The organism is Bartonella sp. AP9QHHD, assembly GCF_042195625.1.
Classification (GTDB): Bacteria; Pseudomonadota; Alphaproteobacteria; order Rhizobiales; family Rhizobiaceae; genus Bartonella.
This window is the reverse complement of sequence record NZ_JBHIOP010000107.1, coordinates 1-46288: the sequence shown is the minus strand read 5'-3', so window position 1 is coordinate 46288 and position 46288 is coordinate 1. Positions and strand designations below refer to the sequence as shown.

The 46288-nt window shown below is 38.4% G+C and carries 30 protein-coding genes and 4 pseudogenes; 8 read left to right on the top strand and 26 right to left on the bottom strand.

What is annotated here, in order from left to right; genetic code table 11:
- The first annotated feature begins 470 nt into the window (after positions 1–470).
- The 3 genes from pyrF (at position 471) to ACFIK4_RS09365 (ending at position 4272) form a co-directional block, all read left to right on the top strand.
- The gene (pyrF, locus tag ACFIK4_RS09375) at positions 471–1316 is read left to right on the top strand and encodes an orotidine-5'-phosphate decarboxylase (protein ID WP_375675815.1); all 846 of its coding nucleotides are present in this window, start codon (positions 471–473) and stop codon (positions 1314–1316) included.
- Between the two features lie 349 nt (positions 1317–1665).
- Positions 1666–3150, top strand: coding sequence for a histidine--tRNA ligase (gene hisS / locus ACFIK4_RS09370; RefSeq protein WP_375638515.1), 1485 nt, complete (start codon positions 1666–1668; stop codon positions 3148–3150).
- Between the two features lie 588 nt (positions 3151–3738).
- On the top strand, positions 3739–4272 hold the full coding sequence (locus tag ACFIK4_RS09365; protein ID WP_375613583.1) for a replication protein: 534 nt from the start codon (positions 3739–3741) through the stop codon (positions 4270–4272).
- An 877-nt stretch (positions 4273–5149) separates the two neighbouring features.
- On the opposite strand, the gene ACFIK4_RS09360 is transcribed toward ACFIK4_RS09365, so the two are convergent.
- Positions 5150–5674 carry a peroxiredoxin gene (locus ACFIK4_RS09360; protein ID WP_375613588.1) on the bottom strand — a complete coding sequence of 175 codons (525 nt, stop codon included), beginning with the start codon at positions 5672–5674 and terminating at the stop codon, positions 5150–5152.
- Between the two features lie 217 nt (positions 5675–5891).
- On the opposite strand from ACFIK4_RS09360, the gene ACFIK4_RS09355 reads away from it, so the two are divergent.
- The 3 genes and pseudogenes from ACFIK4_RS09355 to ACFIK4_RS09345 all read left to right on the top strand — a co-directional run.
- Positions 5892–7520, top strand: coding sequence for an alpha-D-glucose phosphate-specific phosphoglucomutase (locus tag ACFIK4_RS09355; protein ID WP_375613582.1), 1629 nt, complete (start codon positions 5892–5894; stop codon positions 7518–7520).
- A 1084-nt stretch (positions 7521–8604) separates the two neighbouring features.
- A pseudogene (locus ACFIK4_RS09350) lies at positions 8605–8940 on the top strand (zinc ribbon domain-containing protein YjdM).
- Positions 8941–9815: 875 nt separating this feature from the next.
- Positions 9816–9896, top strand: a pseudogene (locus ACFIK4_RS09345) (DUF4102 domain-containing protein); the annotation flags it as partial.
- A 434-nt stretch (positions 9897–10330) separates the two neighbouring features.
- On the opposite strand, the gene ACFIK4_RS09340 reads toward ACFIK4_RS09345, so the two are convergent.
- The 25 genes and pseudogenes from ACFIK4_RS09340 to ACFIK4_RS09220 form a co-directional block, all read right to left on the bottom strand.
- A complete protein-coding gene (locus ACFIK4_RS09340; protein ID WP_375668492.1) occupies positions 10331–10909 on the bottom strand; it encodes a NifU family protein in 579 nt (192 codons plus the stop codon).
- Positions 10910–10968: 59 nt separating this feature from the next.
- Positions 10969–11460 carry a universal stress protein gene (locus tag ACFIK4_RS09335; protein ID WP_375612177.1) on the bottom strand — a complete coding sequence of 164 codons (492 nt, stop codon included), beginning with the start codon at positions 11458–11460 and terminating at the stop codon, positions 10969–10971.
- A 62-nt stretch (positions 11461–11522) separates the two neighbouring features.
- Positions 11523–12593 (bottom strand): tryptophan--tRNA ligase, encoded by a 1071-nt coding sequence (gene trpS, locus ACFIK4_RS09330; RefSeq protein WP_375613581.1) that lies wholly within the window; start codon positions 12591–12593, stop codon positions 11523–11525.
- 60 nt (positions 12594–12653) lie between these two features.
- Positions 12654–14225: a murein biosynthesis integral membrane protein MurJ gene (gene murJ, locus ACFIK4_RS09325; RefSeq protein ID WP_375675814.1), complete on the bottom strand. Its 1572-nt coding sequence runs from the start codon at positions 14223–14225 to the stop codon at positions 12654–12656.
- 790 nt (positions 14226–15015) lie between these two features.
- Entirely contained in the window at positions 15016–18246 is a 3231-nt protein-coding gene (locus ACFIK4_RS09320; RefSeq protein ID WP_375675813.1) for a BID domain-containing T4SS effector, read from the bottom strand.
- A 316-nt stretch (positions 18247–18562) separates the two neighbouring features.
- Positions 18563–20527: a BID domain-containing T4SS effector gene (locus ACFIK4_RS09315; protein WP_375675812.1), complete on the bottom strand. Its 1965-nt coding sequence runs from the start codon at positions 20525–20527 to the stop codon at positions 18563–18565.
- A 304-nt stretch (positions 20528–20831) separates the two neighbouring features.
- Positions 20832–22115 (bottom strand): BID domain-containing T4SS effector, encoded by a 1284-nt coding sequence (locus ACFIK4_RS09310; RefSeq protein WP_375668487.1) that lies wholly within the window; start codon positions 22113–22115, stop codon positions 20832–20834.
- Positions 22116–22467: 352 nt separating this feature from the next.
- The gene (locus tag ACFIK4_RS09305) at positions 22468–23541 is read right to left on the bottom strand and encodes a BID domain-containing T4SS effector (protein WP_375675811.1); all 1074 of its coding nucleotides are present in this window, start codon (positions 23539–23541) and stop codon (positions 22468–22470) included.
- A 341-nt stretch (positions 23542–23882) separates the two neighbouring features.
- Positions 23883–25157 carry a BID domain-containing T4SS effector gene (locus ACFIK4_RS09300; protein WP_375675810.1) on the bottom strand — a complete coding sequence of 425 codons (1275 nt, stop codon included), beginning with the start codon at positions 25155–25157 and terminating at the stop codon, positions 23883–23885.
- A gap of 309 nt (positions 25158–25466) precedes the next feature.
- On the bottom strand, positions 25467–27065 hold the full coding sequence (locus ACFIK4_RS09295; RefSeq protein WP_375668484.1) for a BID domain-containing T4SS effector: 1599 nt from the start codon (positions 27063–27065) through the stop codon (positions 25467–25469).
- Positions 27066–28268: 1203 nt separating this feature from the next.
- Positions 28269–28451 (bottom strand): annotated as a pseudogene (locus ACFIK4_RS09290) (type IV secretory system conjugative DNA transfer family protein); the annotation flags it as partial.
- A 248-nt stretch (positions 28452–28699) separates the two neighbouring features.
- The gene (locus ACFIK4_RS09285) at positions 28700–30328 is read right to left on the bottom strand and encodes a BID domain-containing T4SS effector (protein ID WP_375612186.1); all 1629 of its coding nucleotides are present in this window, start codon (positions 30326–30328) and stop codon (positions 28700–28702) included.
- 516 nt (positions 30329–30844) lie between these two features.
- Positions 30845–32761 carry a Ti-type conjugative transfer system protein TraG gene (traG, locus tag ACFIK4_RS09280; RefSeq protein WP_375675809.1) on the bottom strand — a complete coding sequence of 639 codons (1917 nt, stop codon included), beginning with the start codon at positions 32759–32761 and terminating at the stop codon, positions 30845–30847.
- A 154-nt stretch (positions 32762–32915) separates the two neighbouring features.
- The gene (locus ACFIK4_RS09275; RefSeq protein WP_375675808.1) at positions 32916–34550 is read right to left on the bottom strand and encodes a BID domain-containing T4SS effector; all 1635 of its coding nucleotides are present in this window, start codon (positions 34548–34550) and stop codon (positions 32916–32918) included.
- A gap of 10 nt (positions 34551–34560) precedes the next feature.
- Positions 34561–34776, bottom strand: a complete 216-nt coding sequence (locus ACFIK4_RS09270) for an antitoxin VbhA family protein (RefSeq protein ID WP_375610603.1) — start codon at positions 34774–34776, stop codon at positions 34561–34563.
- Between the two features lie 65 nt (positions 34777–34841).
- Positions 34842–35912, bottom strand: coding sequence for a P-type DNA transfer ATPase VirB11 (virB11, locus tag ACFIK4_RS09265; protein WP_375613571.1), 1071 nt, complete (start codon positions 35910–35912; stop codon positions 34842–34844).
- Entirely contained in the window at positions 35909–37069 is a 1161-nt protein-coding gene (gene virB10, locus ACFIK4_RS09260) for a type IV secretion system protein VirB10 (RefSeq protein WP_375632458.1), read from the bottom strand. Before virB10 ends, virB11 begins: the two co-directional genes overlap by 4 nt.
- Complete coding sequence (gene virB9 / locus ACFIK4_RS09255; protein WP_375612192.1) at positions 37062–37928, bottom strand: P-type conjugative transfer protein VirB9; 867 nt, start codon at positions 37926–37928, stop codon at positions 37062–37064. Before virB9 ends, virB10 begins: the two co-directional genes overlap by 8 nt.
- Positions 37925–38629 (bottom strand): virB8 family protein, encoded by a 705-nt coding sequence (locus ACFIK4_RS09250; protein ID WP_375610599.1) that lies wholly within the window; start codon positions 38627–38629, stop codon positions 37925–37927. The genes virB9 and ACFIK4_RS09250 overlap by 4 nt, the downstream gene beginning before the upstream one ends.
- A complete protein-coding gene (locus ACFIK4_RS09245; protein WP_375610598.1) occupies positions 38583–38885 on the bottom strand; it encodes a type IV secretion system protein VirB7 in 303 nt (100 codons plus the stop codon). The genes ACFIK4_RS09250 and ACFIK4_RS09245 overlap by 47 nt, the downstream gene beginning before the upstream one ends.
- Positions 38886–39095: 210 nt before the next feature.
- On the bottom strand, positions 39096–40082 hold the full coding sequence (locus ACFIK4_RS09240) for a type IV secretion system protein (RefSeq protein WP_375610597.1): 987 nt from the start codon (positions 40080–40082) through the stop codon (positions 39096–39098).
- Positions 40069–40554, bottom strand: coding sequence for a type IV secretion system protein VirB5 (locus ACFIK4_RS09235; protein WP_375612193.1), 486 nt, complete (start codon positions 40552–40554; stop codon positions 40069–40071). Before ACFIK4_RS09235 ends, ACFIK4_RS09240 begins: the two co-directional genes overlap by 14 nt.
- Positions 40551–42905 (bottom strand): VirB4 family type IV secretion/conjugal transfer ATPase, encoded by a 2355-nt coding sequence (locus tag ACFIK4_RS09230; protein ID WP_375612194.1) that lies wholly within the window; start codon positions 42903–42905, stop codon positions 40551–40553. Before ACFIK4_RS09230 ends, ACFIK4_RS09235 begins: the two co-directional genes overlap by 4 nt.
- 22 nt (positions 42906–42927) lie before the next feature.
- The gene (locus tag ACFIK4_RS09225) at positions 42928–43236 is read right to left on the bottom strand and encodes a type IV secretion system protein VirB3 (RefSeq protein ID WP_273723684.1); all 309 of its coding nucleotides are present in this window, start codon (positions 43234–43236) and stop codon (positions 42928–42930) included.
- Positions 43237–43560, bottom strand: coding sequence for a TrbC/VirB2 family protein (locus ACFIK4_RS09220; RefSeq protein WP_375613587.1), 324 nt, complete (start codon positions 43558–43560; stop codon positions 43237–43239).
- A gap of 398 nt (positions 43561–43958) precedes the next feature.
- Here ACFIK4_RS09220 and ACFIK4_RS09215 point away from each other — a divergent pair, with 398 nt between their 5' ends.
- Positions 43959–44684, top strand: a complete 726-nt coding sequence (locus ACFIK4_RS09215) for a hypothetical protein (protein ID WP_375638527.1) — start codon at positions 43959–43961, stop codon at positions 44682–44684.
- A gap of 1147 nt (positions 44685–45831) precedes the next feature.
- A pseudogene (locus tag ACFIK4_RS09210) lies at positions 45832–45960 on the top strand (hypothetical protein); the annotation flags it as partial.
- Positions 45961–46288: the final 328 nt, after the last annotated feature.

Here is a 46288-nt window from a genome sequence, read left to right as displayed (position 1 = left end):
TTGAATATGCTGGAGATACAATGCCTTTTTGCTAATTATGTTCCAAAAGTGAATAGATATGCGCCAAAAAGGAATAGGAAAGATCTAAAGCTAAGATCGAGATCATCATGGTGGGGCATTTTCTTTTGAAACTTTGTTTAAAGCGCGTTCATAGAGAGTTTTTGTTGATCATAAAAAAGGGGGGTGAAAACGACAAGGCATGTCTATAGGGCTTTATGAGGTCATTATAATATAGATGCTGTTTTGTTTATATTCTTTCATAGAATTTGAATTTTTATCTCATGACAATGTTTTGGTTGATAAACATATGATAAGCGTTACGAATGGGAATATATTTATGTTTCATAAATAAAAGCACATTTTGTATAGAGAGCTCTTTCTTTGTGTTTGCGCTATTGTATTCTTTTGACAAATGCTTTTCTTTTTGATTGTATCAAAAAGTTTAAAGAGAGACCTTGTTAGGATATAAAATGTTTCGTTCAACTTTTTTTAAAAATCGTGAAATCTATGGACCTCTTTGTATTGGATTTGATCCGAGCCATAAAGTTTTGCAATCGTGGAAACTAAGCTTTGATTATAAAGGTCTAAAAGATTTTTGTGATATTCTCTTAACAGCAGTTGTTGGTAAAGTAGGTATTATAAAGCCGCAAGTCGCATTTTTTGAATTATATGGTGTGGAAGGTCTTCAAGCTCTCAAAGAACTGATTGAAAATGCACACGAACAAGGCATATTGGTTCTGGCGGATGCAAAAAGGGGGGATATTGGCTCTACTGCTGAAGCCTATGGTAAGGCTTGGCTTGGTCCAAGTAGTGCGTTCAAGGTGGATGCCATGACAGTTAATCCTTTTTTGGGTTTTGATGCTCTTATTCCTCTGATAAAGGTTGCAGAAGAAACAGGAGCAGGGGTTTTTGTGGTTGTTCAGTCTTCTAATCCAGAGGGGAAACAAATACGAAATGCGCTTATTGGTGATCAGACACTCTCTCTTCATCTTGCACAGTGTATTTGTGATTATAATAGTCATTCTTCGGTTATTCATCATAATATTGGCCCCATAGGTGCGGTTATAGGAGCGACATTAGGATCTGAATCAAAAGACACAATCGAGCAGTTAAAAAATAGTCTGTTTCTCGTTCCGGGTATTGGCGCTCAAGGTGGAACAATGACACAACTAGCAAATCAATTTCCACAAAGACTTTGGCAGAATGTTATTCCCTCTGTATCACGCTCTATTACAGATGCTGGACGAAATATTGTTGATTTAAAAAATGTTATCAATCATTTTGCAGAACAAGCGCAAAGCACACTGATGTCTTGAGGATTTTTGCATCTGTAATAAATCTGAAGAATTCTGAAAGGGAGGGGTTTTGAGGGGGATGCTTCCGATTTATCAAGAATCAACTGTCGCTTTGAGGTTTCTTTCAACAAGCACAGATGTCTTTTCATTGAATGTTAAGCGGGCATTTCATGTTGAGCGGGAGGCTATGTTCCTATTGAAAGTACAAATATTTTCAGTAGATTGCCTTAAGGGTAAAGGTTTGCATCTTTTAAAAGCAAAAGCTTATGCATATTGTTACCAGTTTTCAGTTGATAAAGTTATTGCAGCGTTTGTTTCTATAAGATAGACACACGTTATCGGTGAATATATATTGTTGTTAGAGAAAAATATGTTATCAAAACAAGAAAAAACCAAAGCCCGTTTACCCCGTGGGTTTGTTGATCGTACAAGTGCACAGTTGTATGCAACTGAAACAATGATTGCGCAAATTCGTGAAGTTTATGAACTTTATGGTTTTGAAGCACTGGAAACACCAATTTTTGAATATACAGATGTGCTGGGTAAGTTTTTACCGGATTCAGATCGTCCAAATGCGGGCGTTTTTTCGCTACAAGATGATGATGAGCAATGGATGTCTTTGCGCTATGATCTTACCGCGCCTCTTGCTCGTTATTTTGCCGAGAATTTTGAAGTTTTGCCAAAGCCTTATCGCAGTTATCGTCTTGGCTTTGTTTTTCGCAATGAAAAACCAGGTCCAGGGCGGTTTCGGCAATTTATGCAGTTTGATGCGGATATTGTTGGAACACCAACGGTAGCGGCTGATGCCGAAATTTGCATGATGGCAGCCGATAGTTTGGAAAAATTAGGGTTTCAGCATCATGAATATGCCATTCGTCTGAATAACCGAAAAATTCTCGATTGTGTTTTAGAGAAAATTGGTTTGGGGGGAAATGAGCAGGCTGAAAAGCGCTTAACTGTCTTAAGAGCAATTGATAAACTGGATAAATTTGGTTCTGAAGGGGTGCGTTTGCTTTTGGGAAAAGGGCGTTTGGATGAAAGTGGTGACTTTACAAAAGGGGCGGAGCTTAAGGAAAAAGAGATTGAGTGTATTCTTACCTTAACTGCTGTTGGAGCTGAAACAGCAGAAGAAACGCTTGAGGCTCTTAAAGAAGTGGTTGGTGATCATGTTCAAGGGCGTGAGGGAATTCGTGAGCTTGAGGAAATGCAAGCAATTTTTGCCGCAAATGGCTTTCAGAATCGTATCAAGATTGATCCATCGGTGGTGCGTGGACTGGATTATTATACAGGTCCTGTCTTTGAGGCTACGTTGCTGTTTGATGTTTTCAATGATGATGGGCAGAAAGTTGTTTTTGGCTCCGTTGGTGGTGGTGGGCGCTATGATGGATTGGTGGCACGCTTTCGTGGTGAAAATATTCCGGCAACAGGTTTTTCAATCGGGGTCTCACGCTTGATCGCTGCTTTGCAAAATCTTGAAAAGTTGCCTATGAAGGAGACAACAGGGCCGGTTGTGGTGCTGATGATGGATAAAGAGCCAGAGGCGGTTGCTGGTTATCAAAAAATGGTGATGCAGTTGCGTGGTGCGGGAATTCGTGCTGAGCTCTATTTGGGGGCATCGGGGATAAAAGCGCAGATGAAATATGCAGATCGACGCCAAGCGCCTTGTGTGGTTATCCAAGGCTCACAAGAACGTGAGAGCGGAAAAATACAGATTAAAGATTTGATTGAAGGGGCGCGTTTGTCTCATGAAATTAAGGATAATCAAACATGGCGTGAAAGTCGACCAGCACAAGTGACGGTTGATGAAGATCAATTGGTCAAAACAGTACAGGATATTTTAGCCGCCCAAAAATGATAATGGTAAAAGTCTTTATCGAAGTGATTGTTCGAAATATTTTGGAAATTTGAAATTCAATTTTTAAAATTTGTGCTTTGCTCGTTTATACGTGTTGGTGCACGCGTTCAAAAGCGGGGTTTTGAAGTGCGTGCGGCATAAAAGAGAGATTTTTAAGAGATAAATAAGCACTATTTGCTATAAAACGTGCCCTTCTGAGGATGCGATGATAATGCGTTAAAATGAGCAAAAAAATTGTAACGAACAAAAACTCTGAGAAAATTAAAAGGTTTCACGCAACGCTTTCCCAAAAGTTTATAAAAATATTGACAAGTTCATATTGGCTTCATCTTTGAATTCTCATCTATGAGTATCAAATCCTTTGATGTTCTCTTCTTAGACATTACAAAATTTAGCCTTATTGCAAAAGGAGGAAGAACTAGAGCGTTTTATCCTAAAAGACTTTTTAAGCTTCAAAAAACAATGGAATGACTTAAATCGAACAATTTTTTACAGGAGCATGTTTGGATGAATTGTAAGCTGCCATAATGGTAACTTACTGATAATATGCATTTTTCATAAAGTCAATTCTTTAACGGAGAAATGAAAATGGTCCAATATGATTTTACTCTGCTCTATGAACGAAATCCCTTTATTCTTGAAAGACCTGAGAATATTGGAAAATCATTTAAACTTCCTCCTTCAAATTTCGGATTTGAAGATCTTCCGCAAATTACCTTTTCAGGCGCCTCGTCGTGTCGGCGTATGATTTTTGGGTTATCATTTAGTGGTATGAAAGCATTTTTTGTGATGTTGTGGCAGGTAGGGAAAATGTTAGATGAGGGGGATGATGTGGATTTATGGTTTGATCAGATAACATTGGATCATGATATTCTTGAAGAATTTTTGACTTGCGATCTTTCAATTCAAGAACCAGAATATCTTAATTTTGAAAGTTTTAAAGAAGGTATCAAAGAATTAGAAAAGAATAAAATTGTAGCGAAGGGGACAAAAAAAGATTGTTATTTCATCAATCCAGATATTTTTGGTCTTCCTGAATGTGATGAAGATTTTGAGTTCGATGAAGAGGAAGAGATAGAAGCACACTTTACGGTAGAATACCCGAATAAACAACTCCTTTAATCGTTTTTCTCTTAGAGAAAAATAAAGGCTTAGAATAAATGGCTATGAGAACAGCAATGAGTCTGTTTAGGGTATGTGAATTGGAATGTTTGCGGGATCTGTTTTGATTTAATATTCTCCATGAATGGTTCTTTATGCAGAGCGGTTTTTATGCCATATTTTCTTCTTTTTATGAGACATAAGTTAATTTGAACTGTGCACCTCTTCAAACAAATGTTTGATCTGTATTTTCTTTCTTGGTACTTTTGTGAACTTTGCAGTAATGATGTTCATAGCTCTTGTATTTTGGCGCGTTTACGAGAGGTATTTTTACTCTTTTTAATCGTTTATTCATATGCCAATCCCGCTTGCTAATGAGCAAGAAAATAGTTTTAAGGGATTCAATATAAGAAGGGATAAAATAAAACAATCTTATGATATTCGGCTCCTCTCATTCAATATGCAAAATTATAAATTATCTTTATAAATCAAAGTATTGTTTAATACAAAGTTTTTCTCAGTATGAGAAATTTAGCATTGATCTTGCATATTTCATCAATACGTTAGTCCTTGATGTTTCTGAGAGAGTTTTGCATGAATTTGCGCATTTGGCAATTGCATCCCCATTTTTTGATAGCGTGCAACAGCTTTTAACTCTTTGATTTTTTAGCGCTACAACGGGATTTTTCATCGGCAATTTTCCAAGCTTTTTCAAAGCAGTTAAAACATAAAATATTTATTGAAAAAATTATTGCTGTAATCTTTTTTCACAGAAGGCGTACAATCAACTTATCGGGTCTGTTTTCACGAATAGATGTTGTAAAAAGTCAACGACACAAATCTTCCTCCTCAGAAAATTTGTGTCGTAAAATTTTGTTTAAATAGACGATTGGGGGAATTAGCTTTTCAATGCTTTTAAAACATGTTGTGGTGAAGAAACTTCATAAGGATCTGTTGCACAATTATCTGAAAAACCTGCTTCTTCGAACCATTGTTCAACCACACCATCATTAATAACAGCTGCATAGCGCCATGATCGCATGCCGAACCCAACATTGTCTTTTGCAACCAGCATACCCATTTTGCGTGTGAATTCACCAGAGCCATCGGGAATTAACTTCACGTTTTTGATATTTTGTGCTTTTCCCCAAGCATTCATGACAAAAGCATCATTGACGGAAAGACAATAAATTTCATCAATACCCGCTTGTTTAAATTCATCATAGAGCTTTTCAAAATCAGGCAGCTGAAAGGTTGAGCAAGTAGGGGTAAAAGCTCCAGGAAGAGAAAAAAGAATAACACGCTTTCCTTTAAAGTAAGCATCGCTGTTAACTTCTTGCCACCGATAAGGATTGTCTCCAGCCACTGATTCATCGCGTACGCGTGTGTGGAATGTTACATTGGGAACTGTTTTTTTCATCATCATGATGCTCCTGTATTCTTTTACGAAAATTTTGTTTTAAAACAGCCTTTGTATTTAAAAACATATGGTAAAAAGCGTTTTAAATAAAAGGGCTTCTTTAAAAATTCTTACTTCTAACGAGTGTGCAAATATTTCACACTTCCGTCAAGTAGAATTAATGGTCGACTTTGGATACTCTTCACCTTAAAATTATAGGAAATCATATAAAGGTATTGATATGACCATAAAGACAGTTTTAACCACGGCTTTTGAGGGGCAAAAACCGGGAACGTCTGGTTTGCGCAAAAAAGTGTCTGTTTTTCAACAACCCCATTATGTAGAAAACTTTATACAGTCTCTTTTTGATAACATTGGGCCTCTTGAAGGAAAAATGTTGATTCTTGGGGGGGATGGGCGCACTTTTAATCGTACTATCCTTCAGATTGTGTTGAAGATGGCAGCGGCGCATGGTGTCTCTTGTGTTAAAATGGGAAGGGGCGGTATTCTTTCTACACCTGCTGTTTCGCATCTTATTCGTAAAACTCATGCCCATGGTGGACTCATTCTTTCTGCAAGCCATAATCCTGGTGGTCCAGAAGGAGATTGTGGTATTAAATATAATATTTCCAATGGGGGACCCGCTCCTAATTCTTTATGTGATGCTATTTTTGCAACATCGCAACGTCTTTCTTTTTATAAAATTCTTGAAGCACCAGATATTGATTTAGATAGGCAAGGTACGATCTTTATGGGAGCCATGCGGATTGATATTATTGATCCTGTCGCTGATTATGTTGCTTTGATGCAGGAGCTTTTTGATTTTGACTGTATTGCCAAGGCTGTTGCTCGAGGTCTTACTTTACGGTTTGATGCCATGCATGCGGTAACAGGGCCTTATGCCCATGAAATTTTTGAAAAATGCTTAGGATTTTCTGAAGGGACGGTGGTTAATGGTATTCCTTTGCCAGATTTTGGAGGCGGTCATCCAGATCCCAATTTGGTTTATGCTAAGGATCTTTATGATTTATTGATGTCAGAGCAAGGACCAGATCTTGGCGCCGCCTCTGATGGTGATGGAGACCGTAACCTCATTATTGGTCGTCAACAATTTGTCTCGCCTTCGGATTCTTTGGCTATTATGGCTGAACATGCACACCTTATTAAAGGATATCGAAAAGGTGTTGTGGGGATAGCGCGCTCTATGCCGACGGGGCGTGCTGCTGATCTAGTTGCGGAAAAACACGGATTAAATTTTTTTGAAACGCCAACGGGATGGAAGTTTTTTGGAACCCTTTTGGATGCGGGAAAAGTAACCTTTTGTGGTGAAGAAAGCTTTGGAACGGGCTCTCATCACATCCGCGAAAAAGATGGTTTATGGGCTGTCCTATTTTGGTTAAATCTTGTAGCGGTAACAGAAAAAACTGTCGCACAGATTGTTCAACAGCATTGGTCCACCTATGGGCGTTTTTACACGTTACGGCATGATTATGAAGAAGTCGAAGCAGATAAAGCTTTGGCATTACTAGAGCATTTGCGTGCGCACTTACCACATGCAGGAACTGAAATTTCTGGATTTTTCGTCAAAAAAGCAGATGATTTTACATATCATGATCCCGTTGATCAGAGCGTTAGCACGCGGCAAGGTATACGTATTTTTTTCGAGAATGGAGCAAGGTTGGTGGTTCGTTTGTCGGGAACAGGGACGCTAGGTGCTACTTTACGACTTTATTTTGAACAGTATGAAAGTGATCCGCGCAAACACAATTTTAATCCGCAAGAAGTTCTCCAACCTTTGCAACAGGTAGCACTAAAACTGTTAAACATACAACAAGCATTGGGGCGAGATCGTCCTGATATTATCACCTAAGATCATTGGAATGTTTTTTTGTAAAGGTATGATGATTGATCACATGGATGTGATTTTAGGGGTGTGATTTTATGTGCATAAGGGAGAGCTTAACTCTATTTTTAGGCGAGACTTGTTTTTTCCACCTTTCCATATCAATCGGATTCCTAAAACTGCGGGATTCTTAAAACTAAATGCTGTAGGAAATTATAATCGAGCATAATCGGATCATTTATGTCCAATGGGTTTGCTCAATGGCTTGATAGCAATTTTTGTTTAATAGGGGAATGTTTCTCATACAAAACAAAATACGATCATTGTTGCACATTTCATATGTTTGTTTTAAAGAATCTTCTCTCTCAAGACACTAAAAACGCATCTTATGCGTGTTGCTTTGAAAGGGATAACCGGCCATCCATCCATTGAGCAGCACCATTTTTACGCTTATGAGAGAGTAAGACGGCACCATTATTCACTTTGCCCGCTTTCAATGTTGGCTCTTATATTTGAGAGTATTTAGTATTTTGGATAATCGTTTTACACGGATTTTCCTACTTGTAACATGCAAACAAAAGGCTTTGGTTGTTTCAATGTAAAAGGGGTTGAGAGAATCTCAGCTTATTTATCGGCTCTCATTCAATATACAAAACCATTAACTATGATCATAAATCAGTCTGTTCTCTAACATTATGAATGTTATCTTTACTTAAATAAAAGGTTAAGTTGGGGACATCATTTTCTTGTTTCTCAATGCTGCAATAGTTTTTAGCTCTCTGAGAACGTTTTATTCAGAGATGTTCCTTTTCTAATTGTTTTGTTATCCATTCGTTAATTGCATTGGTGATGTATAAGAAAATGATTTTGATTAATTTATTAGAGAGAATGCAGTGAGTAAATTTTATGATATGCGGGGGGCTTATTTGAGTTGTATAATGATCAATCATTTTTATAAACTTGTGTATAGTATGTGATGATAGCATTCATGAATACAGTTGGCAGATGAGGATTGAAACAAAGGGAAACATTTTTCTAAAATAATGGACAATAAGCACTTCTTGCTTTATGACCAGTCATAATGAATGTTTTTTCTAAAAAAGGGAAATTTATGACCCAATATCCCAAATGTCCTCGTTGTGATTGTCTTTATACTTATGAAGATGGTGAAAATTTTGTGTGTCCTGAATGCGCGCATGAATGGCCACAAAAAAACGATGATACGGTTCTTGCCAATACTGTTTATGATGCCAATGGTTAGATTTTAACAAACGGAGATACCGTTATGGTGATAAAAGATCTGAAAGTAAAAGGCGCTTCATCTGTTTTAAAAGGGGGGACGAAGGTAAAGAATATTCGCTTGGTGGATGGGGATCATAATATCGATTGCAAAATTCCTGGGATCGGTCAGATGAGTTTAAAGTCGGAGTTTGTGAAAAAAGTTTAGGCATTTATCTTCTTGCAATTGTTTTTGCATTTCGTTGGTTTTCTATTTTTACATTCTTCTCTAATTGGGCATATTTTTCTCCAATGGGCTTCTTTTCTTGTTTCATAGATTACACCAATCAGATAGGAGCAATATGTTTTCCTTTATTGCAAAGCCATGTATCGCAGAGAAATAGCGACTCTTTCTTTTCTTTTAATATGGGGTTATGAGGGGACTGGATGTTGACTCATAAGCAACAATAAAAGTGTGCGCTTTATGAGAAAAACAACGCCGTAAAGTAGACAAACTTATTTCTGCTGAATTGAAAAAATATTCTCATTTTTTTATCAGATAATTTCTCAAACAACCATAATAGATCTGGCTTCAATGTATTTATTTTTTATGGGTAGTTACACCTTTTGCGTCATATTTATGGAAATGAGATTGAAAATGATAGAGGAAATTCTTGATTTTAAGAATGGAAAAAGGACGCTATGACCTTGATAAGGTCGTACTGTCATTCATTTTTCAGCTCTTAGTGCTGCAACAGTCTCTTATAAAAGTGTACATAAGAGCTATTAAAAATAGTTTTTGTTATTATCCAGTTTGTGCTGTGTAAGCGGACGATTTTGATTGATGCAATAAAAACAGAATTGAAATAAGAAAAATGTCAGAATTCTCATTCAAGTTGCAAAATGTGATCTTTGTCGAGTGGCTGAAACAACATATTGATTTATAATAATAAATTAGCGTTATTCATATTGAATTAGAACCCCGAATAACGTGGGATTCTCTCATTTCAAATCTGTTCCATGTTGAATCAATTAAAATCACTTGCTTGCACACCACAAGCGGGGCTGGCGTGTGGGTAAAAATGAGGAAAGAAAGGAGTAAAAATGACTCTTATGAATCGTCTTAATGAAAGAGCTGTCGCATCATTAGGGGCTGGCAGATATGATGATGGTGCCGGCTTGCTACAAGAAGTATTTTGCGTGATTTGTCGTTGGAAGCACTGAGAAAGATGAAGCAAATGGGCACTCTATCTTGCAATGTTTTCTTTTTTGTAACGAGGTCGTGTTTTCCTCGTTAAAATTGCATGACAAGATTATAAAACAAAATAAATTTAAAGTGCACATCCATGCATTGTACTTCTGTGTACGTATAAATTGGTTTATTGAAACAACTTATGCTCTTAAAAGGGCAGAAAGCTTTTTAAGGCATATGTGGAGGTGAAAGGTGAGTGAAGGTATCATTATTGGACAGATTTTTTTAACAGTACTCTATTTTTATGGCTGCATGGCTTACTTCGAGAATTTCAGGAATAAAATGACGTAAGATCTTTACATTCCATGTTTGAGCACTGTTGAAGAGGGGCAATCGGTGTGGTTATTTTACCTATTGAGGTCAATATTTATTGTGGCATGGCTTCAACGCCTAAAACTTCAGGGATAAAATGGCGTAAAAGATTTTCAATACCATGTTTGAGGGTTGCCGTTGAAGAGGGACATCCAGCGCAGGAGCCGCGCATATTGAGATAAACAATACCATTTTCAAATCCACGAAAAGTAATATCTCCACCATCATTGGCAACCGCTGGGCGGATACGCGTTTCAAGCAGCTCTTTAATGGTTAAGACAATATCAACATCTTTTTCGTCATAAAATTCTTCGTTAAGGGCATGGGTTTGTGCTTGTGTTGTAGCGTTGGTAGTGATCACTGGCTCATTGGATAGAAAATGTTCCATGATTGTGCCTAAAATGACGGGCTTGAGATGTTGCCATTCCCCTTCTTTTTTGCTTACGGTGATAAAATCATAGCCTAAAAAGACACCATTGATATTGGGAATATTAAACAGTTTAGCCGCCAAAGGTGAGTTTTTAGCTGCTTCTTCAGGGTCACGAAATTCTAATACGCCCTCAGAAAGAACCACGCGTCCTGGCAAGAATTTAAGAGTTGCAGGATTTGGGGTGGTTTCAGTTTGTATAAACATAGATTCTCCTTTTATAACGAAGGCTTGGGAAGATCTTACATTGTAGAATATTATATTTTTTAGGCAATAGATCTAATATCTTCATCGGCAAGATTGCTAGGAATAACAATGACAGGGATTGAAAAAGCTGTTCCTTTATTCCCGATTAATTGAACAAGGGGTCCTGGTCCTTCTGTATGTCCACTGGCTGCTAAAACAATCAGTGCAATCCTTTTATCTTCGTCGATCAGTTTAGAAATCTCATCAATTTTTTTTCCTTCACGCACTACTATTTCTGTTTCAAGCGCATGGGTGGTGCGGACTTCACTGGCAATGTCTCCTAATATTTTATGAGCACTTTGCTTTGATTCTGTACGCATAACGTTGTTTACACCCAGAAAATGTTGAAATTCTACACTATCAACGACACAAAGTAATACCAATGTTCTACTGGTATTTTGGGCATGCTGTGCGGCAAACGCAACGGCACGCCGACACTCTGGTGTTTCATCGATAATAACTAAGTTTTTTTTCTTTGGTTCTTTTTTCGGATTTTGGGGTTTGGAAATCATGCACTTTCTCTATTTTGTACAAACGATTTTTTTTCTCTCTACAGTTTTCAGTTTTATTATTTTTATGTATCGTGCAAAAATCCAATAATTTCACGAATTTTTTTCATATTTTCTTCTGCGAGCATACTAGCACGTTTAGCGCCATCATGCAAAACAGAGTCGATATAATCATTTTCTTGATGAAGGCGACGTAATTCTTCTGTTATAGGGGCAAGCTTATGGACAACAAGGTCGGCTAGAGCTGTTTTAAAATGCGAAAATTGTTGACCAGAAAATTCTAAAAGAATCTTTTCTTTGCTAACTTTGGCAAAGGCGGCATAAATACCAAGCAGGTTATCTACTTCTGGTCGTTCTTTTAAAGCGGCAAGGGTATCGGGAAGTGGAGCCGAATCCGTTTTGGCTTTGCGTATTTTTTTTGCGATAAGATCAGCGTCATCGGTCAAATTAATGCGTGAAAAATCTGAAGGATCTGATTTTGACATTTTTTTCGTCCCATCGCGCAAAGACATAACGCGTGTGGCTGTTGTTCCAATTAGTGCTTCTGGAAGAGGAAAAAAGCCTTGTCTTTTTTCTTCATCTGTTTGCATAGAGATGCCAAAATTTAATTCGGCAATACGCTGTGCATAGTCGTTGTTAAATTTTTGTGCAATATCGCGTGTGAGTTCAACATGCTGTTTTTGATCTTCGCCTACTGGAACATGCGTTGCACGATAGACTAAAATATCAGCAGCCATCAAAGTGGGATAGGCAAAAAGCCCGATGGATGCTTTTTCGCGATCTTTTCCCGCTTTATCTTTAAATTGTGTCATGCGTTGAAGCCAGCCGATACGGGCAACACAATTAAAAATCCAGGCGAGTTCAGCATGTTGAAAAACACGTGATTGGTTAAAAATAATGTGTTTTTGAGGATCAATACCGGCGGCTAAAAAAGCTGCTGTCACTGTTCTGGTGGATTCGCGTAAAGTAAAGGGATCTGGGTTGACTGTGAGCGCATGCATATCCACAACACAATAGAGGCAGTGATGAGAGTTTTGCAGTTCAACCCAACGCTGAATGGCTCCAAGATAATTGCCAAGATGTAAATGACCACTCGGTTGTACGCCGGAAAAGACAAGTGGTGTGAAGGTATCCATAGGAGTGCTCTTTCTTCAATTAAGGTTATTCATTTTATTGTTTTTGACAAAGTATAGATATTATGAGCGTTTTTTCAAATTTTTAAGCGTGTGAAAAAAGGAACGGGTGTTGAATAAAAAATAGGCACTAAAATAGATCAAAAATATGCCAATCATGATCCCAGCTAAGGTGATCGCGCGCAAGAAAAATGATGCTTGTGAGGATAAAGGAAAAGACAAAAAACCAAACACATTCAATCCGTAATAGAGGGCTAGTGCACTCAAAAGAGTTGCCATCATGAGACATAATATTCGCTTTATCAGTTGGAAGTCGTATTTCCAATAACCGCGTTTGATAAGGACACTCCACAGCAAAAGGGTGTTGGCCCATCCAGAGGTAATTTCAGCAATAACAATGCCTCGTGCAGATAGAATAGGAAATAATGTTAAGGCGAGACCGATATTGATAAAAACGCAAATACCTGTAAAAATCATCGGTGTTTTGGTATCTTCATGGGCAAAAAAATTAGGAATAAAGACCTTAATAAGAACAAAAGCTGGAAGTCCTAGTCCATAAAGCTCTAGTAATTGTGCAACATGGTGTGTTGATTGACTGGTAAATTGTCCTCGCTCAAAGAGTAAACTGACTATGGGAGTGGAGAGCAGCAAAAAAGCGATGGATGCTGGAAGTGTTAAAAATAGCGTTAATTCAATAGAGCGGTTTTGTAAATGGTGGGTTTCTTCATGCTTTTTACTTCGCAAAGCGCGTGTTAATTCTGGTAAAAGAACGGTTGCAACGGCAATGGCGATTACGCCTAAAGGCAATTGATAAAGACGATCAGCATACATCAAAGAAGAGACAGCACCCGATTGACTAGAAGCAATATTGGTATTAATAAGCAAATTAATTTGCGTGATGCCACCCGTAATGGCTGCGGGGAATGCTAAAGTTAATAGCTTACGAACATTAGGACTTAAATGGGGCTGGCGGAAGGAAATTTTCATGCCACTTTGACGCAAAGCAAGGGCAATTAAGGTGAGTTGAATAAGACCTGCTGCCAATACACCCCAAGAGAGATTTAAGCCGATATGCCAAGCGTCAAGTTTATAGATCCAAGCATAGGCAAGCACACCAATCAGAATAATGTTTAAAAAGAGTGGGGCAATGGCGGCAATAAAATAGCGTCGCAGTGCATTAAGCATGCCCCCCATCATGGCAGCAAGCGACATGCAGGTTAAATAGGGAAACATGATCGCCGTAAAATGAATTGTAGCGTTAAGCTTTGTTGCATCTTCGGTAAAACCTGGAGCAATAATGGTTCGTACCAAAAAAGGCATACTGAGTTCCATCGCAATCGTTAACAGTAAGAGCAGTGAAAAGAGAACGCCAAACACCTCTTCTGCAAACTTGCATGCCGTTTCGTGACCATCTTCAGTGATTTTTTTGGCAAAAAGAGGAATGAAAGCAGCATTAAAGGCTCCTTCAGCAAAAAAACGGCGGAATGTGTTGGGAAAACGGAAAGCAGCATTAAACGCATCAGAAACAGGACCAGTTCCTAGTGCTGCTGCCATAAGCATTTCGCGTACGAAGCCAAAAATACGGCTCATGAGGGTTCCGGAAGCAACTGTTGCAATTTTTTTAATCAATGTCATAAAGATATATCAACTTTGTTGTAAAAGAGAAGCGATGACAGGAGAAATAAAGCGTTTTAAATCGTAAAAATCTGATCTCTATCCTAATCAAGGATACTTTTTGAAAGCGTTTTACGACGGTGTTTATCTTTCTGTCAACAATGGTGCTTGAAGACTTTTTTTATGCTCCTTGTTTACTGTTGCATTAAAATTTTTATTGTTGCCATAAAATAATTAAAATTTCTTTTTCAAACTGAAATATGGGAGTGATATCATAACAGTTTGAAGAGACATGTAGGGATATATAATGATAATTTCTCTTTATGGTGTGATGTCGTGAATAGTGCAACCCAATGCCGTTCTGTTTTATGTGAGGGGTGTGACCCTATTAAAAGAATGCAAATAAAATAAAAGCGTGGAGCAATACGTAATTTCCATTATTTATTCATTATTAAAAAAAAAACAGCGCTTTAGATGTTTTAAAAAGTCGTAAGGCTAAGCTAAAAGGTGATGGTAAAGCTGGTGATTACTTTTCACTTTTACGGCTTTATGTTCTCCCCAAATGTGGCTGCCTTCCCATTTTAGAGATTACATAAACAAGAGGATAGGAAGACATGATCTTTCAACAGCATTTTTCTTGTTCAGGTTTCTTTTCACAGTTGATGAGGATAAAATCTGAGAAAATAAGATAAAGTTGCTCTCTCATGGTTTCCATTCTCGTTGAGGTGCGATTGATTTGCCGATGAAGGCAAGGGGATAAAGGCTATCATTTTTACCAGAGGGGGCGAAAAAGTTAAAGTTTATGAACCTTTTAGACATTCATTGCCGTTGCTTTTGCGTGCGCCGTTTTGTGAGGTTGAATATTTTCTTGTCTTTTGGGACTCTGATTGACGTTTTCTGTCATTTTTTGCACTTTAATTGCTTCTTTATCAGGCGTGTTGGAACATTTTTTTTCATTGTTTTTCTTTATAGATTGATACTGGTTTGGTGCGAAGCGCTCATCGAATTTATGGTTATAAAAATACATGGGTTGTATATGCTGTTCTATCTCTTTTATCTGCTTGATTATTTCCATAATCTCTTTTGCTTTAATGGTTGATGTGCCAAGACTCTTCGCAAGTCTTTCAGGATTATTTTCTTTTATAGCTTCATGCTCGTTTGAAGATAAGCGCTCATTGATTTTTTTGATATAAGCCCTTATCTCCCCCCTTAATTCAGGAGAGTTTGATAACGTTTCTTGCTGTTGTGCTTTTGACAAGGAAAGGAGATTTTTCATCCAAGCCTTAGGGATTTCTACCGACTGTTCACACCGCCTTTGTTTTACATGATGGGTATGGAGAATGTCTCTTTCTGTTTGTTTAGAAATATTGATATAACGATCAATGGCTCTACAGAGGGGCAAAGTATTTGCTTCAGCATGGGCGCGCGCGTTGTTTTTTATGCCAAATACATTGCTACCAGAAAGCTTAGAAATAGATTGGGGAGAGGTGGCAATTTGATAGGTGAGTTGTTCTCCTTCAGTATGATTTTCATGGATCATCTCAATTCTTTCCCGCAAAATATGACGATTGCCATAAATGATTTGGCACAAAGTTTCTATTTCTTTTCTTCTTGCTTGAATGGAAACGTTGTTTTTTATCCTTGTGGCAATTTCATTGTTGGTAAGGGGGGCTATTGTTTGTGCGGGGATAAGCACTTCTTGCTGGTTTTGAATTTTTGGTGCTGTAAAGGAGAGGGCGTCACCGATTTTTAATGTCTGTATTTGCTCTGGGGTGAGATCTTTTTTATTTCCCAAGATGAAAATGCCGTTGGCATCAAGCATAAAGCCATTGGGTCCACTGCCTCTGTAAAAGCCTTTATAGGTATGACCTTCTTTTGCTGTTATAATAAGATGATGATGAATACTCTCAAGCCCGATATGTTTCATACTGTCCATGAATTCTTTTAAAATAAGTATTTTTTCTGGATTTGAGATATCTTCAAGCAGATGTTTCATTTCTTCTTTATCGTTATGTTTTAGCGATGCAATGCTGGCAAGATTCATACGTTTTTCTGTTACAAGAGAAAAGTCGAGTGTGTGGCCAGCAACTTGCCCAAGTTTTTCAAAAAACATTCGTTGCGTGCGTCCATTGCCTTCTCTGAAAGGATGTGTATAGTTGAGCTGTATCAACATTTCAGTGACATGTTCAACAAATGTTTCGCGGGTTAAGCCTTTTAAACTATTCGTTTCAGCAAGTATTTTATCTAAATTTTCTAGTCTCTCTTGTATCTGTTTTGCTGAGGCAAAAGAAATACCAGCTTTTTTCATCATTGGCATATAAGCAACGGTACCATCTTCAAATGTAAATGGTTTTTCGCGTGTTTGTCCGGCCCATTCAAAAGTATTTTTAAATAGGGTGTGATGAATATATTGGAGATATGTGGAAGTTAGTTTTTGCGGTGGCGCTTCTTGGCGTAGATGAATGATTGCTTTTGTTGTATCATGGGCACATTGCACTTTTAATTTTTTATAGTCTTTTATACCATATTTATTTTTTAAGGTGATACTATTAGGGCAAAAGAAATTACGGTACATTGTCTTATTTTCTTCGGTTTCAGGCGGTGATGATAATTTCTCCTGTAAGGTGAGAGGGACGGTGTCCGTTTTTCTTGTACCAGTATCCCAGTATACCATTGCTTTTTTTGGGGGCTGTTTTGTTCTTTCTTGATGATCAGAGCGTGTTTCCTTTGTCATTTTGACAGATATTGGATTATTTGTCGCTGTATTACTGCTCTGTAAAATGTTTTTTTGAAAATCTTTTTGCATTTGCCTCATAGCGGAAGCCGATTGAGCAATTGGTTGTGCCATTTGTTCTTTTTCTTGTTCTTGCAAACTTTGGGGCATAACTTCAACGCTGTCATGTAAAGCATGAGGGGCAATCCACGGTGAAAAATGGGCTTGTTCTTTTTTCTTTGTTTGAATGGATGCGTTGTCTTTGCTCTTTTCAGTTATTTCATCGTTTTTAAGAGTGGCTCTTTTTTCTTCTTTTTCTTCTGGAAGCAATGTTTTTTGCTGGTTTTTTTCTGGGTTTTGAACTTTTTGTGCTGTAAAGGAGAGGGCGTCACCGATTTTTAATGTCTGTATTTGCTCTGGGGTGAGATCTTTTTTATTTCCCAAGATGAAAATGCCGTTGGCATCAAGCATGAAGCCATTGGGTCCACTGCCTCTATAGGTACCATGATAGGTTTCTCCTTCTTTTGCAACGACAGCGAGATGATAATTTTTTTCATCTAATCCAAGCTCTCTCATAGAGTTGGTGAATTCTCGTAATAGGAGCAATTTTTCTGGATTTGAGATATCCTCAAGAAGATGCTTCATAGGCTCTGGGTTGCCATGTTCCATGGCAGCGGCGCGGACAAAGTCTTTACGTTTTTTGCTCACAAGAGAAAAGTCTAGCTCATGTCCTGCTGCTTGAGAGAGTTTTTCAACAAACAGTCTCTTTGTGCGCCTATTGCCCTCTCTGAAAGGATGCAAGTGGTGCAAATCTATCATTATACCAGCTGCTTGTTCAACGAATTCTTCGCGCGTTAAGCCTTGTAAATTATTCTTTTCAGCAAGCGTTTTATCTAACTTTTCTAGTCCCTCCTGTATTTTTCTGCCAATCGCAAAAGTTTTTGTAAACTCTTTTCTTTTCAAAATGGGCATAGAAGCAACAGTGCCATCTTCAAATGTAAAAGGCTTTTCGCGTGTTTGTCCGGCCCATTCAAATGCATGGGAAAAGAGGCGTTGATGAAGGTATTTTAGATAAGAGGCATTAAACTGCTCTGGTAGAGGTTCTTGGTGCAGTTTTATCATTTCTTTTTTTACATCATTAGAACAGCATTCTTTTAATATTTCGTTATCTTTGATGCGGTATTTATTTTTAAGCACTTTGCTATTGGGGTAGAAAAAATTTTGCGCTTCTTCATTGATTTGCTTTGAAATGGCTGCATTAATTGCAGAGTGTTGTTCTTGCAATTCTTCCTGTGTAGAGGAGGCACAATGTTCTGTGTTTTCTTTCATGCATATTTCCTTTCAAATGGTAACATTATTTTTGAAATCTTCTTTGTTTACATTTTTTGCCTTATATTATTTTCATAGCGTTTTCTTCAAAGAAGAATGCCTATTTGAATGATTGAAAAAATTGATCTTATTCGCATGGAACAAAGTTAAAGTTTATAATTTTGAAGTATTATCGTGAAATTTTATCAATGAATTCTGTAAAATAATGGGGTGTCTTATTCAAAAATTTCTGTATTTCATACACCGTCTTTGGTGCAATCTTGGCAAGATAATTGCACCAAAGTTTTGGATAAAAAGCCAACAATTAGGAGATTTATCACGACAAAGCCATTGCTTTTGATGTTTCGGCTCTGCGCGGTCGAACCTGCGGCTGGTCTTCTTGTCTAGAAGTTTCTGTAATCTCTTTATGCCGCTTTGCTGTTGAGCGTTCAGGCAGCTTCAGGGGCTGCGATAAGCTTTGCTGCTTTTGTAATTTTTTATCGAAATCGGTAGGTGGTTGATAACGTTTTTGTTGTTCTGCCTGATGGTTTTGCACAATGGTTTCTCTTAACTGTTTTACAGTTTCAGCATACTCCTTAATGACGGTACAAAGAGTAGGAAGATTTTCTTCAGCGGCTTTGCGTGCTCCATTTTTTACGCCAAGGACTTGCTTACCAGCAAGTGGAGCAACAGATGCAGAATCCTTTTCAATTTGAAATACAAGCTCTTCTCCCATCTCTGGAATTTTGTGCATATCTTCTATTCTATATTGCAAAATAAATGGATCATTATAAACAATTTGGCACCAATATTGGATCTCTCTTTGACCATATTGAACCGATGGATCTTGTTGAACTCTGCGGGCAATTTCCTCATTTGAGAGAGGCTTTATTTTCTTTTCTGAATTGAGCGGATTTTGTAAATGTTGATTTGTTAGCTCTTCCTCTTGTGTTTGTCGCTGATGTTGTTGTTCCGTGTGAGAACCTTGTAAAATATTTTCACTTTTTGTATATTTTGAAGTATACACATAACCGTTAATGGCAGCACATAGGGTGGGAAGAGTTTCTTCAGCTTTTCTGCGCGCATGGTTTTTTATGCCAAGAACTTTTCTACCAGCAAGCTTAGAAATAGACTTAGGCCGTTCTGTAACATCCCATAAGAGCTGTTCTCCCATATCGGGGTTTTCTTTGATTGCTTCTATTCTTTCATTTAAAATAAGTCGGTCGCCATAAACCTTTTCACTCAAAAATCGTATTTCTTCTTGATATGCTACGAGCAATAGCTCTCTTTCCATTGTATTAATAGATGGTTTTTGTTCGTGAGACGGTTTTGGTTGTTCAATTGCTGTGTGTGGAGAGGAAGTTTTTGGGACGACAGTATCGCTTTGTTTTCTGTTTTGTATACGGTGCGGTTTTCTTGAAGGCGGGACGGCATATGTTCCACTGTCTTGTGATGATGAACTGCTTTGCTGCCTGACTTTCATATGTGATGATATTTTGGGTCTAACACTTGGTTCGTGTGTTTCAGGATTTTGAATTTTTGTGCCGTTTTGTACTCTTTCTCTCATGCGTGGGGGAAGGGGCGGAGCCACTTTTGTCTGTAGAGAAGGGAATTCTTGAGCAGTTGGTTTATTTTGTTCTCTATCTTTTGCACGCGGTGGTCTTTGTGGGGCCATTTTTATGCGCGTGGAGGGGCTTTCTTGGGTTTCATGCTTTTGGATTGTTGTGCCGGTTTGTGTTTTTTCTCTCATACGTGGGGGCGGGGGCGGAGCCACTTTTGTCTGTAGGGAGGGGGACTCTTGAACTGTTGGTTTATGTTGTTGCCTCTCTTTTGCACGCGGGGGTCTTTGTGGAGCTGCTTTTGTGTGCGTGGAGGAGCTTTCTTGGTTTTTTGAGTTGGAGATTGTTGTGCTGGTTTGTGTTTTTTCTCTCATGCGTGGAGGAGGGGGCGGAGCCACTTTTGTCTGTAGGGAGGGGGACTCTTGAACTGTTTGTTTATGTTGTTGTCTCTCTTTTACACGCGGAGGTTTTGGTGGAGCTGCTTTTTTTTGTGGGGGAGGCGTCTCTTGGTTTTTGGCGTTAGGAAGCATTGTGCTGGTTTGAGTGTTTGCTCTCATGCGGGGGGGTGGCGGTGGCGCAACCTTTGGGTGGGGGGATAAATTTTCTGGGCGTTTTTCTACAGTTGCTTTTGGCAAACTTTGAGAAACTTGGGAAGGAGGGGTTCTGGTGGGGGATTGTTCAGCCGGTTGTTGAAATTTTTCCATCATTTCGGTGATAAAAGGGGAGGGATTTCTTTTTTTCATGCATGTTCCTTTCAAACTCTTCCAATATTGTTTTTAAATACTATTTAAAAATGTACGTTGGTTTTTATCCTGTTTTATGCTTTTTCATTTGTTTCTATGAGAGAGGATATGAAACTGAATGGTTTCGCATGATTTGACTCTCTTGGCTCAGATCATATTCATTCTCTAAAGATTGTTTTCTCCAGTGTTTGGGTTAAGGGACGGAAAAATAAATTTTGTTTCAATTTTCTCTCTTTCTTGGCGCAAACACCTCTTTCCTGTGTTGCGCCAAGACGTTGGATTCAACGTGAAAACTTATGTCTGTTTAGCTGGCAAAAGCCATCGCTTTTGGGGCGGCAGTTTTGCGAGGACGAATATCTGTTTCTCTTTGTTGCGTAGAGGGTGTTGCTCCTTCATGCGTTACTATTGAAGGCTCCGGGCGTTGAGTAGACTGTGAGACGCTTTGTTGTTGATGCAAATTTTGCGCTCTGTCAGAAGATGCTTCATTGTGTTCTTGTTTTGTCTGCTGAGTTTTTGAAAGGCTCTCTCTTACTTGTGTTACAGCTGTTGCATAATTGTCAGTGGCGTCAATGAGGTGAGAAAGACCCGCTTCAGCATGTCTGCGTGCTTTATTTTTGAAGCCACAAAAGTTACGACCAGCGTACTTGTGAAAAGATTGAGGATTTCCGGCAAGTTGTTGTGCGAGTGCTTCTATTGTTTCAGGGTTTTGGAAAAGCTCGTCTGTTTGTGATTGCAAAATGTTTGCGTTACCAAAAACAACTTTACACCAATATTGGATTTGGGCATGGTGTCTTCTGACTTTTGAATGTTGTTGAATTTGGGTAGAAATTTCTGTCTCTGAAAGCGTTTCTTTTTCACGATGATCCGGTTTTTTTAGAAGTTCAGCGACGGCTTCCTTCCCCATAAAGCGTTCATAGTTTTTGAGTTCTTTCTCTGGAGATTGTACGAGGCTCTCTCTTGCCTGTTTTACAGCTTCTGTATAACAATCAATGGTGATACTGAGAGCGGAATAACTCTCTTCCGCTTGTCTACGTGCTCGATTTTTAAAGCCCAACGCGCTGGTGCCGGAAAGTTTAGCAAGACTTTCAGGATGGGCTGCCATGCGCCATGAGAGCTCCTCTCCTGCAGCGGGATTTCTTTGAATTTCCTGCATTTTTTCTTGCAAAATGTTTGGGTTACCATAGGCACTTGCGGATAAATGTTGGATTTCTTCTTGATAGGTTCGAACCAATGAATGGTGTGGAAGCAATAGAATGATCTCTTCCTCTGAGAGAACTCTTGTTGCCCTTTGTAATGCTGCTTGTGAAGGAATTGTTGCGTGTGTCGTTTCAGCTTCTTGCGGTCTTTTGGTAGAGCCGCCTCTTGTTAACGAAGCTGTTCGATTTGTTGATGCATGTACAGTTTCTTCGCTTAAAAGAGATTGTCTTTCCTCATCTTCTTCCGGTATGGATGACAGTCTTTTGCTTTTTGAAGGCGTTTCTTTAGGAAGGGGAGCTGCGCCTGAGACCTCTGCCGCCGCTTGTTCATAGAGCTTTATAAGTTCTTGTATTGAAGAGGATGGAAAAGGATGAGGGTGTTTTTTTTTCATGCATGTTTCCTTTCAAAAATTGTTTTAGAAAACCTCTTTGGTGCATTCTTGCCTTTTATGCTTGGATCGCTTTGAGACAAAAGAAATATCGAGCTGAATGAGCTTCCAAAGATCTGCGCTATTTGCAATCAGCTTAATGGACATTTGTGTCTTTTATACAGTTTTTTTGTGAAATATTATCAATAAGTTATCAATATTTATCGTGAATTACAGGCGTCATTTTTAGGACTATTTTTTGTAACATTCTAAAACAATTCTTGGCGCAATCGCGATGAAACGATTTGCGCCAAGAAACTCATTGAAAAAAATTACATGAAAAACAAAAACTATCTGTTTTTACGTCTATGCCTCTTTACATGGCATAAGAAAATCCTTTTTCTCCATGTCTTTGTCGTTGAGGGCTTTGCTCTGGACTATTGTGTTCTTGTCCTCTTGTGTGATGATGATGACGATGATGGTGTCTCTCAACTTGCTGAGAATTTTCTTGACGGCGTCTTTGTTCCGCTAGAGGGGTGTGCAATAGCTGTTCCGTTGCATTTTCTACAGCTTTCGTATAACCATCAATGGCATCAACGAGCAGTTTAAAACCGTCTTCAGCTGCTTTGCGTGCTTGATTTTTTAAGCCAAGTGTGGAGCGTCCAGCAAGCCTATGCATAGATTCAGGATTTTCAGCAAGTTGATTTGAAAGCTCTTTTCCTTTAGTGGGATCTTTAAGTATGTCTTGCAAGTGCTGTTGGAAAAGCGTGTCACTGTTATAAACAGTTGTACCCCAATGCACGACCTCTTGTGCATATGCTTGAACTTGTGGATTTTTTAAAAGCATGACACTTATTTGTTCCGTTGTGAGGGAAGATGAAGATCTTCCTCTTTGTTGTGGAGAAGCAACCGTTGTATAGTCAGTTTCAGGATCTTCTGTCCTTTGATGTTTACCTCTTGAAGAAGGGGTAACGCTGCTAACTGATGCGTATAGAACATCAGTTTCCTGTCTTGGAGAAGCAACCGTTGTATAGTCGGTTTCAGGATCTTCTGTCCTTTGATGTTTACCTCTTGAAGAAGGGGTAACGCTGCTAACTGATGCGTATAGAACATCAGTTTCGTGTCTTGGAGAAGCAACCGTTGTATAGTCGGTTTCAGGATCTTCTGTCCTTTGATGTTTACCTCTTGAAGAAGGGGTAACGCTGCTAACTGATGCGTATAGAACATCAGTTTCATGTCTTGGAGAAGCAACCGTTGTATAGTCGGTTTCAGGATCTTCACTCCTTTGAGCATGATGTCTGTCTCTTGAAAGAGGGGAAGAGGTGCTAACTGATGCGTATAGAACTTCCTCTTCTGGGGTTGGACCGCGCTGGTTTCCTCTGGTTGGTTTATTAACTTTTGCATAGAGGGCTTCTGGATTTGCAGAAGGGCTTGGATGATGTTTTTTCATACATGTTTCCTTTCAATATTTTTAGAAAACCTCTTTGGTGCATTCCCCACTTTTAGTTTTGATAACTTTTATATAAGGAAGATATCCAACCGAATGACCTCCAAAGATTTTGCGCTATTCATATTGATATGTAATGAACATTTATGTCTTTTATACAGTTTTTTTATGAAATATTATCAATAAGTTATAATAAATTACAGAATCCATTTTTAGGACTATTTTTTGTAATATTTTAAAACAATTCTTGGTGCAATCACGATAAAATGATTTGCACCAAGAAACTCACTGAAAAAAAATTACATGAAAAACAAAAACCTATCTGTTTTTATGTTTATGTCCACTTACATGGCAAAAGCCATTCCTTTTTCTCCATGTCTTTGTCGTTGTGGGCTGTACTCTGGACTATTTTGTTCTTGTCCTCTTGCGTGATGATGATGGTGGTGGTGGTGTCTGTGTTCTGCTTCTCTTTCTGGATTTTCTTGTTTTTGACCTCTTTCTCTTTCCTGTTCACGTGTAAACTGTTTATGGAGCTTTTGTGCCGTATGTATATGCCTCTCAAGAGCTGAGCAAAGGTGGGTAAACTCATCTTCAGCTTCTCTGCGGCTTGGAGATTTTACACCAAGTATTTTGTGACCTGCAAGCTTACCAGCGCTTTGAGGATTTTCTGCAAGGTCCCATAAGATTTGTTCTGCATTTTGAGGATCGTCAAGGATCTTCGCAAGTGGTCCATTCAAAGCATGTTCTTTTCCATAAACAACTTTGCATCGCTCTTGGATTTCTCTTACACCATATTGAAAGCTTGTGTTTTGTAAAAGCCTTGTTGTAACCACATCTTTTGGGGTTCTGGGAGGGGAGATTCTATTTCCGCCAACGCCTAGATAGATGGGATTTTCTAGTTGTTCAGACTCTTGCCCGCCTTCAGCCCCCATGCCAACCGTTGTATAGACAGATTCGAGTGATCTTTGGGGAGAGCGTCCACCATTTGCACCAAAATCAAGCTCTGCATAGAGATGTTCTGGTTCTTGGGGATGTCGTCCACCCTGTGCACCTCCACCAACTGTGTCGTAGGGTGTTTGCCAATTTTGTGCTGCCAAATCCGTTATTGAATAGGGGTTTACGAGTTTGTCGGTGCGTCGCCCATCACTTGGTCTTTCACCAAGTCTGTCATAGGGATTTCCTAGTGGCTTTTGGGGAGCATAGGCCGTTTCTGATGGTTGTTGAAGTGTATATTGAGGTGAGGTGCGCTGTTCTTTGGGTGGCTTATTAACCCTTGCGTAGAGGTCTTCTACATTAGAAGCTCCTAGGTTTTGTTGGTCAAGTGGCTTTTTGGGAGCATAGGCCGTTTCTGATGGTTGTTGAAGTGTATATTGAGGTGAGGTGCGCTGTTCTTTGGGTGGCTTATTAACCCTTGCGTAGAGGTCTTCTACATTAGAAGCTCCTAGGTTTTGTTGGTCAAGTGGCTTTTTGGGAGCATAAACCGTTTCTGGTGGTTGTTGAAGTGTATATTGAGGTGAGGTGCGCTGTTCTTTGGGTGGTTTATTAACCTTTGCGTAGAGGGGGGCTTGGCTCTGGGGTTGTGGGTTCTGGGGGGCTGGTTGTGGGTGACTTTTTTTCATGGCTGTTTCCTTTCAATATTTTTAGAAAACCTCTTTGGCGCATTTCCCACTTTTTGATATTTTTTAAGACAAAAGAAGAATATCAAACTGAATGGTCTCCAAAGACTTCGCGCTATTCATATTGATATGTAATGGACATTTATGTCTTTTATACAGTTTTTTTATGAAATATTATCAATAAGTTATAGTAAATTATAGGATTCATTTTTAGGACTATCTTTTGTAACATTTTAAAACAATTGGTGGGCGCAATGGAGATAAAATGATTGGCATAAAGAGTTCTGTTGGAAGGCAAAAGTTTACGCGTTTTTAGCCGGTAAGAGCCAGCGATGAGGAACGACTAACTTTCAAGCTGCGAGCTTGGCATTGTGCTTCTTGGGTGTTCTTTACTGTATTCGCAATTTCTTTTGCTTTGCTTTCCGATGTCCCAAGGAGGCACGCTAGTCTGGTATGGTCTTTTTCTTGTATGGCTTTACGATCTTCTGAGGATAGACGATTGTGTAGTTGTCGTGAAAAGGTATGGAGTTCTTGTCGCAGTGAATGAGAATGCAATAAAGCTTCCCTTTGTTGTTCTTCTGGTAAGGCAAAAAGGTTTTGTAAATTTTTTCCAGGTTTTTCGACAGTGTGGTTCAGGCGATTTTGTTCTCTTTGGTGTTGCTCTAGAATTGCATCTTTTGTTTGTTGTGTTATTGCGCCATAATTTTTAAGGGCTTGGCTGAGTTGTGGAACAGCCTGTTCGGCTTGTCTGCGATTTGAACTTTTCATGCCAAGTATTTTACTCCCAGCAAATTTAGAAATTGATTGAGGGTTTTGTAAAGTTTCATCGGCAAACTGATTTCCTAAGTTTGGAGCTGCCGTTATGATATCTAATGTTGTCTTTAAGGACTGGGTTTTACCATAAACAGTCTTTGATAAATTTTCGATTTCTTTTCGGCATGCTTCAACATAAGCGTCATTTGAAATCCTTTCAAATAACTCTTCATGGGTAAGAGGGGCTAAAGTTTCTTTTGGGATCAGTGTTTCTTTTAAGCTTTGAACGTTGGTTTTTTGAAAGCAGAGGCGGGCACCGTTTTGTAATGTTTTGACTTGTTCTGGGGGAAGATCATCTTTGTGTCCGACGACGAAAGCTCCCTCTACTTCCATGACAAAACCTTCTGCTGAAAAACCTCTAAAGATGCCTTCATAGGTTACATCTTCTTTTGCAGCAACAACAACACGATTGTTAATTTCATCCAATCCAGCGTTTCTCATTTGGGAGATGAATTCTTTTAAAACAAGGGATTTTTGCGGATGCGTGATATCTTCAAAAAGATCTTTCATCGGTTGAGGATTGCCATATTGCATGGCTTCAATACAAGCTGCTGTCATGCGTCCTTTTGTGATGAAAGAAAAGTCAATGGTATGCCCTGCTGCTTGTCCAAGTTTTTCCATAAACATTCGATTGACGCGCCCATTCCCTTTTCTAAAAGGATGCGCGTGTTCAAGCGCCATAAAAACTTCAGCGGCACTTTCAGCAAATTCTTGGCGCGATAAACCTTTTAAATTGTTCTTTTCATTAAGTGTTTTTTCGAGTTGTTTTAGTTCTTTTTGAATCTTCGGTCCAATAGCAAAAGGAACTTCATAACCTTTGGGACGCATCGCCGGCATATGGGCAGAAGTGCCGTCTTCAAATGTAAAGGATGTATCGCGGGTGTGGCCCGCCCATTCAAAAGTTTCGTAGAAGAGGCTCCAGTGGATTAGTTTTAGATAGGAAGCATCAAATTTTTGTGGGGGTGGTTCATGGCGAAAATTTACGGCTGCTTTAGTGACGTCATGGGTACTGCGTTGATACAGTTTTTTAGGGTCTTTGATGCCATATTTATTTTTGAGTGTTTTGGTTCCTTTATATAGATAATTTTGCTCTAACATGTAATCTCTCCTAAGTAGGTAGGGTGATGGTTGATGAGCGTCTTAAACGCTGCATGTGAAAAATTCCCCTTCGCGTATTCTTTTGAGATTTTGGTTGTTATGAGAGGGAGTGCTTTTCCCTTCAGTGTATGGATGTTGTATCAATCGTTTTGTGATGCTTTTGAAAAGCTTTTCTGATGTTTCCTTTGTTTATTATCTTGTACTGTAAAATGCTGGTATTTAGGGCGCTGATATGAAGCCCATGAGTGGTCAGAAAATGGATTTTCTATAAATTGACTCTGGGTAAAATCTTCGTTTTTTGAGGTGTAAGGAAGAGGTCAAAAAGAAAAATGTTGCTTAAAATTGTTGTTTTTTCCTTTAACAAAGTTGTTTGCAAGAGCGCTTTGATGAGGGGCGTGGATATAGCGGGTGTAATCGCTCTTGGTTAGTGGATGGTGCTGGTACTTTTCATACACAGCTCTCAGATTGGTGAATCTATGGGCAAAAGCAGTCATCAAAAATTTTTCTCCATTATATTTTTTTTATTGCTCCATATGAATATCTTGCCATACGAACATCTTTTTTGTGTATTTTTGCAACAAAATGTTTTTTACTTTGTGTTGTTGCTCTTATTGTGTGCGCTGCTTTAAGATTTAAGACCCATAAGAGAATAAAAACTTTTCTTTGGTTGGGGAGAAAAGCCTTTTTCAGCGCTTTATCATTAAAATAGAACACTTTATGATATCGTAAAGGGGGGAAAGCTTGTATAAGAATGATTTATTCATTTTGATGTATATCTTAAATATTTTTTGGGAAAAAATCGATGTTCTTGAGTGTAGGTGTTTTGAGAGTTGTTGTCTCAAAGATCAACCGTTTTTTTAAGTCTTGATATTGGTGATTAGCGTTGTGAAATGTTTTTGCTTGTTTGTAGGGGATAAATTATAAACAAAAAGCTTTGTAGGAATGTATTTGCAGGACGTTCTCAAGTGGAAATGTTGGTTTGGTTATAGGTGATTTGAAGGGGGTGGACTTTCTTGTAAAGACGATGGGTACTGGTAAAACGATACACAAAATACAAAAAGGAAAAAACACGGATTTTTTATCATGTTTTCCTTATGTGTGAAGAAGCGGTCAAAAACTTTTTGTTAACGGGTTTTTAAAAAATAGAAATGTATGTTGTTTTTGTGGTTGGACTTTTCATAGTCAAGATCTCATAATAGGAAGTTAGTTTTTCTTTTGTGGAGCAAAGCGGTTTTTTGCAGCTGCGGCTAACATTTCTTTCCTTCTGAAATAGATGGCGCAACCACATTGCGAAGGGGAGCCTTGCATCAGAATAATTTGTTCATCTTGACGCATTTCTCGAATAACTTCGTGGGGTAAAATGAGTGCTCTTTTTAAAATATTCATATAACCACGAAAATCGACTCCATCTAAGACAAATAAAATAGGCTTTTGTAGCTTTCGTCAGTAGTAATCATGACGTTTAAAAGGAATTAACAATTATCCTGTCCAATTGCTTTGGATATGGTGTATATGCTATGTGCAAAATTGGTGGTAGGGCGCTTAAGTAGTCTGTTTTTTGCATGTATGATAAGAATATTAAAATATCTCTTCCACATAGGTGTTTAAATCAAAAAAACAAAGTTTCATATTTTTTAGTTGGCCATAGCAAGTGTATTTGAACGATTTTGTGTGCGTGTGTAGAATTGGCTATGAGTGTTCCTTGCTTTTTGAACAATGTCGGTAATTTCTCGTGCTTTCTGTTCTGATATACCAATACTTTGTGCAAGTGTTTCATAATCTTTGTTTGTGATCGCACTACATTCGTTTGATGAGAGACGATGTTCTAAACTGTTTATAAAAGTACGGAGCTCTTGGTGTAATTGAGGAGATTGAGACAAGATTTCTCTTTGTTTTTCCGGTGATAAAGCAAAAATATTTTGCAAGTTTTGACTGGGATTCTCTACCGCTTTTCCAAGGCGTTCTTGTTTAATTTTATGGTCTCGAGTGACTATATTATAGGTAGCTTCTACAGTATACACATAATTCTCAATTGCAAGAGAGAACACATCAAGATAATTTCGAGCGTGTACACGTGCCGGATTTTGTAGACCGCATATACTAAAACCTGCAAGAGGAGAAACAGAGTGCGGTGCCTGTTTAATCTGATTAGCAAACTGTCTGCCTAATTCTGGATTTTTAATAATCTCTTCTATCTGTTCGTTTAATACGTTTGCGTCACCATAAACAGCTTTTGCGTAAGCTCGGACTTGCTTTTGAGCTTTGAGAACGTAACTATCTAGCGCAACTGTTTTGGCACATTCACTTTTTGTGAGAGGCGCTAATGTTTCTTTTGGAATAAGCGTGTTTTCAAGCTCTTTGCTGTTGGGGGCGGTAAAGGTAATGATATCACCAGGTTTTAGTGTTTTTAATCGTTCTGGTGTGAGATCATCTTTGCTACCAATGATGTAAGTTCCTTGCATATCGAGTATAAAACCTTCTGAATAACAACCTTTATAAGTTCCTATATAGGTTTCTCCTGCCTTTGTTGCCATAACAAGGCGATCATCCACGTTGCGTCCCGTATTGTTTATGTGGTCCATAAATTCTTTTAAAAGACGTATTTTGGGGGGATTGGAGATATCCTCAAAAAGATCTTTCAACAGTTGTGTATTGCTATATTGCATTGCTTCGCTACAGGCTGCCATCATACGTTTTTGTGTGACAAGCGAAAAGTCAAGCTGATGTCCTGCAGCTTTGGCAAGATTTTCAAAAAAGACTTGTTCTGTGTGCTCATTGCCATCTATGAATGGGTGGATTTTGTGAAGAGTATAAAATAGACTCGTTGCTTCCTTGACAAATTCTTCGCGTGTTAAGCCTTGCAAATTGTCTTTTTCGGCAAGCGTTTGATCTAATTTTTGTAAGAGTTCAGGGATTTCTTCACCGGTTGCAAAATTATTGCCCCATTCCATTCTTTTCATTTCTGGCATGGCGGCAATGCTATCGTCTGTAAATGCGAAGGGGATATGGCGCAGATGTCCAGCCCATACAAAGGTATTTTTAAACAATTGTTGGTGGATATGGCATAGATAAGTTGAATTAAAATATTCTGGCAGGGGTTCTGCACGCAGATTGATCATGGCTTTTTGCCTATCATGTGAGCATTTTTCCAGAAAGCGTTTTAAATCTGTTTCTCCATATCTATTTTTGAGAATTTGGGTACCAAGATAGATATAATTATGGGGTGAGGGAATTCCTTTTGTTTTTTCTTTTGCTTTGGGCATTGTTATATTCCTTATAATGTTACATTGTCTATGAGAGTGTGTTAAACTTTTTGTTTGAAAATCCCCCACGCATATTGTTTTGAGATGTTGAGACTTGGGTGAGGAAAAAATCCCTCAAATTCGTAGGTGTTTTTGAGTGTACCAATCTTTATCTTGGCACTTTTTTCTTTTACTGAGAGAGAATGGTTCATTTGGGTTGTTTTCATGCATATTGTCTTTTAATTTTTTTGTAGAAAAATTTCCCTATAAAAGCGGTGCCTTCAAAAGTTTCCTGATAGGATTCTCAAGGCATAGATATGATTGGTATTTATTATTTGGAGATGAGGAGAGTGCTTTATAAAGAAAATTGGCATTGGTAAGCACAGGCATAATACCATCATTTAAAGACTTTTCCCCATATTTTTCTTGTTGTATCAAGCGGGAATTCCTTCTTTATAGGCTTTTATGAGATAGAATCTCTGCTTTTATCCTTTGATGTTTTTGTTTTGATGCATGGCCTCCATTAGAGGGTGTTTTTTAGTTTTTCTTTTGTGGAGCAAAGCGGTTTTTTGCAGCTGCGGCTAACATTTCTTTTCTTCTGAAATAGATGGCGCGTCCACAACGTAAAGGGGGTTGTCCTTGCATAAGAATAATTTGTTCATCTTGACGCATTTCTTGAATAACCTCATGGGGTAAAATCAGGGCTCTTTGTTGGTAATTGACGTTGTATGAACTTTTTCCTAAAGATAAGCCTCTTGATTTGTTCGTTCCGGTTACTTCAACGGTCATTTGACCACAGCGTTCTGAAATGTCTTTGGCAGTTTGGAGATCTTTAATGGCAGCATAGCTGACAAAGGAACAACTTTCAAACCATGAACGTGCTCCTGCTTCTCCAAAGTGGTTGACCAACTGGCCAGAGGATTGATAGAAGAGCATCAAGGATGTACCGTATTTACGTCCACGGTCGCGGGCTTCTTCTAAAATATTCATATAGCCTAAAAGATCAACTTCATCTAAGACAAATAAAACACGCTTTTTATAGTTACCGTCTGCTGTAACCATGGCATTGAGAAAGGCGCCAATAATCACACGTCCAATAGCTGGATAACTGTTTAAAATGCTTGCGGGGAGATTGAGAAAAACATCTGTATTGCCATTGGTAATATCTGAGGAAAAAAAATCATCTCCGCAGACAAGATCTGCATAATTGGATAAAGAAAGCCATTGGGTGTCTTTTGAGGCGGTGGTATAAACCCCTGAAAAGGTTTGTTCTGCCATTTCTGTAAAAATACCAACCATTTCACGAATAAAAGGAGAAGGTGTTGTTTCTTGAATCATGCGTAATTGATTAACAACAGCTGTTTCTGATTGAGAGAGAATACCACGCAATGTTTTTAAATTGCGCTCGCTGTCTTCATATTCATCAGAAAATACAACATGAGCAAGAAGAGCTGTTAATAGATTATGGGCTTGTGTTGAGAAATATTCCGCTGAAGAATTGTCTGATTTTTTATCTGTAAGAAGCAACTTTGAAAAGCTTACAATATTCGCTTCGCGTTGTGTGCGTGGTACGCTGTCGTCTAAAAGCCAATCGATGACATTAAAGTTTTTTGTTAACAATGAGTTAGGATCGAGAACAATGACATTTCTATTTCCCATTTTTTGACGCGCAAATTTGACCATTGGGGCAACTTCTGTTGAAGGATCAAGACAAATAATAGACCCTGGATAGGTTAAACACGTAGGAACTACTGTACTTGTTGTTTTATAGCCACCAGAACCAGCAAAAAAGATCATATGAGTTGAACCAAAATCAAGATTAAAGGTTAGCAAAGGGGCTGTTCCACCCTTTCCCCATGTTGTTTTATTGCCAGGTGCAAAGGGAATGTTGCACACATTATCTTGATCGACACGGTATCTTTCACCCACAACAATTTGCCCATTGGCAGGAAAGATTTTTGCTGCCTCTCTTAAATTCATCCAAGCGGCCTCACCAAAAATACCTTTTTTTGCACGCTTGACCTTACTTTTAGGGGGAAGGGTTGTTACGAATTGAATGATGGAAAAAAAAACACCAATGATGATGCCAAAAACAACCATGGGGTCCATGAATTGAAGAGCATAGCTCCACGTTATTCCTTGTTGGCCAACATAGGGACTTAAACGTTTTATTTCACCACCAATATAGTAAAGAGCGGTTGTTCCAAAAAAAACAACGGAGACAAAAGTGATTATTTTACGTAAGTGCAGTTTTTGCGACAGACTATACAACAATGAAACAGCAGCCGTTAGTGCTAAGACTAATAAAGGCTCAGAACGAAGAGTCCAATAAATTTGATCGCTCTTTAGTCCATTTGTTATTAACAGTAAAAAATGAGGGACAAGGAATATCGTTAAAGCACCTAAAGCGATCGGTATTAAAATAAGTACCATTTGTGTTTTGGTATATTTCATTGTATTTTACTTTCAATTCTGTCAGAATATGTTACGAAATGCTCTTTTTCAGGTGTGTGATATGAACTCTCATCTCTTTTTCAAAGGTGCAGATAACACCAAATAGTTTCCGTTTATGAGCCCTTCTCATCAAGGAGGAAGGTTTTGTCTATTCTTAGCAGGCCATAGCAAATGCTTGGGAACGATGCATTGTGCATATTTGTGCTCGTTGATGTACTTCTTTGGTTTGCTTAATAATTTCTGTAATTTGTTTGGCTTTATTTTCTGATACACCAATGCTTTGAGCTAGTGTTTCATACTCATTATTTTGGACTGCTTTATGTTCATTTGGTGAGAGACGGGTGTTGATCTTTTTTACAAAGTTGCTGAGCTCTTTTTGACATAAAGGATTTTTTGCTAAAGCTTCTTGCTGTAATTCTTTTGGCAAGGTGAAGAGGTCTTGCAAGCTTTGACTTGGCATTTCTATTGTTTTTGCAAGGCGACTTTGTTCTGTTGCATGTTCTTGCGTAATTTCCTTTTCAGCATATTTTACAGCATGCGTGAAATTTGCAACGGCAGTACAAAGCATCTCAAGATGATTTTTAGCGTTTGCGCGTGCCTGATTTTGTAGTCCACATAAACTGAAACCTGCAAGATGAGAAATAGAGTACGGTGCTCTTTCAATCTGGTTGGCGAGCTGCTGGCCTAAGCTTGGATTTTTGATGATCTCTACCATCTGTTTGTCTAATATTTTTTCGTTACCATAAACAATTTTTGCCAATTTCTGGATCTGTTTTAAGCTTGTGTGTACGCAAGAATCTTCAGCAATCATTTCGGCTTTTTCATTTTCTGTCAAAGGAGCTAATCTTTCTTGTGGAATGAGAATGCTTTCAAGCTCTTTTGTTTTTGGGACTGTAAAGGTAAATTTGTCACCGGGTTTTAATGTTTTGAGTTGTTCTTGTGTGAGATGCTCTTTATTACCGATGATATAAGCGCCTTTCACATTGAAAGAAAAGCTATCATAACCAGCACCCCTATAGGTGCCCGTGTAAGTTTCACCTTCTTTTGCAACCATAACAGGACGATCATTAACATTGCGCCCAAGTTCTTTCATGTTGCTCATGAATTCCTTTAAAAGAAGTATTTTATTGGGATTAGAGATATCTTCAAACAGATGTTGCATTGGTTCTAGATCACCATTTTCTGCTACAGCAACACTGGCGAGCATCATGCGTTCTTTTGTAATCAGTGAAAAATCAAGCTGATGCCCTGCGGCTTTGGCAAGATTTTCAAAAAAGACCCGTTGTGTACGTCCATTTCCTCCTCTAAAAGGATGGAGTTGGTGAAGAAAGTTAAATAAGCTTATTGCTTCAGAGTTAAATTTCTCACGCGTTAAGCCTTGCAAATTATCTTTTTCGGCAAGTGTTTGATCTAATTTTTGTAAACCTTCAGGGATTTCATCACCGAGTGCAAAAGGATTTTTCCATCCTGTTCTTTTCATTTCGGGCATGGCGGCTGTGGTACCATCTTCAAATGTAAAGGGAAGATAGCGAAGATGACCAGCCCATTCAAAGGTATTTTTAAATAGATGTTGATGAATAGAACATAGATAGGAGGTATCAAATTTTTCTGGTAGGGGAGCTTCACGCAGATTAACCATTGCTTCTGCTGTATCCTGCGAGCATTTCTCCAGAAAGGATTTAAAGTCTTTTATTCCATATTTATTTTTGAGTGTTGTGGTATTTGGGTAGACATAATGATGGGGAGAAACTGTCTGTATATTTTTTGTCTTTGCTTTTGCTTTTGGCATCGTAGCTTCCTTATAATTTTACGTTATCCATAAGAGTGTTAAATTCCTCGAGTGAAATATTCCCCTTTGCGTATTCTTCTAAAATTTTGAGTGTTGTAGGATGAAGCGCTATTCCCTCTATCGCATGGGTGCTGATGGCTGCTTCAACGGCTTCACGGCGTTTTTTTAATTCTTCTTCTGTCATCGATAAAAGATTTTCTCTATTTTCTGTTTCGTTGGTTTTCATGCATTTTTTCTCTTATTTGCAATCGTTTCTTTAAAAGAGCCTTTGGCAGCCAGTGTGATCTTCCTTTAGTCCCCTCCAAAGATGTTTCGTTGTTTGAAGGGATCGTAATAAATTTCTGTGACTTTAAATTTTCCTTCAATCCGTTTGCATTGGATGATGATATCAATCATTGAAATCAACAGTCCTCGAATATCATCACGCTCTAAATCACCACCGCCTTCACTTTCTTTGACCAAAAGGGTCATCTGCTCAAAGGCTGCAAGAGCTGTTGAGGCATGAACCGTTGTAATGGAGCCTGGATGACCTGAATTGACATTGCGGATATAATAAAAGGCTGTACCATCTCGAAGTTCTTGCAAAAGAATACGATCAGGACGCATCCGTAAAGATGATTCAAGCAACTCTTTGGGGCCAACGGAGGCTAAGCCTTGTCCATCTTTTGAATAGAACATTGAGACATGGTTAGGGTGTGGTATCACCAATTCTTGTGTGTCTTCGATGGTGATAATACGCTCTTCTTGAGGGATTTTTGCGATTAATGCTTTTGATAATGTTGTTTTACCCGAACCGGTTTTTCCCGCAATTAAAATATTTTTCTGGCATTCTACAGCTTGATTTAAAAAAGAGACAAAGTCTTTATTACAGTAGGCATGAGCTAAGTTATGCTCGATGATTTTGAGTTCGTTAAAACGAGAATGATAGTCATGCAAGGGCGTGAAAGATACCCGTTCACATAGCGAGAAGAGGCCCTTATTTGCGAGCTCTTCGAGAGAAAAACTCTGCGATGACGGTTTACGAATTGTCATACTAATCGTGTCTTTTTCGACAGCGGGCGGAATGACAATTTGAATACGCTCATTGCCTGGTAGCGTTGCAGATAATATTGGGTTTTTGTCCGATATGTTTTGCTTGGAATAGGATGCGACAACTTTCGCAATCCCCATAAGCTCATTAAAAGAGAGCCCCGGTGCTTCTATTGTTTTCCATCCATCAAATCCTTCAGTCATGACTTGATAGGGACGATTGATAACAATTTCAAAGAGTCTATCATCTTTCAAAAAAGCACTGATGGGTTCAAGTTTTGTGAGAACAATCGCAACGGTTTCATCGCTCATGGTATGTAAGTTTGAGTTCATTCTAAAGTTACCGCCGAATTTTTGTAAAAGTTTCTTGAAACAGCTCGATTGATAATCTGTTTTTTGTTTTCGATGACTTTCAATTTATAAACGCTGGAAAAATCTAAATCGCGGGCAACAAAGATATTCACCATTTCCCCTTGGTTTTTGGATAATGTTGGAGGAATATTGGCGTAATTTTCTACGAGAATGTTTGCGATGTTTTGTCCTGAAGAGATTGTTTCAGTTTCTTCTTTTTCCTGTTTTTTTGATAAACGTTTATTGGCATAGTGTGTTGCATCTTTTATTAGTGAGACAAGAAGCGCAGACCCAATCCTCTCGAGCCAATGGTTATCAATATCTCCATCCATACCAGAACGCCCTAAAGCATCCGTTGCCGGTGAAGCTAAAGATATAATGATACCATTGGGGGTTTTTGCTCTATTCCATAGTACAAAGAGACGTGTTTGGCCTTTTTTCAATCCGGCGCGATATTCACCAACAATTTGGGTGCCTTTATCAAGAAGCACAACACGACCATTGTCTGATAAGATATCTCTGGAGATGATACAACTGGCAAAACCTTGTTGATCACTGTTGATGGCTGTTTCTAAAATACAAGGAATAGAAGTTCCCATCGCGATGATGTAGTTTCGATTGCCAAGGGTTGAAGCACGAATACCTTCAAGCACTGTGGGTTTGAGAAGATGATTAAAACGTTGTGTCGTTTCATCAGGTTTGCTTTCAAGTTGGTGAGGCAAAGCACCATTATTTGTTTGTGAATCTATTTTGCCTTGTTGTGTACTTGCATAAGCTAATACAGGAGCACGTTGTGCTGCTTCCAGCAGTGAGTTATCAGAATTTAATTGATTGATGTTTGGTGTTGGTAGCTCGACTTTTGGTAATAGAGCGTTATTTCGTTGAGGCTGTTCAAAGGGGGGAGGGGTAGGCTTTGCAGGACGAAAAAGCTCTGTTTGTTTTATAACTTTTCCTTCTTTTGAAGATTCAATTGGTTGCTTTTTGTCTGTAACAAGTGTTGAATAGGTTAAATAAAGACAGACACTGAAAAGAATAATAAGAGCAATAGCTTTCCCCACATTGTTCTGTTGACTTTTCCCTTGAGCATTTTTTATTGTATCGCGATCATTAATGCTTTTTTCATCCACGGTGTTATTCATGGCTGCTTCCTAGGTTCACTTTACGTTGTACAGATGGTGATGTCGTACCTGTTTCAGGATTAATTCCTTTTGGTACGAACCTTTTGTTAAAGATGCACAATACTTCATTCCCACGTCGTAGCGTGAATTGTGCAGCTGTTGCATGAACAATAACCTTGTTGCCTTTAATCGATTTGGGAATAAGCGCTTCTTGCCCATCAGGCGATACAATGTAAATGGCAGGGATTTCAATGTTGCCTAAAAAGGTAAAGGTTGTTGTTTTCCCATTATCATAGACAGAAGCAGGTTCAATAAGAGATGAGCCTTGAGCTTCATAAGCCCAATTGCGTGGTCCAAAATCTTCATGGATATTTAAAATATCATTGACAAAGTTTTCTTCACGTTGTTTTTCTTTTTCTGCTTCGGCTAATTTCTTACGTAAGGCTTCATCTTCTGGATAACGAAACTTTACCAAGAAATACGTCTCATTGCCGGCTGAAACATCGCCTTCACGGACTTGTAGCTCGAATTGATAAGAGCGTTGTGTTCCATCTTGGCGGCTTGTGACAATTTGTAAATTTGTCACAGGCTGGACTTCACGTGGTTTGAGAAAAACAAAGTGTCCAGCCGGTGCAACTTGCCAAGCAACCGAATTTCCAATTCCTACATAGGTTACTTCTTCATCAACGGCAAATTCTAGTTGAACCGAAGAGCGAATGGAGCCAATGATTTGTACGACGTTGTAGGGGTCATAATTGACAAATCTGATGCGGTTATCTTTACGTGCACTGACAGGCGCTGTTTCCGCAAGTGAGAGAGCTGTGTGGAAGCTGACAGTGATCGTAAAAATTAAAGAGATTGTTTGTAAAAGTCTGATCATTTTATCACCTCTGGATCAGATCTATATTCCGATACTTGAAAACCAAGAGGGTTGATAAGACGATCAGACGTTGAAATGTGTGCGTTCACGTAGGAAAAATTTAAGATTGAAATCCAATGGGAAATATTTTCTTTTTCATTCAAGTCTCTGATCGTTTTATAGTAACGAACTTGGATAAGATCTTTACTTATAAAAGAGATTGATTTGATTGTGATCGTAGCAATCATGTTATGATAAATATTTTGCGGACTTTCTGGATTATTGCCCGCGTACCATTTTGCAAAACGGTTTTGTTCTTTTGGAGAAGATAAAAGAGAGACTAAGCGAAAATTGTTTTCTGCTTCTGATGCTTGAAAACCTTCACGAGCGCGAACATATTGGCTGGCAAAATAACGCGTTATCGCTTCATCATAGTCGTTAGGGGATTCTTTTAGGGCGCTTACAGTATCAATAATGCCTGTTGAGTTATCAACGCGGATAACAAAAGGCTCTACCGTTTTCAAAGGTGTCAAAGCTGCGACAGCTAAAGCCAGCGCAATTGTCATCAATCCAAAAAGCACTGTTAAAGCCATGGAGATTTTCATCCGCACGCGCATGCTATGCATGCGATCAATGTCAAATGAGCGCGCTTCTTTTATATATTCTTCAAGGGCATCACTTTTCACGCATAACCTCCACAGTTTTATCAGATCGTGCTTCATGAATAACCGGCTTTAATAAAGCTGAATTGGCTGTTACTTTTTCACTTTCCAAAGTATTGAGAATGATGGGAGTGGTAACAGGCTTTACACTCTTTTCTGGGTAGACAATGTTTTTATTGTCCCAATTCCACTTATCTTTATTTAAAGCGCGTGTATGTTTGCCATTACAGCGTGGTGGTTTTTTAGGGCCACTCAAAGAGGCACAACCAGTAAGAGCGATTGTTAGGACCATAACAAAAGTTATTTTTCGTTTCATTTTTTGAACTCACAAATATCTTGGAATACAATGCATGAGAGCCTTTGTTCTGAACATTTTTACAAGTTTATGTGATGCAAGGTTTTGATTGGTTTTATTGTTAGACCCAAGATGTTAGATCTTATCTGGAACAGGATCATGGCGTGTACGCCAAAGGGCGCACACAAGGCAAAAACAAAAATGCTTATTCTTTTAAAGAGGTGCTTTATCTTAAAATCGACCACGACCGCCTCCAGATTTACCTGCTTTTGCTGCTGCCCCTGCCGCACTTCTAACAGCGTTACCGGCAGCTCCTGAGATTTGTGAAGTGGCACTTTTTACTGCATTGCCACTCGCTCTTGCACCATTGGAAAGCATTGTAAAAATCTGTCCTCCTGAAGAGACACCAGCGTTAAAGTATGGTCCGCCAGAGGCCAGCGCTGTTGCAATACCAGGAAGCGCACGGAAGATAATAACTCCTATGATCGAAATGACGATGACAGGGGGAAAAAGAACATAAATTGATTCATATGAAACTTTGAGAACCTGTAGGATAACTTGACATATAATGGTTCCAAGCATGATTACGAGAACTTGTAAAATGGTAAAATTGATCAAAGTTGTAATCCATGCATCGGAGTATTTTCGCGTTGCATTGAACAAATACAAACTAATGAATAGAGGCCCAAGACCTATAATCATGACGAGTGCAACTTGTGCAAACATTTGCACAATAAAACCACCTATACAAAAAAGAATAACCGCGAGAAGCATGATAGAACCAAGAAGACCCACAATGATCTTTTCAAAAAACCAAGCATTGTATAAGACTTCTTGATAACGCGAACTTGCCTTTAACAAAATATAATCAAAAACATTGGAGCTTGCAGGATTACTGTTAAGCGCATTCCCAATAGCATTGGATAAATCATTGAAGAAAATATCCTTGACATAAGTATTAAATGTATCCGCATTCGTTGCCATTGTTGTAACAACAACGATTTTAACAACATTATTGAGAAGACTATGCATGGAAAGCGCAACGCGACCTGTCATAACATTATAGCCATAAAGAAAGATAAAAATGATTGCGGCGAGATTTAAGGGCGCTGAAATAGCAGAAGACAGCCCACTCACCGTCGTGTCCATCACATTATCAAGGGGTTTTAAAATATACCCAGAAACGCTTTCAAAGGGAGAAAAACTAAAGTCTGACATTTGTACTTGTACTTTCAAGTTTTTCTTTTAATTCTTTTTCTTTTTCTTTTAATTGTGCCTCAAGATATTTATGCTTTTTTTGTTCCTTTTCTTCACGTAATTCATCTTTTGTCTTCGTATCTCTTGCTTGAATCATATCAAGAGACTGAAGTTTTAAAGAAGCTACTTGAAGATCGGCTTGAAGAAGAGAAAGCTTTACTTGAAGATCTTGTCGAAGGGCTTGCAATTCTTCTGGTTTTGTGTCTGGTTTTGATTTAATATTTTCAAGTTGTTGACTTATGTCTTTGATTTTTTTTGCAGTTTCAGTTGCGCTTTTATAAATGTTTTCAGCTGTTTCTGATTTTGCAGCATCTAATTTTTGTGTGTTCTCGAGTGCTTGTTTATAATATTCATCCACATCAGATGTTGTTTGCGCTATTGCATGAGAAATAAAAGAAAAAGATAACAGTGTAACTAAGCCATATTTTTTCATTGATTTTTTCTCCTTTGATAAAATATGGGCAGCCATTTGTCAGGGGCAGCTCCATATTCGTTGATAATTTCATTCATGAGTTCAATGTTTTTTGTTGTGCCGCTTAAAACGGCGATCTCATCATTCATTCCACGTAAGTTAAGTTCTGCAACGACGGAACTTTGTCCTTGTTTGATGAGAAAACGACGGGACTCTCTGCTTAACTCTGACTGTATCAGTTCAAATTCACGCTCAGTAAGTTTGAAAGCTTCGACATAATCATTGTAATTTGCTTTTTGATTTGGAAAAAATATTTGGGTGGGGCATTGCTCAATGATTGTGTGCGCGATTGTTGAGTTCAAAGCATCTTTAGGGCTTTGTGTTGCAAAGAGCATCATGCCATTTTGTTTACGAATTGTTTTTAGCCGATCTTGCGCAAAAGCTTTAAATGAATCATCTTCTAAAGCTTTCCAGAATTCATCAACGACGATAATGATGCGCCGCCCATCAATCAGATCAAGAATGCGGTGAAAGAGATACATCATTAAGGGGCGCCGAATTTCTTCATTATCTAAGAAATCGGTCATGTCATAGCCAATGAACTGCGCATTTAAATTGAGATCATCTTGGTCATTATCAAAAACCCATCCTAAATCATTGCCTCTAATCCAGCGTTGCAGCCGTATGGCAATTCCTTCTTTGGATGTGTTGTCAAAAAACAGTTGAAGGGCACCAAGAGAGCGCTGGGTTGGGGGTAAGTTTTCCAAGGAATCAATGGCTTTGGCGATATCTTGTCGCTCTTCTTCTGTTACGATTTGCCCTTCAGCGGTCACCAGCTTTAAGATCCAATTACGAAGAAAGATTTTATTTTTTTCGGTGTATTCCATGCCCTTTAAGGGAGCAATACCCGTGGGCTGCCCATTTTTTAAAGGTTTGTATTTCCCTCCTCCAGCCCGTACAAAAATCTCTGCTCCTTGATCTTTATCAAAAAAAACCATTGTTGGATTGTGTTTTTGTAATTGTGCAAGAAGAAAATTAACAATCACTGTTTTACCAGATCCTGATGGACCACAAACAAATGTGTTTCCAAGATCGCCATAATGAAAATTAAAATAGTAAGGTGAACCAGCCTGTGTTTTTAGCAATGCGACAGCAGCTCCCCAAACATTATCGTTCAGTTTGCCAACAGGGAAAGAATGGAAGGGCGATAAAGCGGCAAAATTTCTGCTGGTAATGGCGCCTGAACGCGCACGATAGCTAAAGTTTCCAGGAAGCTGTGCCCACCATGCTGCTTCCAATCCTAAATCTTCTCTGGCAATCACGGCTCCTCCATTGGTTAAATGGGAACGTGCTTTTGATAAGTTTTCAGACAATATTTTAGGATGATCAGCAAAAACAGCTAAAGAAATGTGGTGTTCTCCCAAAACAAAACGGTTTGATTCTAAATCATCTAGCGCTTCATCCAGTGCATCGATTTGTGAGCTAGCACGGTCAGCTGCATTGATCATTTGATTTTGTTTGCGGCTCATAATCGCACTGGCGGCTGCCTTACTTTTAAAGACAAAGGATTGTGTTAAGATGAATTCAAATGGCACCGTAAGCAGACCATCAGTCATACCTGGGCGTGTTTTAGAAGGATACTCTTTCCATCCAAACATGCCCACAAAGCGTTCATTGCTTTCATGGCGAATTTCGATAATTTCTTTCCCAAAAATAACACGATCCGAGTAAATTGTTGAAGCAATAGTTCCAAATGTGAGAGGAATACGCTCACGTCTTCCCCCTACTAGCTGGTGGAGAAATTCACTTTGTTCGGCAAATAAAAGTCCTTCATGTTCATAGATGGATAGCAGACGGACTTCATACTCTTCCAAACCTTGCATAAGATCTTGACTTAACTCTTCGAGTTTACGAATAGCTTCCTCGTCGGGCTCAGATTGTGTTTTCTTGGCTTTGCTCAAGCGCTGAAAAAATGAAACCAGCTTTTCTGTTTTATCCGCGGCCGGATTCCAAAGCAGTGAAATAAATAGATCATTTCTATACAGTTCTTGCGAAACCATTTTCTTTTTATATTTTTCATCTAATGTTGTTGCAAAAGATGAAAGAAAATGACCCTCTGGGTATATCGTTTCACGGCGGCGGATGATGTGAGAATATAAAGCAAGCCGTTCATCTGCGATATTTTTTAAAAGGGTGTTTAATTGGTTGTGTAAAGAATTTAATTGATCAATATCCGCGGTGTCGAAATTTATACCTTCAACAGCCATCACAACCATTAAACAGCGTGAATTTAAAGCAACGACATGTTGGTTGATGTAGCGTATATAGGGAATATATTCTTCAGGCAAAGTTTCCCGTTTCATTATTGACATCTGTTTCACCAATTTCGTTCCTTCAGCTTAGTTCCTTATAAGTGCGGATAAGGCGTAAAGGGGAGGTTGAACCTCCTCCCCATCGGTTGAGGTTTTTTTGTTTTCCTCGGGTATTGAGCCATGCAAATAATACGCGAAATTGGTTGTGATCGTACTTTGTCACTTCTCGCAAAATAAAGTGTATCCCAATCCCAAGACCAAACATGGTAAAATCACTGGTCAAAATGAAAAGAATGGATGTCGCCATGACATTGAGCGCCATGGCTTCCATTGTAACACCAGCAAACATGGCTGGGCGCGTACAGGCAAGGAAAAGAGTATCTTCGTTCATTTATGTTGTGCCCGCTAATTTACCGACAAGAGCAGGGGCACCAAAAACAATAGCAATCCCCAGAACACAGTAAGCTGCTTTGCGTAAATCAATAAAGCCGTACATCCAGCCAATCCCCACAGCAGCAACACATATAATAGCAATAAGCTTTGCCGTTGGACCCGTCATCATTGTGACAATGTTGCCTAAAACACCATCAAGATTTCCCAGACCACCTCCACCAGTAGTAGAAGAAGCAGCATAAGAAAAATCAGATACAAAAACTGCCGTAAAAAGCAGCATGGTCACGATAAAAATGATGTTTTGGAATCTATTATCTGTCATTTTACCTCTCTTTAACAAATAATATTTGTTCATATGTCGACATTCCATTGCCTCTAACAAACTGGAAAGTGCTGTCATTTGATGACAGCTTAATTCTTCTCGTTTGTTTGTTTTAAAAGCCTTGATCGTGGATCTGTTCACTCTCAAGCTCTTCTTCGTAAAGAGACAGAAGTCTTTTCAAATTGAGATTGTGTTACATGAAAATGGCAATTTTAAGTTGTGTATATTGGTAAAAATAACAATATTAAAATAATGAAAGAAAGAATATCATTCTTTACAAAATGTAGTTAATCTGCAACACTTATATTTGGATTTTTTCTTTAAAAACAAGGGGATTGCTGATCAATAATCTGACATGATAGGAAAAAAACGAATTTTTTGAGCGAGCGTGTTAAGAGATGCTATTTAAATTGATTGTTATTATTTACATTATGGGGGCTACGGTGTGGGGATTAAGCCAATATAAAGATAAAATGGATTTCAGCATTCTTAAAACATTTGAGACGCAAGATATCCAAGATATTGTCGATCTCTATCGAGAAGAAAAAAAGTTGGGTAGATCTATCACCAAACAGCAATTAGAAAAAAATGAACCAGCTCTCGATTTGCAGAAGAGTGTTTCATTAAATGATGTTGCAAATAATGCTGTTGTTTTTCATGGTAAGGCTTCTGTTACAAGTGGGGTTACATTTAAATTACTGACGCCTGCTGCACAATCTTGGCGCTCACATATCTCCCGTGATATTCATCTTTATGGTGTGGACACATGTGCACCCCGTCAAAAAGCAAGATTAAATGATCAAGAATGGCCCTGTGGTGCGGTTACAACGGCTTGGCTTGTCACCAAAACACTTGGGCAGGATTTATCCTGTAAACAGGCTTTGATGCACAATGGTGTTTATTATGCACAATGTTTTGTTCAAGGGGTTGATTTAGCTGAGGAAGGTCTTAAAGAAGGTATGTTGGTACTCTCAAAAGAGGGGAAAAATCCTATTCCAGCCCAGTATCATCATGCGGAAGAAAAAGCACGTGGCAATAAGATTGGTCTTTGGTCGAGTGATTTCACTGAACCTTTAAAATGGCGGCGAGATAATGGATCCTATAACCCCTTTGCTAGTCCATGATTGGTTTTAACGAACATATTTACTTAAATTTTTATAGAGAAAACTTTATCAATAAAATTGTACCAAATCGTAGAGCAAATTTGAATAAACGGTGAGATTATTTTCGTTTAGGAAGTAAATGGATGGTAATTCCCTTTTCAAGGGAGGGTTGCTTTCAAAATCACTTCTCTATTTTTACTTATGTGTTTTATAAAAGCAGGAAAATGTCATTGTTGGTGGCAAAGCATTTTTGAGTATTTGTGTTTGAAGGAGAAGTGAGGCGATAAAAAACGCTCAAGAAACGGATTTCTAGAGCGGTGTTGATAAAAGTAAAAAATAAACAGACCCAAAAATGGTGTAACGTTTGATATAATGGATAAAATCTTTCACAATGCCTTAAAAGAATTCATAGCAAAAGTTTTTTCATCAGAATTTTGTCTTCAGGATTGGATCACGTTTTTTTCTTCTTTAAAAGTGATCAATCTGTTGCATTCCTTGAAAAGCTTTCATAATTATCTGCTTTTAAATTCAGACTTCCAAATGATGGATGGATTTCAAATAGACTCTACACGAAGAAATCTTCGTAAAATGATTTGCATTGCTGATTGTTTTCTATATATCACAAAACGTTTCTATTTAGGCCTCGATGGAGGAACAATAATCAACATACAAATAGGTAAAAAGAGTTCATACTTTTTTGTTATGGCTGCATAGTCCATTGATCGTGAGACTTAAGTATTATAATGCTCATAGGCTTTCTATAGGGTTAGGGGCGATGCCTATTGCAATGTAACTATTTGAAATCAGTTGGACAAAAGCATTAATGCGTCTTCTGATTTCATCATTTGTATTCAGTTTGGGCTCTTTCCCTTCTCATTGTATTTTATGACAAACTCATACGATGGCTATTGTGAGCTCTTCTTGCGTTATTTTACTCAGAGTATTCACTTTGAAAGCAAGCAAGTGATAGTGAGGCTGTATTCTCATACAGTGTGAAAATTCAACCCTCATTTGGGGGGATGATATTAACAGATAAGGTATTTAAAGAGGAGTAAAATGAAAAAAATTATTTATTATGCATGACTCTATTATTCGTCGTGGGGTGTGAAAAACCTATAGCGTAGAAGATTTAAAAAAAGATGCAAAATTAAGAGAAGAATGGGGAACGAAGTGTTCTCTTTCAGGACAAGCTGTTAAGGAATCTAAAAACTGTCAAAATGTTTTACAAGCAGATACTGAAATGTTTTTCTCGCCAAAGCTTGATGTTACAGACCGTGGTCATGCATCTCAACAGTAAAGTGTGATATAAAAATTCTAAAATAAAAAAGTTACGGCTCAACGAATGCTCGCTTCTTCAATTGTTATAGCGGATTTTTTATCATTTTTCATCTTTCAAATGAGCTCCCCAAATCATATTCGCAATCCTATTGTTTGTTTCATCTTTGTTAGATTGAGGATTATGATCATGAGAAAACAGGATAGCATTGTCTTATAGAAATATTTCTCAAGGTATCCAAGCCTATTTTGCGACGCTGTTCGTAAAGGGTATATAAAAAGCAAGTAAAATAAAATAGTTATGTCTAATATGGGGGAATAGGTGAATCTTGATTCTATTGAGTTTTTTT

Excerpts from the sequence above, each read along its gene's own strand:
- pyrF (WP_375675815.1), top strand. The coding sequence starts at position 471 with ATGTTTCGTTCAACTTTTTTTAAAAATCGTGAAATCTATGGACCTCTT.
- hisS (WP_375638515.1), top strand. The coding sequence starts at position 1,666 with ATGTTATCAAAACAAGAAAAAACCAAAGCCCGTTTACCCCGTGGGTTT.
- ACFIK4_RS09365 (WP_375613583.1), top strand. The coding sequence starts at position 3,739 with ATGGTCCAATATGATTTTACTCTGCTCTATGAACGAAATCCCTTTATT.
- ACFIK4_RS09360 (WP_375613588.1), bottom strand. The coding sequence starts at position 5,674 with ATGATGAAAAAAACAGTTCCCAATGTAACATTCCACACACGCGTACGC.
- ACFIK4_RS09355 (WP_375613582.1), top strand. The coding sequence starts at position 5,892 with ATGACCATAAAGACAGTTTTAACCACGGCTTTTGAGGGGCAAAAACCG.
- ACFIK4_RS09340 (WP_375668492.1), bottom strand. The coding sequence starts at position 10,909 with ATGTTTATACAAACTGAAACCACCCCAAATCCTGCAACTCTTAAATTC.
- ACFIK4_RS09335 (WP_375612177.1), bottom strand. The coding sequence starts at position 11,460 with ATGATTTCCAAACCCCAAAATCCGAAAAAAGAACCAAAGAAAAAAAAC.
- trpS (WP_375613581.1), bottom strand. The coding sequence starts at position 12,593 with ATGGATACCTTCACACCACTTGTCTTTTCCGGCGTACAACCGAGTGGT.
- murJ (WP_375675814.1), bottom strand. The coding sequence starts at position 14,225 with ATGACATTGATTAAAAAAATTGCAACAGTTGCTTCCGGAACCCTCATG.
- ACFIK4_RS09320 (WP_375675813.1), bottom strand. The coding sequence starts at position 18,246 with ATGAAAGAAAACACAGAACATTGTGCCTCCTCTACACAGGAAGAATTG.
- ACFIK4_RS09315 (WP_375675812.1), bottom strand. The coding sequence starts at position 20,527 with ATGAAAAAAAGAAATCCCTCCCCTTTTATCACCGAAATGATGGAAAAA.
- ACFIK4_RS09310 (WP_375668487.1), bottom strand. The coding sequence starts at position 22,115 with ATGAAAAAAAAACACCCTCATCCTTTTCCATCCTCTTCAATACAAGAA.
- ACFIK4_RS09305 (WP_375675811.1), bottom strand. The coding sequence starts at position 23,541 with ATGAAAAAACATCATCCAAGCCCTTCTGCAAATCCAGAAGCCCTCTAT.
- ACFIK4_RS09300 (WP_375675810.1), bottom strand. The coding sequence starts at position 25,157 with ATGAAAAAAAGTCACCCACAACCAGCCCCCCAGAACCCACAACCCCAG.
- ACFIK4_RS09295 (WP_375668484.1), bottom strand. The coding sequence starts at position 27,065 with ATGTTAGAGCAAAATTATCTATATAAAGGAACCAAAACACTCAAAAAT.
- ACFIK4_RS09285 (WP_375612186.1), bottom strand. The coding sequence starts at position 30,328 with ATGCCCAAAGCAAAAGAAAAAACAAAAGGAATTCCCTCACCCCATAAT.
- traG (WP_375675809.1), bottom strand. The coding sequence starts at position 32,761 with ATGAAATATACCAAAACACAAATGGTACTTATTTTAATACCGATCGCT.
- ACFIK4_RS09275 (WP_375675808.1), bottom strand. The coding sequence starts at position 34,550 with ATGCCAAAAGCAAAAGCAAAGACAAAAAATATACAGACAGTTTCTCCC.
- ACFIK4_RS09270 (WP_375610603.1), bottom strand. The coding sequence starts at position 34,776 with ATGAAAACCAACGAAACAGAAAATAGAGAAAATCTTTTATCGATGACA.
- virB11 (WP_375613571.1), bottom strand. The coding sequence starts at position 35,912 with ATGAACTCAAACTTACATACCATGAGCGATGAAACCGTTGCGATTGTT.
- virB10 (WP_375632458.1), bottom strand. The coding sequence starts at position 37,069 with ATGAATAACACCGTGGATGAAAAAAGCATTAATGATCGCGATACAATA.
- virB9 (WP_375612192.1), bottom strand. The coding sequence starts at position 37,928 with ATGATCAGACTTTTACAAACAATCTCTTTAATTTTTACGATCACTGTC.
- ACFIK4_RS09250 (WP_375610599.1), bottom strand. The coding sequence starts at position 38,629 with ATGAAGCACGATCTGATAAAACTGTGGAGGTTATGCGTGAAAAGTGAT.
- ACFIK4_RS09245 (WP_375610598.1), bottom strand. The coding sequence starts at position 38,885 with ATGAAACGAAAAATAACTTTTGTTATGGTCCTAACAATCGCTCTTACT.
- ACFIK4_RS09240 (WP_375610597.1), bottom strand. The coding sequence starts at position 40,082 with ATGTCAGACTTTAGTTTTTCTCCCTTTGAAAGCGTTTCTGGGTATATT.
- ACFIK4_RS09235 (WP_375612193.1), bottom strand. The coding sequence starts at position 40,554 with ATGAAAAAATATGGCTTAGTTACACTGTTATCTTTTTCTTTTATTTCT.
- ACFIK4_RS09230 (WP_375612194.1), bottom strand. The coding sequence starts at position 42,905 with ATGTCAATAATGAAACGGGAAACTTTGCCTGAAGAATATATTCCCTAT.
- ACFIK4_RS09225 (WP_273723684.1), bottom strand. The coding sequence starts at position 43,236 with ATGAACGAAGATACTCTTTTCCTTGCCTGTACGCGCCCAGCCATGTTT.
- ACFIK4_RS09220 (WP_375613587.1), bottom strand. The coding sequence starts at position 43,560 with ATGACAGATAATAGATTCCAAAACATCATTTTTATCGTGACCATGCTG.
- ACFIK4_RS09215 (WP_375638527.1), top strand. The coding sequence starts at position 43,959 with ATGCTATTTAAATTGATTGTTATTATTTACATTATGGGGGCTACGGTG.